The 43,231-nt window shown below is 63.5% G+C and carries 42 protein-coding genes, 2 tRNA genes and 1 pseudogene; 20 read left to right on the top strand and 25 right to left on the bottom strand.

What is annotated here, in order from left to right:
• From RMN73_RS11600 to hflK, 3 genes and pseudogenes are all read right to left on the bottom strand, one after another.
• A pseudogene (locus RMN73_RS11600) lies at positions 1–267 on the bottom strand (protease); the annotation flags it as partial.
• Positions 268–369: 102 nt separating this feature from the next.
• Entirely contained in the window at positions 370–1,227 is an 858-nt protein-coding gene (locus RMN73_RS11605; protein ID WP_309603491.1) for a protease modulator HflC, read from the bottom strand.
• Positions 1,224–2,303 carry an FtsH protease activity modulator HflK gene (gene hflK, locus RMN73_RS11610; protein WP_309603492.1) on the bottom strand — a complete coding sequence of 360 codons (1,080 nt, stop codon included), beginning with the start codon at positions 2,301–2,303 and terminating at the stop codon, positions 1,224–1,226. Before hflK ends, RMN73_RS11605 begins: the two co-directional genes overlap by 4 nt.
• A gap of 80 nt (positions 2,304–2,383) precedes the next feature.
• Between hflK and RMN73_RS11615 the strand changes: the two genes are divergently transcribed.
• A complete protein-coding gene (locus tag RMN73_RS11615) occupies positions 2,384–3,346 on the top strand; it encodes an Mrp/NBP35 family ATP-binding protein (RefSeq protein WP_309603493.1) in 963 nt (320 codons plus the stop codon).
• A 26-nt stretch (positions 3,347–3,372) separates the two neighbouring features.
• The gene (locus RMN73_RS11620) at positions 3,373–3,810 is read left to right on the top strand and encodes a CoA-binding protein (protein ID WP_309603494.1); all 438 of its coding nucleotides are present in this window, start codon (positions 3,373–3,375) and stop codon (positions 3,808–3,810) included.
• Here RMN73_RS11620 and RMN73_RS11625 read toward each other — a convergent pair.
• From RMN73_RS11625 to RMN73_RS11635, 3 genes are read right to left on the bottom strand one after another with little or no spacing between them, the layout of a single operon-like run.
• Positions 3,807–5,153, bottom strand: coding sequence for a metallopeptidase TldD-related protein (locus RMN73_RS11625; protein ID WP_309603495.1), 1,347 nt, complete (start codon positions 5,151–5,153; stop codon positions 3,807–3,809). The genes RMN73_RS11620 and RMN73_RS11625 overlap by 4 nt on opposite strands.
• Before the next feature lie 17 nt (positions 5,154–5,170).
• Positions 5,171–6,097 carry a 4-hydroxybenzoate octaprenyltransferase gene (gene ubiA, locus RMN73_RS11630; RefSeq protein ID WP_309603496.1) on the bottom strand — a complete coding sequence of 309 codons (927 nt, stop codon included), beginning with the start codon at positions 6,095–6,097 and terminating at the stop codon, positions 5,171–5,173.
• A complete protein-coding gene (locus tag RMN73_RS11635) occupies positions 6,094–7,596 on the bottom strand; it encodes a phospholipase D-like domain-containing protein (protein WP_309603497.1) in 1,503 nt (500 codons plus the stop codon). Before RMN73_RS11635 ends, ubiA begins: the two co-directional genes overlap by 4 nt.
• A 222-nt stretch (positions 7,597–7,818) precedes the next feature.
• Between RMN73_RS11635 and RMN73_RS11640 the strand changes: the two genes are divergently transcribed.
• From RMN73_RS11640 to RMN73_RS11665, 6 genes are all read left to right on the top strand, one after another.
• Positions 7,819–8,460 (top strand): hypothetical protein, encoded by a 642-nt coding sequence (locus tag RMN73_RS11640; RefSeq protein WP_309603498.1) that lies wholly within the window; start codon positions 7,819–7,821, stop codon positions 8,458–8,460.
• An 81-nt stretch (positions 8,461–8,541) separates the two neighbouring features.
• Complete coding sequence (locus tag RMN73_RS11645; protein WP_309603499.1) at positions 8,542–9,285, top strand: 16S rRNA (uracil(1498)-N(3))-methyltransferase; 744 nt, start codon at positions 8,542–8,544, stop codon at positions 9,283–9,285.
• Positions 9,286–9,407: 122 nt separating this feature from the next.
• Positions 9,408–10,778 (top strand): glutamate--cysteine ligase, encoded by a 1,371-nt coding sequence (locus tag RMN73_RS11650; RefSeq protein ID WP_309603500.1) that lies wholly within the window; start codon positions 9,408–9,410, stop codon positions 10,776–10,778.
• A 154-nt stretch (positions 10,779–10,932) separates the two neighbouring features.
• The gene (locus RMN73_RS11655; RefSeq protein ID WP_309603501.1) at positions 10,933–13,236 is read left to right on the top strand and encodes a TonB-dependent receptor domain-containing protein; all 2,304 of its coding nucleotides are present in this window, start codon (positions 10,933–10,935) and stop codon (positions 13,234–13,236) included.
• 61 nt (positions 13,237–13,297) lie between these two features.
• On the top strand, positions 13,298–14,248 hold the full coding sequence (pip, locus tag RMN73_RS11660; RefSeq protein ID WP_309603502.1) for a prolyl aminopeptidase: 951 nt from the start codon (positions 13,298–13,300) through the stop codon (positions 14,246–14,248).
• Positions 14,249–14,303: 55 nt separating this feature from the next.
• A complete protein-coding gene (locus tag RMN73_RS11665) occupies positions 14,304–15,275 on the top strand; it encodes an HWE histidine kinase domain-containing protein (protein ID WP_309603503.1) in 972 nt (323 codons plus the stop codon).
• On the opposite strand, the gene ligD is transcribed toward RMN73_RS11665, so the two are convergent.
• From ligD to RMN73_RS11695, 6 genes are all read right to left on the bottom strand, one after another.
• On the bottom strand, positions 15,272–17,737 hold the full coding sequence (gene ligD / locus RMN73_RS11670; RefSeq protein WP_309603504.1) for a DNA ligase D: 2,466 nt from the start codon (positions 17,735–17,737) through the stop codon (positions 15,272–15,274). The two genes, RMN73_RS11665 and ligD, sit on opposite strands and share 4 nt — an antisense overlap.
• A 3-nt stretch (positions 17,738–17,740) precedes the next feature.
• Complete coding sequence (locus RMN73_RS11675; protein WP_309603505.1) at positions 17,741–18,589, bottom strand: Ku protein; 849 nt, start codon at positions 18,587–18,589, stop codon at positions 17,741–17,743.
• A gap of 75 nt (positions 18,590–18,664) precedes the next feature.
• Positions 18,665–20,077, bottom strand: coding sequence for a TolC family protein (locus RMN73_RS11680; protein WP_309603506.1), 1,413 nt, complete (start codon positions 20,075–20,077; stop codon positions 18,665–18,667).
• Entirely contained in the window at positions 20,074–21,042 is a 969-nt protein-coding gene (locus RMN73_RS11685) for an efflux RND transporter periplasmic adaptor subunit (RefSeq protein WP_309603507.1), read from the bottom strand. Before RMN73_RS11685 ends, RMN73_RS11680 begins: the two co-directional genes overlap by 4 nt.
• Positions 21,039–21,755 (bottom strand): ABC transporter ATP-binding protein, encoded by a 717-nt coding sequence (locus RMN73_RS11690; protein ID WP_309603508.1) that lies wholly within the window; start codon positions 21,753–21,755, stop codon positions 21,039–21,041. Before RMN73_RS11690 ends, RMN73_RS11685 begins: the two co-directional genes overlap by 4 nt.
• Entirely contained in the window at positions 21,752–22,888 is a 1,137-nt protein-coding gene (locus RMN73_RS11695) for an ABC transporter permease (RefSeq protein ID WP_309603509.1), read from the bottom strand. Before RMN73_RS11695 ends, RMN73_RS11690 begins: the two co-directional genes overlap by 4 nt.
• Before the next feature lie 63 nt (positions 22,889–22,951).
• Here RMN73_RS11695 and RMN73_RS11700 point away from each other — a divergent pair, with 63 nt between their 5' ends.
• The 3 genes from RMN73_RS11700 (at position 22,952) to RMN73_RS11710 (ending at position 25,412) form a co-directional block, all read left to right on the top strand.
• Positions 22,952–23,623 (top strand): TetR/AcrR family transcriptional regulator, encoded by a 672-nt coding sequence (locus tag RMN73_RS11700; protein WP_309603510.1) that lies wholly within the window; start codon positions 22,952–22,954, stop codon positions 23,621–23,623.
• 211 nt (positions 23,624–23,834) lie between these two features.
• A complete protein-coding gene (locus RMN73_RS11705) occupies positions 23,835–24,710 on the top strand; it encodes a Crp/Fnr family transcriptional regulator (RefSeq protein ID WP_309603511.1) in 876 nt (291 codons plus the stop codon).
• A gap of 18 nt (positions 24,711–24,728) precedes the next feature.
• On the top strand, positions 24,729–25,412 hold the full coding sequence (locus RMN73_RS11710; protein ID WP_309603512.1) for a hypothetical protein: 684 nt from the start codon (positions 24,729–24,731) through the stop codon (positions 25,410–25,412).
• A gap of 19 nt (positions 25,413–25,431) precedes the next feature.
• On the opposite strand, the gene virB11 is transcribed toward RMN73_RS11710, so the two are convergent.
• The 11 genes from virB11 to RMN73_RS11765 are packed head-to-tail and all read right to left on the bottom strand — an operon-like array spanning position 25,432 to position 34,665.
• Positions 25,432–26,415 carry a P-type DNA transfer ATPase VirB11 gene (gene virB11, locus RMN73_RS11715; protein WP_309603513.1) on the bottom strand — a complete coding sequence of 328 codons (984 nt, stop codon included), beginning with the start codon at positions 26,413–26,415 and terminating at the stop codon, positions 25,432–25,434.
• Positions 26,412–27,554 (bottom strand): TrbI/VirB10 family protein, encoded by a 1,143-nt coding sequence (locus tag RMN73_RS11720; RefSeq protein WP_309603514.1) that lies wholly within the window; start codon positions 27,552–27,554, stop codon positions 26,412–26,414. The genes virB11 and RMN73_RS11720 overlap by 4 nt, the downstream gene beginning before the upstream one ends.
• The gene (locus RMN73_RS11725; RefSeq protein WP_309603515.1) at positions 27,547–28,242 is read right to left on the bottom strand and encodes a TrbG/VirB9 family P-type conjugative transfer protein; all 696 of its coding nucleotides are present in this window, start codon (positions 28,240–28,242) and stop codon (positions 27,547–27,549) included. The genes RMN73_RS11720 and RMN73_RS11725 overlap by 8 nt, the downstream gene beginning before the upstream one ends.
• Positions 28,239–28,922 (bottom strand): type IV secretion system protein, encoded by a 684-nt coding sequence (locus RMN73_RS11730; RefSeq protein ID WP_309603516.1) that lies wholly within the window; start codon positions 28,920–28,922, stop codon positions 28,239–28,241. The genes RMN73_RS11725 and RMN73_RS11730 overlap by 4 nt, the downstream gene beginning before the upstream one ends.
• Positions 28,919–30,094, bottom strand: coding sequence for a type IV secretion system protein (locus RMN73_RS11735; protein WP_309603517.1), 1,176 nt, complete (start codon positions 30,092–30,094; stop codon positions 28,919–28,921). The genes RMN73_RS11730 and RMN73_RS11735 overlap by 4 nt, the downstream gene beginning before the upstream one ends.
• Positions 30,094–32,475: a VirB4 family type IV secretion/conjugal transfer ATPase gene (locus RMN73_RS11740; RefSeq protein WP_309603518.1), complete on the bottom strand. Its 2,382-nt coding sequence runs from the start codon at positions 32,473–32,475 to the stop codon at positions 30,094–30,096. The genes RMN73_RS11735 and RMN73_RS11740 overlap by 1 nt, the downstream gene beginning before the upstream one ends.
• Entirely contained in the window at positions 32,459–32,734 is a 276-nt protein-coding gene (locus RMN73_RS11745; protein ID WP_309603519.1) for a VirB3 family type IV secretion system protein, read from the bottom strand. The genes RMN73_RS11740 and RMN73_RS11745 overlap by 17 nt, the downstream gene beginning before the upstream one ends.
• 2 nt (positions 32,735–32,736) lie before the next feature.
• Positions 32,737–33,039 carry a TrbC/VirB2 family protein gene (locus RMN73_RS11750; RefSeq protein WP_309603520.1) on the bottom strand — a complete coding sequence of 101 codons (303 nt, stop codon included), beginning with the start codon at positions 33,037–33,039 and terminating at the stop codon, positions 32,737–32,739.
• Entirely contained in the window at positions 33,036–33,623 is a 588-nt protein-coding gene (locus RMN73_RS11755) for a lytic transglycosylase domain-containing protein (RefSeq protein ID WP_309603521.1), read from the bottom strand. Before RMN73_RS11755 ends, RMN73_RS11750 begins: the two co-directional genes overlap by 4 nt.
• 5 nt (positions 33,624–33,628) lie before the next feature.
• On the bottom strand, positions 33,629–34,111 hold the full coding sequence (locus tag RMN73_RS11760) for a hypothetical protein (RefSeq protein WP_309603522.1): 483 nt from the start codon (positions 34,109–34,111) through the stop codon (positions 33,629–33,631).
• The gene (locus RMN73_RS11765; RefSeq protein ID WP_309603523.1) at positions 34,108–34,665 is read right to left on the bottom strand and encodes a HupE/UreJ family protein; all 558 of its coding nucleotides are present in this window, start codon (positions 34,663–34,665) and stop codon (positions 34,108–34,110) included. The genes RMN73_RS11760 and RMN73_RS11765 overlap by 4 nt, the downstream gene beginning before the upstream one ends.
• Positions 34,666–34,780: 115 nt before the next feature.
• Between RMN73_RS11765 and RMN73_RS11770 the strand changes: the two genes are divergently transcribed.
• Entirely contained in the window at positions 34,781–35,605 is an 825-nt protein-coding gene (locus RMN73_RS11770) for a DUF4198 domain-containing protein (protein WP_309603524.1), read from the top strand.
• An 84-nt stretch (positions 35,606–35,689) separates the two neighbouring features.
• On the opposite strand, the gene RMN73_RS11775 is transcribed toward RMN73_RS11770, so the two are convergent.
• On the bottom strand, positions 35,690–35,929 hold the full coding sequence (locus tag RMN73_RS11775; protein ID WP_309603525.1) for a hypothetical protein: 240 nt from the start codon (positions 35,927–35,929) through the stop codon (positions 35,690–35,692).
• Positions 35,930–35,952: 23 nt separating this feature from the next.
• Entirely contained in the window at positions 35,953–37,449 is a 1,497-nt protein-coding gene (locus RMN73_RS11780; protein ID WP_309603526.1) for a DUF4331 domain-containing protein, read from the bottom strand.
• 248 nt (positions 37,450–37,697) lie between these two features.
• Between RMN73_RS11780 and RMN73_RS11785 the strand changes: the two genes are divergently transcribed.
• The 8 genes from RMN73_RS11785 to RMN73_RS11820 form a co-directional block, all read left to right on the top strand.
• Positions 37,698–39,008, top strand: a complete 1,311-nt coding sequence (locus tag RMN73_RS11785; RefSeq protein ID WP_309603527.1) for a YadA-like family protein — start codon at positions 37,698–37,700, stop codon at positions 39,006–39,008.
• Between the two features lie 251 nt (positions 39,009–39,259).
• A tRNA-Gly gene (locus RMN73_RS11790) sits at positions 39,260–39,333 on the top strand.
• 208 nt (positions 39,334–39,541) lie between these two features.
• A tRNA-Tyr gene (locus RMN73_RS11795) sits at positions 39,542–39,627 on the top strand.
• A 179-nt stretch (positions 39,628–39,806) separates the two neighbouring features.
• Positions 39,807–40,370, top strand: a complete 564-nt coding sequence (locus tag RMN73_RS11800) for a helix-turn-helix transcriptional regulator (RefSeq protein ID WP_309603528.1) — start codon at positions 39,807–39,809, stop codon at positions 40,368–40,370.
• Between the two features lie 67 nt (positions 40,371–40,437).
• Positions 40,438–40,782 (top strand): hypothetical protein, encoded by a 345-nt coding sequence (locus RMN73_RS11805; protein WP_309603529.1) that lies wholly within the window; start codon positions 40,438–40,440, stop codon positions 40,780–40,782.
• A gap of 48 nt (positions 40,783–40,830) precedes the next feature.
• On the top strand, positions 40,831–41,265 hold the full coding sequence (locus tag RMN73_RS11810) for a hypothetical protein (protein ID WP_309603530.1): 435 nt from the start codon (positions 40,831–40,833) through the stop codon (positions 41,263–41,265).
• 28 nt (positions 41,266–41,293) lie between these two features.
• Positions 41,294–42,298, top strand: a complete 1,005-nt coding sequence (locus tag RMN73_RS11815; protein ID WP_309603531.1) for an ATP-binding protein — start codon at positions 41,294–41,296, stop codon at positions 42,296–42,298.
• Between the two features lie 113 nt (positions 42,299–42,411).
• Positions 42,412–43,231, top strand: an 820-nt coding sequence (locus RMN73_RS11820; protein ID WP_309603532.1) for a substrate-binding domain-containing protein, incomplete at its 3' end; no start/stop codon positions are given.

The raw sequence follows: 43,231 nt of genomic DNA on the forward strand, positions 1-43,231 counted from the left end.
CTGGCCGCCGGGCGCACCGAAGCGGCGAAAGAATTCCTCGAACGGATCGGCCTGCTGCCGAACTGCAATGCGTTGCTTGGTCGAAATGTTGACCACCGCAGGCTGGAGCCGCGCGGCAAGATCCGCAAACGACATTGGCGCGCCGGGACGCGGGGCCATGGATGTCGGCGAATTCTGGGCGACCTGGGCACCGGCCTGGCCGGTGGCGAGCGAGAAAGCGGTCCCCCCAAGCAGCAAGGCGGTGGCTACTCCATAGGCGTAACGCAAAGGTCCGTACTCCTTCGAAACCATAAATATTCTCGCTCGCTGCTGACGTTGATGGACGACGCTAGGTCGAGCGCATGAACGCAATTTGAACAATGTGGTGCCTTAGCGTCCAGTGAATTCCTTCAGATACTCACTGTTGGGCGACATGATGATGCTGGTCGGCGGAAGCTTGGTCTGGCCGTCGCCAACAAATGTCACCCGATAGGATTGCATCGCCCGGTAGAAATTATAGAAATCGGCATCCTTGCCGAAGCTGGCGGCATAGATTTGCGCGGCGGCGGCATCGGCTTCGGCGCGGATGATCTGCGCGGTCTTGCCACCTTCGGCGCGGATCGACTGGGCTTCCTGCTGGCGGGCACTGCGCATCCGTGCAAACGCCGATTGCAACGGGGTGCCGTCGGGAAGGTCGGCCTTCTTGATCCGCACATCGACCACTTCGACGCCATATTGGCTGGCGATGCGGTTCATACCGGTGCGGATATTCTCCATCGCGCCCTCACGCTCGGGACTGAGCATCGACGCGAACGGGCGCTTGCCAAGCTCATTGCGAAGCTGCGAGCCAAGGATTGGCTTCAACGCTTCCTCGACCCGATCTTCCGAGCGGGCGGCCTTGAACATCCGCAAGGGATTGACCACGCGATAGCGGGCAAAGGCGTCGACCTCGAGCCGGCGTTGGTCGATCGACAACACTTGCTGACGGTCCATGTCGAGATCGCGCACGCGCTTGTCGATCCACACGATCGATTCGGCGAACGGGATTTTGGCATTGAGGCCCGCGCCGACCGAGCCGAGCCGCTGCTGCGGGTCATATTGATTGACGATCCGCACCGGCTTGCCAAAGCGGATGACGATGCCCTGGCTGGTTTCCGGGACGATCGTCACGCTGCCGAGCAGCGCAACGAGCAGGATCGCGCCAGCACTCACGGCGATCATCGGGTGACGGCGAAGAGCTTCGATCATTGTCCGGCCTTGGGTTGTTGGCGCTGAATCTGGGGCAGCGGCAGATAGGAGGTCACTCCCGGGGTCTCGACAATGGTCTTGTCGACGCCCTTGAGGACGCGCTCCATCGTCTCATAATATAGTCGGCGGCGGGTTACTTCGGGGGCCGCCTTATATTGGGTGTAGACCTTGTCAAACGCGGTCGCTTCGCCTTCCGCAATCTGCTTTAGCTGGAGCGAGTAAGCATTGGCGTTGTTGATCGCGCTCTGTGCATCCTGCTGCGCGGCGGTGACATCCTTGAAGGCGTCATTGACCTCGGCCGGCGGATCGGCCTGCTTGATCGCGATGCCGCGAACCACCACGCCCGAGCGATAGCGATCGAGCGTATTCTGCATTTCTTCCTGCACCCGCGCTTCGATTTCGCCGCGCTTGTTGCCGATCGCGTCCTGCAGACTGACCTGCGCGACGACCTGGCGCATCGAGCTTTCGGCGACCTGGCGAATGGTATCGACCGGGGTCCGCAGCTCGAACAGATATTCCTCGGGATCCTTGATGCTCCACCGCACCTGATAGGCGATGTCGATGATGTTCTGATCGCCGGTCAGCATCAGCGTTTCTTCCGCCGCCGAGCCAAGCTCGATATTGCGGATTTGCTCGACATTGACCTTCTGCACCCGCTGGATCGGCGTTGGCAGGGTGAAGCTTACGCCCGGCGGGAGGGTCGCACTGTAGCGGCCGAACATCGTCACCACGCCGCGTTCCTCGGGCTTGATCTGGTGCAGGGTGGTGGACAGCAGGAACAGGCCGATCAGGCCAAGCACGATCCACGCAATCTTGGAGCCGCTGGGGCGACGCGGTGCGCCATCGTCGCCGAATCCGCCGCCGAAGCGCCGCCGGTTGCGCTCGATGAAAGCATCGATCCCCGCCGTGCCGAAATTACCGTCGGGCCGCGGAGCCGGGCGCTCGCCGCCCCACGGGCCGCGCGATGGCTCGCGCGGCGGATCGCCAGCGCCATTATCCGCTTTGGGCCCCCACGGTCCCTTGCTGTCATTGAACAGGCGCGACCCAAGCGTGCCCAACCCCGATAAAATTCTCATGATCCCTCTATAGGAAGCCGCGATCACGAAAAACAGGGGTCGCTTGCCGATTACTGCCACCACGGCCTAAGCGGCGCGGCATGGACGAACAATTGAACCGCCTCGACAGCCACCCGGATGCGCTCCGGATCCGATCGAAGAAACTCGAGGGCGGGGTCGCGACTTTGATCGTCGACGGCAGCGGAATGCGCAATGACGAGCGCAAGGCGATGGAGACAAGGCTGCGCGAGGCCGCAGGCACCATCCCTGGCGTCAGCGAAGTGCGGATCGCGATGACCGCCGCGCGCAAGGGCGCCGCGCCGATGATCGCAATCGGATCGGGCAAGGGCGGGGTCGGCAAATCGACCATCACCGCCAACCTCGCGGTCGCACTGGCGCGAATGGGGAAGAAAGTCGGGCTGATCGACGCCGATATTTACGGCCCGTCGCAGCCGACCCTGCTTGGTGCGCCGCAGCGGCCCGAAGCGAAGGACAAGCAACTCATACCGGTCGACACGGCATTCGGTGTCAAATTACTGTCGGTCGGGCAATTGGTCCCGGCAGGCCAGGCGCTGGCGTGGCGCGGGCCGATGGCGGCGGGCGCGCTGGCGCAATTGACTGACGGCGACTGGGGCGATGTCGATCTGATCCTGGTCGATTTGCCGCCCGGCACCGGCGACGTGCAATTGTCGCTGGTGCAAAAGGCCAAGCCGGTCGGCGCGGTGATTGTCTCGACCCCGCAGGACCTCGCCCTGATCGACGCCACCCGCGCGATCGACTTGTTCGCCCGCACCGACGTGCCGGTGATCGGGATCATCGAGAATATGGCGGGCTACATCTGCCCGCATTGCGGCGAGGAAAGCGACCCGTTCGGGAGCGGCGGAGCGGAAGCGTCGGCGGCGCGGCTCGGGGTGCCGTTCCTCGGGCGCTTGCCATTGTCGGCGAGCCTGCGGAAGGCAAGCGATGCCGGGCGGCCACCGGCGGCGGAGGATGGGCCGGCGGGCGAGACGTTTGTGGCTTTGGCAAAGGCGCTGCTTGACGCGCTGGAAAGAAACCCAAGCTGAAGCATTGAGCGGGCAAGGAGACCATCATGCCGCTAAGCCGTGACGAAGACATTGCAGAGGTTTTGCAGGGTGCCAGAACCATCGCCCTGGTCGGCGCATCCGACCGGCCCGACCGCGCCAGCTATGGCGTAATGAAATTCCTTCAGAACCAGGGCTATCGCGTGTTCCCGGTCAATCCGCGGATCACCGGCGAGCATGTCCATGGCGAGTATGTCTGGCGCGAATTGGCGCAGATCGGCGAGCAAATCGATATCGTCGACATCTTCATGAAGAGCGAAACTGTCGGGCCGATCGTCGACGACGCCATTGCGGTCGGGGCGAAGGCGGTGTGGATGCAGCTCGGCGTGGTCGACGAGGCGGCAGCGGCTAAGGCGGAAGCTGCGGGGCTGAAAGTGGTGATGGATCACTGCCCGAAAATCGAGATTGCGCGGTTGGGGTTGAAGCCGGTTGGCGAGCAAGCCTAGGCCGACGCCACCGTCATTTCGGGCACCAGCAAGGTCGGGCTGTCGACTCCGCGGCGGAAGACGAGGTCGTTGGCGGGCTCAAGCGTAGCGAAAATCTCGATCAAATTCGACGCGATGGTGATTTCCGCCAGCGGACCAACCATTTCGCCATGCTCGATCAGGAAGCCCGCCGCGCCGCGGCTGTAATCGCCGGTGACGCCATTGACCCCCTGCCCGATCAATTCGGTGACCAGGATGCAACGCGGGAAGCGCGCGCGAAGCGCGTCGGGGCTGGCGGTTCCGGCAGCGAGATAGAGGTTCGACGGCCCTGCCCCCGGTGCGCCGCCGACACCGCGAATGGCGTGACCGGTCGGCGATATGCCGAGCTGGCGCGCCGAGGCGCTTTCGGCGAGCCAGGTCTTGAGAATGCCGTCGTCGACCAGCGCCATCGGCCGCACCGGCAAGCCCTCGCCATCGAACGCCCGGCTGCGCAGCCCACGTGCGCGCAAGGGATCATCGTGGATCGAGACGCCGGGCGCGAAAATCTGGCCGCCGAGCTTGTCCATCAGGAAGCTCGACTTGCGCGCCACCGACGATCCGGTGATCGCACCGATAAAATGCCCAAGCAGGGTGGTGGCGACGCGCGGGTCGAACAGGATCGGCAGCCGACCGGCGTCGATCTTAACGGGGTTCAATCGCGCCACGGCCCGCTCGCCAGCGCGGCGGCCAATGGCGGATGAATCTTCAAGATCGGCGGCGTGGCGCGCACTGTGCCAGGCATAATCGCGCTCCATCCCGGCGCCTTCGCCAGCAATCACGGTTGCCGAGCAACTGTGGCCAGTGGCGCGATAAGCGCCGCTGAAGCCGCTCGAAATCGCCAGCGCGACGGTCGATCCCGAAGCGGAGGCGCCAGCACCGCTGGAATTGGTGACGCCCTTGATCGCCAGTGCTGCGCCTTCCGCTTCGAGCGCGCGTTGCTTGAGCGCGGCCGGGTCGGGCTCGAGCGGGTCCCAACTGTCGAACTCGGCGAATGGCGGGGCGGCGAGCAGGTCAGCAGGCGCGAGTCCGGCATAAGGGTCGTCAGGCGCTTCACCGGCCATCGCCAGCGACCGCTCGACCAAGGCGGATAGCGCATCATCGGACAGGTCCGAGGACGAGACGCTGGCCGATTTCGAGCCACGAAAAACGCGGAGCCCGATGCCTTCGCCTTCGGAGCGGCTGACATCTTCCAGCTCGGCCTTGCGCACTTGCACCCCGCTGGACCGCTCGCCGAGGTAGAGTGCATCGGCTCCGTCGGCACCGGCGCGGCGGGCCTGTTCAACGAGTTGTTCGACTTTGTCGCGGGCTTGGTCAGGGTTGAGCATCGGTGCCGGTTAAGCGGTCACGCGGTTGCGCTCAACCCCACCACGAGCATCGCCCCGAACACCAATGCCCCACACCAGCGGTTCGAGCGGAACAGTGCCAGTGCGCCTGCGCCGTCGGCCGGGTCGGCGCGCCATGCCTGCACGGCGAGGTGAATCATGGCGGGGAGCAAGGCGAGCAGCGCGAGCGCGTCGGGGCGGACCAGCCAGATCGCCGCGCCCCATCCGGTGATCGCGAGCGCGTAACAGATGGCGACCCCAAAGCGGACATTGGCCCCCATTCGCCGGGCAGAGGAGCCCACCCCGACCAAGGCGTCATCCTCGATATCCTGGATCGCGTAGAGCGTGTCATAGCCGATCACCCAGAAGATCGAACCGAGCCACAGCAACAATGGCGGCCAGTCGAAACTGCCCGTCGCGGCAGGCCAGCCGACCAATGCGCCCCAGCTGAACACCAGCCCGAGCCACACCTGCGGCCACCAGGTAATGCGCTTCATGAACGGATAGGCCGCGACCAGTACGAGGCTCGCGACCGCGACCAATTGGGCTTCAAATGGCATCGTCAGAAGGACCAGGAGGCCGATCAGGCCCAGGCCGATGGTCAGCGCCCACGCCTTTCCGAGCGCTACGCGCCCGCTGGCCAGTGGCCGGAGCCGGGTCCGCTCGACTTGGCGGTCGAGCTTGCGATCGACGATGTCGTTATAGACGCAGCCGGCGGAACGCATGACGAAGGCGCCGACGGCGAAAGTGGCATAAGCCGCACCATCACGCGCACCCGCCAGCGCCAGCCCCCATGCGCACGGCCAGAACAATAGCCACGTGCCGATCGGCCGGTCGATCCGCATCAGGCTTGCGTATGGCCGAAGCACGACCGGAAGCACCCCGATCAGCCCACGCCGCTCACTGTCGGGAACGACGTCATTCGCGGTCACGCCGGCCTGTGTCATTGACGCCCCGACCGCCGTCCGCCGAATCGTTGGCCGATCGCGGCGCGGCCCTTGGCCCAGCTTTTCGCCAGCCCGCGCTTGCCGATCGGGTCGAGCATCGCCTCGGGACTTTCGGGGTCGAGCAATTCGTTCGAGGCGATGAACTCCTCAGCGTCGCTCAATCCCTCCATCGGCAACAGCTCGAGCGACTTGCCGGGGCCGATCAGCGCTTCGATCGCCTTGACCATCGAGCCATGCTCCTTCTCCGCCGCGGCGAATTCGTCCGGCGTGCAGTCGAGATGTTCGGCGAGCAGCCGATGGCGCAGCGCGGTGATCGCGGGCGGTGTATCGGCATTGACGGCGAGCCCGGCGTCGATGATCACGTCACATTCGCTGTCGAGCCCCTGGCTGCGATTGTTGAGATTGGACGACCCAACCCGCAGCAGTCGGTCATCAACCACCGAAACCTTGGCATGGACGTAAATGTCGGCGCGCTTGCTGGTCACCGGAATGTAGACCCGGAAGCGATTGCCGACGTCTTTCTCGCCGATTGCCGCGACCAGTTTCAGCCGCGCCCCGTCCATCGCTTTCTGTTCGAGCCAGCCATCGGCTTGACGCGGCATCACCATCACAATCTCGGGCGGATCGGGCTCGGCCATGCGGACCGCAATCGCGGCGCCGATCTTGGCGCTAGTGAAATATTGATTCTCGAAATAGATCAACCGCTCCGCTGCGGCGATCATGTCGAGATACAGCGTCTCGATCTCACGCACTTCGGCCAGACCGTCATAAGCGGCGCGGGTGCGGGCGATGGCGATGTCGACGTCGCGGAACATCACGTCGAGATCCTTGGGCCAGTCATCGTCACCCGGGTCGATCGGGTCGAGCTTGGCCTTGGTCGCGGCCGACCAGCGCTCGCGGCCAAGCTCGGAGAGTTGCCCTGCCACGGCACCGCGCATCATCATCGTCGCGTCGTGCCACGGCATGTAGGGCTTGCCGTCAGGGCCGGTGCGGCGCGGGTCGTCATCGCGATGGTCGTTCGTGTCCCACCGCGACGATGAGATATCGATCCCGCCGCAGGCTGCGAGATTATCGTCGATTACCACGATCTTCTGATGATGGCTGCAACCTGGCGGATGCGACGAATCGAAGCGGAAATCGATCGCTTTTGTCTTCCACCAGCGCGCCAACCAGACCACCGCCGAGGGATGGGTGAACTGCTTCAGCGCACCGAAATTCCACTTGAGGATGTCGATCTCGCGGTGGGGCTTGGCCTTGGCCAGGTTGAGGAAGAAGCGGCCGAGCGTCTCGCCCTGGCCATGCTCGTCGGGATCGAGCGCGATGCGCGTGTCGAAGTCCCAGCCGACGATGAAGATGCGTTTCTTTGCGGCGATCATCGCCGCGCGGATGTGGCGATAATAATCGGCCGCATCGACGATCACGCTGGCTTCGGTGGCGCGGGCGATGCGCCAGCAATTGCGGCCTTGGGCGACGATTGGTTGAAGGGGATTGGCGGCCATGGTCCTCGGTTTCCCCGTGCGTCCTGAGCTTGTCGAAGGCCCGTCCTTCAACCCTGCGGCCCCCGTAGGAAGAAAAGCAGCCCTTCGACAAGCTCAGGGCGAACGGTTAGGTGATGCGGGAGGCAATTGCGTTGGGGGACGCCGATGTTCCGATTGATGAGGCCCAAACCGCCGCACGGGTGGAATGCGGTGGTGTGGGAGCTGGGGATCGTGACGGCAGGCGTGCTGATCGCGCTTGGGGCCCAGCAGGTCGCGCAAGGGTTTAATGATCGCGCCGACGCCGCCCGGGCGCGCGCGGCGATTCGCACCGAACTTCAGACAAATATGTCGCGACTTGATTCGCGTTCGGCAATCCGATCGTGCGTCGAGCGCCGGATAGAAGAGGTCCAGGTCCTGCTCGAGGGAGCCGCGAAGAGCGGGGTGATCGACACGCCACGGTGGATTGGCCGACCGCAATATTGGACCATGCAAATCGCTCGCTGGGAAGCATTGGCCCAGGCCGGCCGGGCGGCGCTCCTGAGTGATGACGAACTCGGCCACTACAGCCAACTGCATCACTGGATGCGAAACATCACCTCGGAGATGGTTGTCGAGCAAGCCGATTGGGCGAAGCTGCGCACGCTTGAGCATCTAAGCGATGCCAGCCCCGACGTGCTGATCGAGTTCAACCTGGCACTTCAGGATGCGCGCTACCGCCATTGGCGCATTACGCAGCATACAGCGCTGCTTGCCGGGCTTGCTCGCGAGGCTCGGCTAAAGGTCGTTCCAAACTCTATTCCCGCTCCCCGCTCGGCCTGTGTTGCGATGGACACACCGCGACCTCAAGCGATCCGCGAAAGTGGCTCTCCCTATGGCGAACCTTAGGCGCGGGTCGGACGCAAGGACGCGCCGACATCCGCTTTTCTATCCATGGCGAACGCCCGATTCTCCCGCTAAGTCGCAACCATGCCCGCCACCCCCACCTGGCCGCCGCGATCCTTGCCGCGCCTGTTCGTTCCGCCGCCGCTGAGCGCGGGGGTACTGGTGGCACTCGACGGGGCGCAAGCCAATTATCTCGGCAATGTGCTACGGCTCAAGGAGGGCGGCGAGGTGTTGCTGTTCGACGGGGTGTCGGGCGAGTGGCTGGCGCGGGTGGTCGAGGCGGGGAAGCGGCGGATGATCCTGGCCGTGGTCGAGCCGACGAAGGCGCAGGAGGCGGTCCCCGACCTCGCTTTGGCCTTCGCTCCAGTCAAAAAGGGGCGGGTCGACTGGCTGGTCGAGAAGGCGGTCGAGCTGGGCGTGGCGCGGCTCGATCCGGTGATCACCCGGCGGACGATCGTCGACAAATTGAACCTGGAGCGGATGCGCAGCCACATCGTCGAGGCGGCCGAGCAATGCGGGCGGACCGCGCTCGCGACCATATCCGAGCCGGTCAAGCTGGCGGCGTTTCTGAAAGCACTCGACCCGGCGAGGACCTTGTATTTTGCGGATGAAACTGGCGGCGAGGCAGCGGCATCGGCGTTCGCCCCCGGCCCCGCGACGATCCTCACTGGCCCCGAAGGCGGGTTCACGCCCGAGGAAGCCGCTTTGATCTGCGCCTTGCCCAATGCGAGGGCGATCAGCCTCGGCCCCCGGATCCTCCGAGCCGATACCGCCGCGCTGGCGGCGATTGCTGCCTGGATGGCGGCGGTCGGAGATTGGCGAGGCTAGAAAGAGTTTCTCACGCGAAGGCGCAAAGGCGCGAAGGGAATAATCGGCTTTGCGCCTTTGCGACTTTGCGTGAAACGAAATCTTCTTGGCTTCGCCGCCAACATCGCTAACGCCCGTTTCGAATGACAACCCGAACCGACCTCTCCGCAAGCCCGCTCGTCGAGAGCCGTGACGATTTGATCTCGGTCTTTTCCGGCGGCGAAAAGCCGCGCGCGGATTGGCGGATCGGGACCGAGCATGAGAAATTCGTCTATCGCCTGGCCGATCATCGCGCGCCGAGCTGGGATGAGCCGGGCGGGATCCGCGACTTGCTCGAGGGGCTGACCGAGTTCGGGTGGAAGCCGGTGCTTGAGGGCGGCAAGATCATTGCGCTCGCCGGCGACGACGGGACTGTCAGCCTGGAGCCTGCGGGCCAGTTCGAGCTGTCGGGCGCGCCATTGTCCAACCTCCACGAAAGCTGCGCCGAAAGCGGACGACACCTGCAGCAGGTCAAGGCGGTCGGCGACAAGCTCAGGCTCGGCTTTCTTGGGCTCGGCATGTGGCCCGACAAGACCCGCGCCGAGCTGCCGATCATGCCCAAGGGCCGCTACAAAATCATGCTCGACCATATGCCGCGGGTCGGCAGTCTCGGGCTCGATATGATGCTCCGCACCTGCACCATTCAGGTCAATCTCGATTATTCGTCCGAGGCCGACATGGTGAAGAAATTCCGTGTCGGGCTGGCGCTGCAGCCGGTGGCGACTGCATTATTCGCCAATTCGCCGTTCACCGAGGGCAAGCCCAACGGCTTCAAGAGTTTCCGCAGCCATATTTGGGAAGATACCGACCCGCATCGCACCGGCATGCTGCCGTTCGTGTTCGAGGACGGCTTCGGCTACGAACGTTATTGCGATTATGCGCTCGACGTGCCGATGTATTTCGTGTTCCGCGATGGCAAATATATCGATGCCGCGGGCTTAAGCTTCCGCGATTTCCTCGACGGCGAATTGTCGGTGCTTCCGGGTGAGAAGCCGACCGTCGCCGACTGGAACGACCATCTGTCGACCGCCTTTCCCGAGGTTCGGCTCAAGAGCTTCCTCGAAATGCGCGGAGCCGATGGCGGGCGCTGGGGGCGGATCTGCGCGCTTCCGGCCTTGTGGGTCGGTTTGCTTTATGACGACAATGCGCTCGATGCGGCGTGGGACCGGGTCAAACATTGGACGATCGAGGAACGCGAGGCATTGCGCCATGCGGTGCCGGCTGAGGCGCTCGACGCCAGGGTGCCCGGCGGCGGGACGATGCGCGATCTGGCCGGTGAGGTGCTCGAAATCGCCACTGCGGGCCTCAGCGCACGCGCTCAGCTCAACGCCAGCGGCGACAATGAAAGCGGTTTCCTCGATCCGTTGCGCGAAGTCGTGTCGAGCGGCATGACCTTTGCCGATCGCTTGCTCGAACGCTACCACGGCGAATGGCAGGGCGATGTGTCCCGCGTGTACGAAGAGTATAGCTTCTGACCACTGTTACCCGCAGGTCACGCGGACGAAACTAAATAGTCACATCGACCGCCCGCGAATTGACTCGACGGCCGCGCTCACTAGCAAGTCTAGGTCATCGGAGCGGCCAGGGGGGCGCTCTTTGTCTCCATTCCTGACATGAGAGATTGAGCCGATGCGCCTGATTCATTCGACCTGTTCGCTGGCTGCAATTGCCGCCTGTTTTATCGCCGCACCCGCGCTTGCGCAGGACGCCCCAGCCGCAACGCCCGAAGCGCCTGCGCAAACAACGGCAGAATCGACTGTTGGGGTCGACGAGATCATCGTCACCGCCCAACGGCGGAGCGAAAATTTGCAGGACATTCCGCTGTCCGTGGCAACCGTCAGCGACCAGACGCTCGATGCCATCAATGCGGGCGGCAGCGACGTGCGCGCCTTGTCCGGCCGGGTACCGAGCCTCAATATCGAAAGCTCGTTCGGGCGGACGTTCCCGCGGTTCTACATCCGCGGCCTCGGCAACACCGATTTCGACCTCAATGCGTCGCAGCCGGTGAGCTTCATTTATGACGACGTCGTGCTCGAGAACCCGATCCTTAAGGGTTTTCCGGCGTTCGATATCGACCGGGTCGAAGTGTTGCGCGGTCCGCAGGGCACGCTGTTCGGCCGCAACACCCCGGCTGGCATCGTCAAGTTGGATCCGGTCAAGCCGGGACGCGGCGACAATTATGCGAAGCTCAGCTTCGGCAGCTATTCGACGATCAATGCGGAGGCAGCGATCGGCCATCGGATCAACGACAAGGTGGCGTTCCGCGTGTCGGGCATGTGGCAGCACCGCAACGACTGGGTCGACAATATTGACCGGACGGGCAGCAACAATAATGAAGGCTATGACGATTTCGCGTTTCGAGGCCAGTTGCTGTTCGAACCGAGCGACGCCCTGACTATCCGCCTGACTGGTCAGTTGCGCGATTACAAGGGCGATGCGCGGATCTTCCGCGCCAACGCAATCAAACCTGGCACCAACGATCTGATCGGGGTCGACGGCGGCGATTTCGAGCGCGATGAAATTCGCGCCGACGGGATCAATTTCCAGCGGCTGACGACCGAGAACGCGGCGGCTGCATTATCCTATGATTTCGGTCCCCTGACGCTCTATTCGATCACCAGTTACTGGCACGGCAAGCTCAAGAGCCGCGGCGACATCGACGGCGGTTTCGGCTGCTCGTTCTGCGGCCCCGGCTTCTCCGACAATAGCGAGCCGGGCTTCATCCCGTTCGCAGCGCAGAGCCAGGACAATATCCCGAGCCTCGACCAGTTCACCCAGGAAGTACGGATCGCGTCGAACAACAAGGGCGGGCTCGGTTACCAGGCGGGGATCTTCTACTTCAACGAGAAGCTCGACATCGAAAGCTTCGATTTCGGAGCGCCGACCGCGACCACCCCGTCGGCAATCGTCAATCAGCGCCAGGACAGCAAGGCGCTGGGGCTGTTCGGGTCGCTCAATTATGCGTTTGATTTCGGGCTCAGGCTGCAGGCCGGGGCGCGGTGGAACCATGACAAGAAGAAACTGGTCGCCGACCGCATGGTCGATCTGCGCCCCGGCTTCATCGGCGGCGGCCCGGTTCCCGAATCGACCACCAAGGTCAAAGACAGCGTGCTGACATGGGACTTCAGCGCGCTGCAGAAGATCAGCCCGGATGTGAATGTCTACGCACGGATCGCCAAAGGCTATCGCGCTCCGGCAATCCAGGGCCGCATCCTGTTCGACCGCAATGTGACCACTGCAGACAGCGAAAACACCATGTCGTACGAGGCGGGGATCAAAACCGTGCTGTTCGACCGCAAACTGCGGTTCAATCTGACCGGCTATTATTTCCGCACCAAAGATCTGCAATTGTCAGCGGTCGGCGGCGGCGCAAATGCCAATCTGTTGCTCAACGCCGATGCGGTCACCGGCCACGGGTTCGAGGCCGAATTGCAGGCGCGGCCGCTGACCGGCCTCAACCTCACCGCCGGCCTGAGCTACAACCGGACCCGCATTCGCGACAAAGGTTTGACCGTCGAAACCTGCGGTGCGCCGTGCACCGTGCTCGACCCGATCTTTGCCCCCGCCGCGCCGTTCCAGCCGGCAATCGTATTCATCGACGGCAACCAGTTGCCACAATCGCCGAAGTGGATTTTCAATTTCACCGCCGGTTACGAACATCCGGTCGGGCCGGGGTCGCTGTACGTCTTCACCGACTGGTACCACCGCTCGAAGGTCCAGTTCTTCCTCTACCGCTCGGTCGAATTCAGCGACGATCGATTGCTCGAAGGCGGGCTTCGCGTCGGTTACAAGACCGACCGCTTCGACATTGCCGCCTTTGGCCGCAACATCACCAATGACGAGAGCGCAGTGAGCGGGATCGATTTCAACAATCTGACTGCGATGGTCAACGAACCGCGTATCTGGGGAGTCGAGTTCGGCGTGAAGTTCTAAGTCGCCATCGGGCGGCGGCTGCGTTAGGCAGTCGCCGCCATTTGCCTTGCCAGGACCAGCCATGACCGATCGACTCACCCTCTATCCGCCGATCGAACCCTATGAGACGGGCATGCTCGACGTCGGCGAGGGGCACATTCTTTACTGGGAACGGTGCGGGACGCCGGGTGGCAAGCCCGCAGTGTTCCTCCACGGCGGCCCCGGATCGGGCTGCAGCCCCAAGCAGCGCCAGCAATTCGACCCCGCCAAATATGACGTCCTGCTGTTCGACCAGCGCGGGTGCGGGCGATCGACCCCGTTCGCCAGCTTGGAGAATAACACCACTTGGGACCTGGTGCAGGACATGGAGCGGCTGCGCGAGATGGCCGGGATCGACAAATGGATGGTGTTCGGCGGCAGCTGGGGATCAACACTCAGCCTGGCCTATGCCCAGACCCACCCGACACGCGTGACCGAACTGGTGCTGCGCGGCATCTTCCTGTTCCGCCAGAAGGAAGTCGACTGGCTGTACGAATATGGCGCGTCGGAGCTGTATCCCGAAGGGTGGGAGGCGTTTACCGGGCTGGTGCAGGAAGGCGAGCGCAGCGGGCTGGTCGAGGCCTATCACCGTCGGCTGACTAGTGGTGACCCCGCGACCCGCCTCGCCGCGGCCAAGGCGTGGAGTATGTGGGAAGGGCTGACCGTCACCTTGCTCCCCGACCCGGTCATGCTCGAGGAATTCACCGAGGATCAGCACGCCATTGCAGTCGCGCGGATCGAGAATCATTACATGCGCAACCTCGGCTGGCTCGACGACAATCAGCTGATCGAGAATGCGCATAAGTTGAAGGGTATCCCGGGCGTCATCGTTCAAGGCCGCCACGATTGCTGCACCCCGCCGAGCGCGGCGTGGGACCTGAAAAAAGCATGGCCCGAGGTCGAGCTCCAAATCGTCGCCGACGGCGGCCATTTGTTCACCGAGCCGGGCATTACCGACGGCCTAGTGCGCGCGACGGACCGTTTCGCCACCTAAATAAAATTTCTGTGAAGCCACTGGAATAGTTCGATAAATCGCGTAAATAGAGCGCATGAACCTGCCGTGGGGGCTCCTTCATGCCGGTCTCCAGACCGTGCTCGACACCGCACTCGACCCGGTCGTAGTGATGGATACCGACGGTATGGTGATCGGCTGGAATGGCCATGCCGAACGCCTGTTCGGCTGGAGCTGGGAAGAAGCGCGCGACCAGCGCCTGTCCGACATGATCATTCCGCATCAGCACCGCGCGGCGCATGAAAAGGGCCTGCAACATTATCTCGCCACCGGCGACGGACCGGTGCTCGATAAAAGGATTGAGGTTCCCGCGCTCCACCGCGAAGGCAGCGAGATACCGGTTGAACTGTCGATCACCGCGAGCGAGCAGTTCGGCGACAAATTATTCATCGGCTTCATCCGCGACATTTCCGAGCGCAAGGCCGAGTCCGAGCGCCAGCAACGAATCCTCCAGGAATCCGAGCATCGGGTGAAGAACATGCTGACCGTGGTGCAGGCTATCGCGCTCCAGACGGCGGCTAATTCGGCTGATATGGACAGCTTCACCACCAGTTTCGCGGGGCGACTCGATAGCCTCGCCCGGGCACACCAATTGCTGGTCGGGCGTGTGTGGCAGGATGTCGCCATTTCGGCGCTTGCCGACCGGGTTCTCGGGGCGGAAGTCACTGCCGGTCGAGCGCGGTTTGGTGGGCCCGAACTATTGCTCAAGGCTGGCCAGGTGCTCGGCCTGTCGATGATCCTCCACGAGCTTTACACCAACGCCATCAAATATGGCGCCTTGTGCCGCGATGAAGGACAGATCGAACTCGACTGGGACAGCGACGGCCGGACGATCACCCTCGTGTGGCGCGAGTTGGGGACACCGTGCGAAGCCCCCGACGCACCGAGCAGCGGCTTCGGCCAGCGAATGATCGCGATGAGTGTTCGGTCCGACTTGAGCGGTACGATCGAGCGCGACTGGCGGCCCGATGGCCTGACCGCGACGTTGAACTTCCCCGTCGAGCCTTAAAAGTCGGGCAGTTTCTGATTGGCGACGCCCCAGCCGGCGAGCAATTTCGAGCTCGCGCGGTCGAGCAAGCGATCGGCGTCGCGGATGGTGAAGGCATTGGCCGCAACAATCTCATCCAGTTCGGACCAATCTACTGGCGCAGCAACCGGCGCGCCGTCGCGGGCGCGTGCTGAATAAGGCATGACCACCGTCGCGCCGCGCTGGTTTCTGAGCCAGTCGAGGAAGATCCGCCCCTTGCGCTGGGCCTTGCGGATGTTGGCGGTGAACAACTCCGGCTCGGCCTCGGCGATGGCGCGGCTGAACCGCTCGGCGAAGCTTCTGACCTTGGGCCAGTCGGCAGTCTGGTCGAGCGGGCCGATGACGTGGATCCCCTTTCCGCCCGACAATAACGGGAACGTCTCCAGCCCCAGATCGGCGAGCAAGGCGCGCAGCCGCTCGGCGGCGAGCTTGACCTTGTCGAACCCCAAGCCCTCGTCGGGGTCGAGGTCGAACACCATCCGGTCGGGCTTTTCGAGCGATTTCACCCGGCTTCCCCAGCCATGGAACTCGATCGTCCCCATCTGTACGCAGGCCAATATCCCGCGCGGATCGTCGAACCACAGATAATCTTCGCTCGACCCGTCCTTCTCGATGATCGGGACATGCTTGACGAACTCACCGAGAGCGCCGCTGTCATGCTTCTGGAAAAAGCACGCCTTGCCGCGCCCTTGCGGACAGCGGACCAGGGTCATCGGCCGCTTCGCACCATCGACCAGGAAGATCGCTTCGACCGCGGCATAATAATCGGCGAGGTCGCCCTTGCTGAGGTTGGATTCGGGGAAGATCAGTCGGTCGGGATTGGTGATGCGTGCGTTGAAGGTTGCGGCAGTCGATAGCGCGGACTTTGACTTTGCTGTGGCGGGCAGTTTCTCGGGCACCTCGCGCACCACTTCGCTCGCGTTCTTGTCGTTTCGCAGCGCGATAAAGCTGGGGTGGCGAAGCGTCCCCTCGCGGGTGAATTCGGTGAACGCGACTTCAGCGACCAGCTCGGGCTTGATCCAATGCGATCCACGCAGCGCGACCTTGGGCACGTCGAGCGGCGGCGCTTCTACCTCGAGTGGCTTCATTGTCGCGGCCATGTCCTCGAGCATCCTGGTGTCGAACCCCGTCCCGACCTTGCCGGCGTAGGTCAATTTCGTGCCGTCGCGAACGCCGAGGTGGAGCGAGCGGAAACCGCGCCTTTTGTCGCTCGATTGCCAGCCGACGATGACGAACTCCTGCCGCTGGATGCATTTGACCTTGAGCCAATTCTTCGCCCGTGCGCCGCGATAGGTGGCATTGGCTTTCTTGGCGATGATCCCCTCGCCGCCTTGCTTGCAGATCGCGTCGAACAACGCCTCGCCCTTGGCCAAGATGTGGTCGCCATAAATCAATGGCGGCGGCGCGCCCTTGAGCAAGGCGGCTAGCCGTTCCTTGCGCTCCAAATTGGTCAGCCCGGTGATGTCTTCTTCGCGGTCGACGAGCAGGTCGAAGGCGTAGAAAGCGAGATCGGCATTGCCGTCCTTCAAGCTCACCTGGAGCAGGCCGAAGTCGGGTTTGCCATCCTTGCCCAGCGCGACCGCCTCGCCGTCGATCAGGCATCCTGCTGGGAGCGCGGCGGCGGCCTTGGCGATGCCCTTGAATTTGTTGCTCCAGTCATTGCCGTTGCGCGTAAATGCGGTCGCGGTCCCCTCGCCGGTCGCGAGCAGCAACCGGTATCCGTCATATTTATACTCGAACAGCCAGTCCGAGCCGCTCGGCACGGCGTCGACCAGGGTCGCGAGTTGCGGTGCCTGGAACGCGGGCGGTTTGATCCCGGCTCGCTTCTTCCTGGCGCCGCCTTTCTTGGTCAGCCGCTGATCGGTCCCGGCGGCGATCTCGGCCATTGTCCGGTTGGTGGTGACGCTGGTCAGCCCCTCTTCCACCAACGTCTCGCCCGGCCCGGCATGTACATCTGTGACCTTCTTAAGCATCCAATTCTCGCCCTTCTCGCCGGGCTTGCCCTTCAACCGAAACATCACCCACTCGCCGCGCATGCGCTCACCCTCGAGGGTGAAGTGAAGATGCCCTTCCTCGATCGTCAGCCTCGGATCTTTGTCGGGATGCGGGATCCATCGGCCGCGGTCCCACAGCATCACCGTTCCGCCGCCATATTCGCCCTTGGGGATGGTCCCTTCAAAGCTTCCGTAATCGAGCGGATGATCCTCGGTGCGGACCGCGAGGCGATTGTCCTTGGGGTCGATCGACGGCCCGCGCGGCACCGCCCAGCTTTTGAGCACGCCGTCCATTTCAAGTCGGAAATCCCAGTGCAACCGGCTCGCATCATGCTTCTGCACAACGAAGCTGTCGCCCGTCTTGCGCCCGGTCTTACCCTTGGGCTCGGCGGTTTTTTTGAAGTCGCGCTTGGCATTGTAGCTGTGGATATCGAGCTTCGATCCGGCCATCGATCAGGCGCTCTTCTTGGCCAGTGACTTTTTCGCGGCCGTTTTTTTCGCAGGCGCTTGGCCCCCACTATCGATGCTCTTCTTCAATGCAGCCATCAAATCGATCACGTTCGACCCCTTGGGCGGCGTATCGGGGCTGTCGTCCTGGATGACGCGCTTGCCCTTTTTCTTCAGCTTTTCGGCGATCAGCCCCTTTAGCGCCTCGATGTAGCGGTTCTCGAACTCCGACGCGTCGAACCCGCTCGCCTTCTTCTCGATCAAGGTACTGGCCAGATCAAGCAAGTCGGCGTCGGGCTTGGCGTCGCTGATGTCGCGAAAGTATGACGACGCCTTGTTGACCTCATCGGCATACCGCAACGTTTCGAGCACCATCCCGCGCCCGCACGCTTTCAGGCTGACAACATATTCCTGCCCGCGCATCGCGAGCTGGCCGATCCCGACTTTCTTTGCCTTGCGCAGCGCCTCGCGCACCACGACGAAGGCTTCCTCAGCCAGATCGTCGGCCGGGACAACATAATAAGGCTTGTCGTAATAGATCGGGTCGATGTCCGAATAATCGACAAATTGCGTGAGCTCGAGCGTCTTGCGACTCTCCAATTTGACCTTCTCGATCTCCTCGGGGTCGAGCAGGACATATTCGCCTTTCTCGATTTCATAGCCCTTGAGGATCTCGTCGCGATCGACCGGGCCGATCCCGGGCACGACCTTCTCATATTTGACCCGCTGACCCGACGGCTCGTGGATCTGGTGGAACGCGATCGAGCGGCCCGCCTTGGTCGCCGGGTAGATCTCGACCGGGATCGAGACCAGTGCCAGCCTGATCTGCCCTCGCCAACTCGGCCGTGCCGCCATTCGCCTGCTCCGAAAAATTGATTCGCAGCCGATTCAATCGTCGGGGCGCTGACTCGTTCCGCTAACGGTCGCCCTTTACAGGCCGGGGCGCGCGTCGCCGCCGATCGCGCGATACAATTCGATCCTGGTGCGATAGCTTTCGGCCTGCGCGGCGACCAACGCGAAGCGCGATCGATTGGCGCTGCGCCGGGCATCGACCACCGTCAGGAAGGGATCAAGCCCAAGGCGATGGCGCTCGGCCGCAAGGCCGACCGCGTCCCGGTCCGCGTCGACCTGCCGCTGTAGCAGCACAACCCGCTGATCGGCCGCAGCGATGGCGCCGAGCGCGGCCTCGGTCTCGCCCAGCGCGGTGAACAGCAAGCGATAATAATCGGCGAAGCTTGCGCGCGCGTCCGCCTGGCGCTGACCGATCCGCGCCGCGACCCGACCGAAGTCGAGCAGCGGGCCGGCCAGCCCGGCACTCAGCGAGCCGGTGACACTGTCCAACGAGGCAAGATTGCCCAGACCAAGCGACAGCAAGCCGAGTGCCGAGCCGAGGGTCAGGCGCGGATAGCGCTCGGCAGCGGCGGCGGCGATGTCCTGATCGGCGGCGGCGAGGCGGCGCTCGGCAGCGGCAACATCGGGGCGCGCGCGCAGCAATAACGATGGCACGCCGAGGACCGGGGTTGCGCCGCGCGGAAGCGGCGAGGGATTTGTCGCCAGCGCAGCAATCACGTCCTGCGCCGGGATGGCGACCAGGGTCACCAGTCGGCCAATGATGGCGGCCCGCTCAGCCGCAATCGGGGCAAGCTGCGCGCGTGCCTCGGCGTCGAGCGAGGTTGCGCGAACGAGGTCGAACCCGGCGACGATCCCGGCACGCGATCGCACTCCGGTAAGCGACACTAGCGCCGCCGCACTGTCGATGTCAGCGCGGGCGACCGCCTCGCGCTCGACGAGGCTGCGGGCATCGATCACCGCCCGCGCAATATCGGACTGGAGCGCAACGCGAACCGCCGCTGCATCGGCCCCGGCGGCGTCGAGCCGGGCGACCGCCGCGCGCTGATTGGCGCGTAGCCGACCGAACAGATCGGCATCCCAGCTCGCGCTTAACCCGCCGCTTAACACCAGCCGTTCCTGGTCGATTGATACTCCCGGCGGGGTCGCGCCCGCCTGTCCGGTCGAGATGCGCTGGCCGTCGACGGTCCCCGATGCGTTGATTTCGGGCAGCCGCGCTGCCCCCGCACCGCGCACCGCGCCGCGCGCCGCATCGATCCGCGCCATCGCAGCAGCAAGGGTCGGCGCAGTGGCGAGGGCCCGCGCTTCGAGGGTCAGGAAAGCCGGGTCGGATCGGGGCAGCAGGCCCGCGACGCTTCCCGCCGCCGCCGTTTCGCGATCGAGCGCGGCGAAGGCTGGCGGCAGCATCGCCTCGGCCAGCGTGGCTGGCGGCGCGCGCTCCACGCTGGCGCAACCCGCGAGCAGCAGTGCGAGCAGGGGCAATGCGCGGGTCATCGGCGGGCCTTGGCGGGGACGAACCCGTCAACCTGTTGCCCGACGTAATAGCTCCCGGTTCCGGCTGGCAGGGCGTAGATCAACTGCAGTACGCGCACATCGACGCGCTCGCTCGCCGAATTGGTGAGCGAGCGTTTGGGGACCACCAATGGTTCGGCGCGGACAAACGTTACCCGGGTGCGCTGACCGGCCGCCCCGCGCGGGCTGATCGTGGCCCCTTGGCCGACCGCCACGCGCTCAATCTCATTCTCGTCAATGTCGAGGCGGACATGGAGCGGATCGGTCGATCCGATGACCATCAGCGGCGTAATATTGTTGCCACCTTGCCCCCCGGCTGGCGCAAATTCCCCGGCGCGAACATTGACCTGAAGCACCGTCGCCGCCCGCGATGCCCGGACGGTGCGCCGCGCCAAATCGACCTCGGCGCTATTCAGCTGGGCCTGGGCCTCGCGCACCGATGCCAAAGCGACCCCGAGCTGCGCCACCGCATCGTCGACCGAACCCTGGCGGGTCAGCACTTCCTGGCGGCTGACCGCGCGCGGATCGCTGACCGACGCATAAAGCGCGGCCTGGCGGCGGGCGACGGTGATCGACGTCTGGGCAGCAGTTACGTTGGTGCGCAGTCGAGCAATGCGGGCGCGCGCTTCCGCGATTGCAGCGCGCGCAATGCGGCTGTCGACCGAGAATAAGGGCTGGCCGGGACCGACCCGATCGCCGGTCGCGACGAACAGCCGATCGACGACTCCGCCGACGTCGGTCCCGACTTCGATCAACTCGCTCGACGGTTCGACCACCCCGGCACCGGCGATCACCGCGCGGGCGCCGGCGGGCGGCGTGGCGGGGGTCTCGACGGCGGCGTCCAGGGTCCGGTCGGGCTGGGTGGTCGCGATAAAGATGGCCGCCAGAATGATTCCGACAAGCGCGATGATCGGCAGGATCTGGCGGGAGAAATTGAGGCGGCTCATGCGAAACTTTCCTGTTCTTGACGCGTCGGTTGGCTGTCCTCGGTGATCCTGCCGTCCTCCATGTGGAGGATGCGGTCGGCGAGATCGAAAATGCGATTATCGTGGGTCACGATGACAACCGCGCGGTCGCTTTCGAGCGCGACCTCGCGCAGCAGGTCCATCACCCGCCGGCCCGATTTCGCATCGAGCGCTGCGGTCGGCTCGTCGCACACCACGAGCTTGGGCTGGTGGACCAGCGCACGCGCGATCGCCACGCGTTGCTGCTGCCCGCCCGACAATTGACGCGGTAGCTTGTCGGCCTGGTCGACGATATTGAGCCGGTCGAGCATCGCCCGCCCGCGCTCGACCGCTTCGAGCCGCGGCACGCCGGCGGCAATCAGCGGCACGGCGGCGTTTTCGGCCGATGTCAGCGTCGGCAGCAGATTATATTGCTGGAAAATAAAGCCGATATTCTTGAGCCGGAACAGCACCAGCTGGGTATCGGTCAGGCTGTAAAGATCGGTCTCGAACACGCGCACCCTGCCCGCCGTCGGAAACAGGATTCCGGCGATGATCGAAATCATCGTGGTCTTGCCCGATCCCGATTCCCCGACGAGATAGGTCAGTTCCCCCGACCGGATTTGCGCGCTGATGCCGTGGAGCACGCGCACCATCCCGTCGCCGACCGGAAAGTCCTTCACGATATCGTCGATCTCGATCGCCGGCGCGCTCATCGAAAGACCTCCGCAGGCTCGGTATTGAGCACCGCGCGGAGGGCGAGCACGCCGGTCAGGAGCAGCATCACGATCACCGACGCGGCGGCGATCAGCGGGATTTGCCACGGGATGTAAAAGCCCTTGAACGTATCCGAATTGCTGGTCCCGCCGAGAATGAACCCGACCGTCAGCATCAATCCGAAGCCGTAGCCGATCAGCCCAACCAGTCCTGACTGAGCGACCACCATCAGGCGGATCTTGTTATTGGTGACCCCGATCGCCTTGAGCGCGCCAAACTGCTTGATGTTATCGCGGATGAATAACGTAAAGGTCAGTCCGACAATCGCCACGCCGACGATGAAGCCGAGCGCAACCGTAATCCCGAAGTTGATCGGGATGCCGGTGTTTTCGATGATGTAATTGAGCCCGTCATCGGCGAACTCATCACTGGTGCGGGCGCGAAATCCGGTCTCGCGTCCAATCCGCGCAGCGAGCGCCTGCGGGGTGATTCCGGGTGCTGCGCGGACCAGCACGAAGCTCAGTCGATTGCGCGTCCCGGGCAGATAATTGAGGGCGTTGGAATAGCGCGTGTAGAGGATCACCGTGCCGGTGAAGGTCGGGGTCGCATCGACGATACCGCGAATGACCGCACGCTGGTCGTTGAGCTCGAGCCGGGTCCCGACGGCACCGCCATTGGCGAACAATTTGCGCGATCCGACATCGTCGATGAACACGGCGTCGGGATCGGCCAGCGCATCGCGATGTCCCTCGAGCATGGTCCGTGGCAGGCCGATCAGGCTGGCGTCGTCGACCCCGATCACGGTCACCGGTTCAAGATCGCCTTCGGGGGTGCGGACTGCAGCGCCCGAGCGAATGAGCGGCGCCGCCCACGCCACGCCGGGCACGCTGCGCACCCGATCGAGCGCAGTGGCGGGGAGCGGCAGGGTGACGTCGGACGTCCGCCCCGCCTGATCCATCACCCACACGTCGGCAGTGGAAATTTCATGCACTGCGGCGGCACCGCGCAACAGGAGGTTGACGAAGATGGTCAGTTGCTGCGTGATGAGGAGGGTCGAAAAGGCCACGCCAAACAGGATGCCAATAAATTTGACCCGGTCCCCCGTCAGCATTCGGATCGCTATCCATCCCATCGCTCACGCCCCTTTGCGACATCCGACTCGCCGGATGCTTTATGTTTGTGTACGATACCGTTCGTGAACACAAGCGTTCAGAAACTTCAGGCCGAAATAGTTGGTCGTGCGTCGGGCGGGCGACCGCGCGATCCGGGCAAGGACAAGGCGATCCTCGAAGCGGCCCGCGACACCTTCTTCGAGCGCGGCTTCAATCGTACCGCAATGGAGGAAGTCGCCGCGCGTGCCGGCGTGTCAAAAGTGACGCTCTACAAACGCTTCGCCGACAAGGAGGCGCTGTTCGAAGCGGTGGTTCGCCGCGAGGTCGAGAAGATGGTCGAGGAGTTTGAGAATTGGCCGTATGACGACGGCTCGCTGCCGGAACGGTTGAATGCGTTCGGCTCGATCCTGCTGCGCTTCCTGTTCAGCACGCGCCATCATTTGCTCGACCGGATGTTGAGCCAGGAATTCGCCACCAAGCCGGATATGGCGCGGCGGTTCTACGAGGCGGGGCCGGGATCCTGCCGGTCACGCCTGGGAACGATGCTCGCCGACTCTGCCGATCACGGCGAGATTACCGTGGACGATCCATTGATGGCCGCCGCCGACCTTGTGTCGTTGTGGATGGGCTCGCTGCAAAAGGAACTTGATTTCAGGATCATCGAAACACCCATTCCCGACCCGATGATCGATGAGCGCGTGCGGCGCGGCACCCGCTTGTTCCTCAAAACGGTCGATTGGCAGTCGCCGTCATAGGATCTGATTTGGCTGGTGAAGGGTGGACCTCACTGGCTTCAGCCAATGCTTGCAGCGAACGTTGACGACCGCTGGATCGGCCGCCCCGGAAGAGGGTTGAACGAATTTGCCTCCAAATCAGCCGGTTAGCGGACCCTTTGCATCCGTTGGTCCGTGGCGCTCGTTACTCTGTTTGAAGCGATAATGGCGTTGCAGGCAAACAGGGTGTTCAATGCTGAGATATACCGGCTCCACCGCAATCGATTATTCAAGTTCGCCGAATTGCGAAAACGTCGGCACTGATGCCGCAGACGTTATCATTCGCCCCGAGTTCAATCGCAACCAATTGTCGCCATTCTCCGTTCACGCGCGGCCTTGTTCGACCCGCCAGAACCCGCTTGTCAGGAAACTCGAGCAATTCTCGCGTCTCGAGCAAGGGGATATCCAATCACTCGACAAGCTCGTGGCTTCTCCCAAGGCAATGCGCGCCGGACAACTTTTGGTCCATGAAAGCAGCGTTCTCGATGAAGTCTATCTGATCGTTCAGGGAATGGGTTGCCGATATAAACTGCTGCCCGGCGGCGAGCGCCAGATTCTCGGTTATCTTATTCCCGGCGACCTGTGCGATATTCACTTTATCACCCTTACCAAGCCCGACCATAGCGTGGCCTTGGTGAGCGATTCGCAAGTCGTCAAAATCCCCACCCAGAAGCTCAACGCGCTACTTGCCAACAATCCGCGGATCGAGCGGGCGCTGTCGCTCGCTGCATTGCACGATATCGCAATCTTGCGAGAGTGGCTGCTCAATGTCGGTCAGCGCAACGCATTGCAGAAGCTCAGCCATTTCTTTTGCGAAATGATGCTTCGGCTGTCGCGCGTTGGACAGGTCGCCGACGACGGGTCGTTCGAACTGCCAATCAATCAGATGGCGCTGGCCGATACGACAGGACTGACCCCGGTGCACATTAACCGCACGCTGCAGCGGTTGCGGAGTGACGGGTTGATCCGGCTTGGCCAGCGCCGCTTGTACATCATCGATACCACTCGGCTGGCAGCGATCGCCGGGTTCGACGATAGCTATTTGCAGATCAATCAATGCCGGAGGTGAGCGCTTGACGCTTGACGGATGGCGCATCGATCGACCCCACCCCAGTCTGAGCGCGCTGCAGTCCTGACGGCCGCAGTGGTGGCACACTTGCTGATTTTCGCACTGCTGATCTCACTCGGTTCGGCCGGGCCGATGCCAGTACCCCGTCAGGGCAATATGTCGTTGATTTCACTTGCCCCCGATGCCGCGCAAGGCAAGCCTCCACCGCCTGTGCTGCCAAGCAAGGTCGTCGACCAGAAGCAGATTACGCCGCAAGACTCCTTTTCCGCCGAGCTTGATAATAAGCCGCGCGGCACTGCTGGCGGATGCGCCATCTTCGATCTCGTTTCGAAATCGCTGATTGCCGATCCCATCGTTGCCGCCGCGGTCCTGAGCACGCCACGCGAAAGCCGATCGATCGCCGACGCTATCGTCATCTGGAACACTGGCTGGAGCGCCACTGCAGACTCGCCTGGCGAGCCGCTCGGGCCAGCGCGTGCGGCGATTGAGCAAAGCCTTCGCTCGGTCCCCGATAGCTGCCTTGACGAACCTGTCGCCGGGCCGCGCTTGGTGCCGATTCCAGAAGGCGAACGGACGATATTTCTGGCAATCGGATCGGGCAATTGGACTTGGCGCCAATTGCTGGTCGAGGCTGACCCCGCGCTTCAGGCTGGCGCCATTCAAGAACAGCCGGCTGCAAGGTCGCTGTGGGATTGGTTGTGACGAACCGGCCGCCCGGCCGTTAATCCAGCCTTCTGAACTGAACCTGGGTTACCAGCCGCGCACCGTCTTCCTGACCCAGCTGAACGAATACGTCCACCGTCGCGCGGATATAATCGACGATTTCCGACCTTCCAAGTTCGGTCCCGGCCGACATCGACATCATCGCCAATTGTTCAATCGCGCCGTCCGGCGAATTGGCGTGGACGGTGGTGATCGATCCGGGATGACCAGTGCCGACCGCACGCAGCCAGCTGATGGCCTCGGCACCGCGCACCTCGCCCATGACGATCCGGTCCGGTCGCAGCCTGAGCGCGGCTTCGACCAGATCAGCCGGGGTCGCCGACGCTTCACCTAATTTGCCCCGTACGGCGACCAGCCCGACCGCATTCTGATGGTGCAATTGAATCTCGGGCGTGTCCTCGATCAACACGAACCGTTCGCGGTCCGACGCTTCCTTGAGCAACGCATTGAGGAAGGTCGTCTTGCCGGTGCCGGTGCCGCCCGAAATGACGATCGTCTGGCGGGTTTGGACTGCTGCCTTGAGAAAGTCGAACGTCCGCCCTTCCCTGAGTAAGGCCGCCAGCATGTCATCGGTCGCTCGCCGCTTGAGCGCCGCCTCCCCGACCCGCGCGAACGCGCCCGCTTCCTCATAATCGGTAAGGCGCAGGTCGGGCATGTTATGCTTGCGAATGGCAACGATCAGATTGCCACGGGTGGCAGGCGGCGCGCAGATCTGGACTCGCGCGCCATCGGGCAAGGTGGCGGCAAGCAACGGATGTTCGCGATTGATGCCCTGGTCGGTCGAGGCCGCAATCTGCCGCGCAAGCCGCCACAGCGACGCATCGTCGAGCGCCGGAACGTCATGCCGTTCGGTCCCGTCACGCGTGTCGAGCCATAATTCGCCCGGCCGGTTGATGTACAAATCGGTGACGTCGCCGCGCCCAAGATAGGCCGCAAGCGGCGCCAGAAAGGCGTCGAGATAGACTCGCTGCGGCGCGTTCACCGGGCTGGTCCGACGGTCGAGAAGTCGAGATCCCGCGCAACGAAGATGCGCACCGCTGCACCCTGCCGGGTCGTGATCGTCGGCGGAATGTCGGTGCTGCCGGCTGCTTGGCTGGCGAGGTTCGTCGCCTCGTTCGCGCTACCGACGAAGACCGTCGACCCGCCCGATCGGGACGCGGTCAAGACGTTGACTCCGGCACTCAATACGGTGGTCAGGATCGCCCCGCCGAAGCGTTGCAGGAAATGGCGATTGACCTTGCCGCCAATCCCGCCGCGCCCAAGATCATCGGTCGCCGGTGAGGCAAGTTCGATCGATACGCCGTCGGGCCGGATCAGCCGGGTCCACAAGACGAAGACCCGCGACGCGCCTTGCGCCACGCCTGATTTATATTGGCCGATGACCCGGCTGCCGGCCGGGATCAGGACTGCGGAACCATCGAAACTGCGCACGTCGCGCTGGATCATCGCCCGGGCGAAACCGGGCTGGTCGGAATTGAGCGCGGTTTCCATCACCGCCCCCAGCACCGCGCCTTGCGGCACCAGCCGGTCGAGCCCGCTCATCCGCTCGGCCCGCGCAACTTTGACTTCCTCACCCCCCACGCGCGAGGCGAAGCGCTCGGTGTCGGACAAGTTGCGGTCGGCGGCTGGCCCGGCGACCGGCGCGACCACCGTGGTCGATGTCGAAACGCCGCCCGAATCGCTGCGGATCTCGACCGATCCGGGCATCCGCTGCGGATCGGCCTGGGCCATATCGACCACCAGGGTCGGCGCGCGCAGTCGTTCGCGCATCGGGTCGCTGGCGACCGGCCGGGTTAGCGCCGGTTCAAACCCGGTCAACCGGGTCGGCTGTGTCGCCACCAGAGTCACCGGGCCGGTGTTGGGAATGGAAAAACCGGCTGGAATGGGGGCCTGCGCCACTGGCTGGCCAGTTTCCTTGAGCGCGATCGGCGGCGCCGCAGTGCCCACTGCAGCAAGCGGTGGAAGCAATGATTCCTGATCCTGCTGCGCTGCACGGGCACTCGATAACCACAGGAACACGCCGAGCCCAAGCGCAACGAAAGTGGTCGCCACGATCGTGACTGGCGTCTTGCCGGCGACTTGCGCCACGGCCGGGCGCTTGACGATTAACACGTCACTCATCGCGCTTCCCCGCGGCGGCGGTGACCGTCGCCAATCTCTTGCCGGTCCTGAGGGTGAAGCGCGTCCCGGTTTGCTGAACCACGATGACCCGACCGCGCGCCGATGAATTGACGATCGATTCGTCCTTGCCCGGGCCACCCGCAAAGATCGCCGGGATCGCTTTTTCTTCCGAAAATTCGAAATAGGTCATCAACCCGTCGTCCCACACTCGCGACGGGCGAAGCGATTGATCGCCGGTAATCCCGTAAGCGAAATTCAGCGGCAGCGCGGGCGGTGGCGGCGGTTCCTCAATCGCCTCGACCGTTTCGCGCGGATAATCGAACCGCACCACCCACGGAATGGTGAGCGCGCGCGGCCGGGTTTCCAGCGAGAAAGCATAACGCCTCTTGTCGGTGACGACCGTCATGTTGGTTGCAGCATTCTTGACCAGCGGCTTGAGGAACAGGTTGCGCGCTTTCTTGTTGGGCGTCACTTGCCACGCCATCGCATCGCCGATCGAGACATTCTCGATCCGCTCATCAGCCCCGAATTCGAGCATGATCTGCCACCCGAGCGCACCTTGCAGGCGGACCACTTCATCGGGCTGGAACAGCACCGACTGAATATGCGGATCGGACCCGATCGATTCAGGCAATCGCGCCGCCGTGAGCAGCAACAGCGCAGCCGGCAGTAGTAATACGCGTCTCATTGGACGAAACCTTCAGCGTCGCGGCGATAGCGGGTGACCTGGAAGCCGAGTGGATTATCGAACCGGTCGGACGGCTGGAGCGGTCGACCATTGAAGCCGAAACTGACAGCGGCGACATAATTGAGGTCTTGGCCGCTCGCTGCACCAATCGCGCGCCGGCTGGCGGTATAGCGAACCAGTCCAGCGCCATCGCCGATCAGCGAGACGCTTCGAATGCGGATCGATACAGTGTCGCCCCGCCCAAGCAGGTTGAGCGGACTTTGCGGATTGCTGGCCGCCATTTCGGCGACATAGGCGCTCGCCACCGGCCGCGCCGACATGATTTGTACGCGGCGATATTGCGGGGCGAGGTCGGTTGCGTCGAAGGTCTCGCGCGCAACGACATAACCGGCCAGTTGGGCCTGAATCACCGCTTCATTCTGGGTTAGATTGCCGTCGGCGACGCCCATCGCCGGTTCAACCGCGCCGGTCTGCCGGTCGACCGTCAGCACATACGGCTGAACCGTCTTGAGCGGCACCAGCAGCAATAATGTCAGCGCCAACAGCAGCGCAATCACGGCCGCCCCGGCCGCAACCCGCCACGCGATCCTGGTTTCACGTGCGGTCGATTGCGCCTGACCGTCGGACCAGCTGCGCGCGGCGGCATAATAATCTTCGCGCGAATTGTGATTGTCGCTCATGAATCTCTCCGTGCCGCAGCGCGTGATCGGCGCGGCGCGCTTCGTATCCGCGTGGGTCTGGCCAGGATCGGCAGGGTCGTGACGATGGTGGCAGGCTGGCCGGAAGAACCCGCACCATCACGCATTCTGGCAATGGCGCTCGATCGCGCCCCGGAAACAGCGGCGATCCCCGGTTGGGCGCTTCGTCCGTCACGCCGCGCGGCTTGTTCGAGCGCCTGGACGATGCGCAGCGCCGGTTGCGCCGCTTCCGCGCGTTGCTGGTCGATCTTCGATTGCTGATCGATCATGGTGGTCATCGGATCAGCACGCCGATGCTGCGCCAGGCGAATGCCGTTGCCGATTCGCCCCGCCGCCCGAAGCGCAAACACAATCGCGAAGACGAATACCACCGCGACCAGCCCGATCGGCATGACCGATGCATTTTCAAACGCGCCGGCCGCCTGTTCCGCAAGCAGTCGCTGGATCATCGGCGTCAGAATGGCGAACTCCACTGCCGCCACCAGCAAAACGAACAACGGTGCCAGCGCCGCGCCGATGATCGCGCCGATCCAGCCCTGCGCCATGCCGCGCGTCACATCGAACAGCAGCATGCCCGCCATCGCCGGGGCGATCGCCAGCAGGATCGCCTGCACCACGCGGGCCGCAACCAGCAGCCCGACAGTCGACAGGGTTAGAATCAGCGCCGACAGGTTGAGCACCGCCGCCGCTGCCGCCGGACCACCAACCAACGGCGAGGCAATGCCGGCGCGCGTGCGATAGCCGACCGACGCATTGGCCAGCGCGTCGAGTGTTTGTTGCAAACTGACGAGCGGCGGTTGCGACCCGATCCCGCTCAGCATTTCGCCCGCGATCTGGGTCGGCGCCTGCGCAATTCCTTGATAGGCAAAGGCCGACCATGCCGCCCACGATGTCGCGATCAGCAGCACGACGCCCAGCTTGACAGTTAGATCGAGCGCATCGCGAAGTGCAATCCCGCGGCCGAGCAGCAAGCGATAGCCGAAGAAGGCGACCGCGATCACCATCAAGCCGGTCAGTGCGGTCGAAACTGTCCCGCCCGGTTGGGACAGCGCCGCATAGCCGCGCTCGACCATCCCGAATGCCTGGCAATCGGTGTCGGCGAGCAGGCGCTCGGCGAATTTGTCGCTGGCGGCGGGGGCGCAGAAACTCTGCATCATGCCACCTCGAGCAATTTGGGAAGCCACGCAGCAGGCGCATCGCCGACCGTCTCGCGAATGCCATCGAGCAAGCGCACCGTGCGCTCGCGCCCCGACAGGACGGTCAGCAACTCGGGCTCGGACGCCAGGTTGAGCCGCACGACGACGCTGTCGGCGCCATGCTTGACCAGAAACGCCCGCGCCGTTTCGGGGATCGACCGGATCAGTTCAAATTCGTGCGGCGTGAGCCCGAAGCCATCGATGTAATCACTTGCCTGGGCCGACGCATTGGCCATGAAAATCTGCGTTCCGGCTTGCTCGACGATCGCTGAGGCGATCTTGCTTTCGAGTGCATCGGAGGCCGATTGGGTCGCGAAACCAACGATCCCGCCGCGCTTGCGAATGGTCTTTTCCCAATCGCGAATGCGCGCCACGAACACCTCGTCGTCGAGCGCCTTCCAACCTTCGTCGACGACGATGATCGTGGGTTGGCCATCAAGCCGCTCCTCGACCCGGTGAAACAAATAAAGCATCGTCGGCGATCGCAAGGCCGGCTGATCGAGGATCGCGGTCATGTCGAACCCGATCGTTTCCGCGTCGAGTTCCAGCCCGTCGAGTTCATTGTCGAACAGCCAGGCATGCTCCCCGCCCGAGTGCCACGGCGCCAGCCGCGCGGCGATGTCATTGCCCGATGCGCGGTCGCGGCCGCGAAACAGTTCGGCGAGATAGCGCAAGCGGCGGTGCTCGGGCGGCCCCGCATAGGAGGCGTCAATCGCATCGGCGATCCAGCCTTCCTCCTCGATCGTCGGTGGTTCGCGGTCGCCGGTTGCAAGCTTGGCGACCCATTGGCTGAGGAACCGCCGGTTGCCCGGTGTATCGGGCAGCGCCAGCGGATTGAGGCGGGTCGGATTGCCCGGCCGCAGCGTGTCGTAGACCCCGCCAATTGCGCGCAGGAAAATCTCCGCCCCGCGATCCTTGTCAAAAAAGATGATCCGCGGCGAATAACGCCGGGCCTGGGCGAGCAGAAAGCCGAGCACCACGGTCTTGCCCGACCCCGACGGCCCGATGATGGTGAAATTGCCAAGGTCGCCGCGGTGGAAATTGAAGAAGTAAGGGCCTGCCGAAGTCGTCTCGAATAAAGTGACCGCGTCGCCCCAATGATTGCCGCTGGCCTTGCCGACCGGGAAGTTGTGCGCGCTGGCAAAGCCCGCGAAATTGGCCGACGAGACCAAAGCGCGCCGGGCGATATAGCCGAAATTGCCCGGAAATTGTGCCCAATAGGCCGCTTCCAGTCCGAGTTCTTCGCGCACCGCGACAAACCCCGCGTCTGACAGGCTGGCCTGGACTTCGCCGATGCTGGCGTCGAGTTCGGCGAGGCTTGCGGCGCGGATCATCACGGTCAGATGATGCTCGCCGAACAATGCCCGACCAGCAGCGACTTCGTCCTTGGCATCGGCCAGTTCGCTGCGCAGCGACACTGCCGCATCCTCGGCCGACTTCATCCGCCTGAGCGCCAGGTCCATCCGCTCCAACGCCGGTCCGCGATCAACCACCGCGAAGCTTTGCGTGACGACCATTTCGAACGGCAGACGGAATAAATCGTCGAGCATTCCGGCATCTGTTTCAGCGGGATAATCCTTGACCGACAGGATTGCCGCGAAGTCCGCGTCGCCGCCGTCAACCGGGCCGAATTCGATCGCATCGGCGCCAAAGCTCAGCCGCCGACGCGCGATGACTTCCGCAATCTCACCTTGCGGAAGGAGGATCGGCGAGGTCGTACCATTGACCAGTGACGCAAGGAATTCGACCGGCTCCGACGCGAGGCCGCTCGGCAGATCGTAGCTCGACAGCAGCGTCGGCCCATAGGGTTCGAGCGCCGCCATCAAGGCTTCGCGTGCCCGGTTCAACTCGCGTAGGTCAGCCGTATGATCAGTCTTGACCGCACGGTCGCCAGTGAACAGCCCGAGCAATTTGTCGGCGGCCTTGGCGCGGCCTGCCAGCGGGCGAACGATGATCGTCAGGTACAGATCGTTGACGTACAGTCGGCGTACCGCCAGCCGATCGCGCCAGGCCTTGTCGAGCGACTCGCTGAACGGGTCGCCGAACCGGCCGTCGAGGTCGGGCGAAACCGCGCGCCGGACGACATGGTGGACCACCGCGAACCGGGCCGATGCAATCGCTTGCAGCATGGTGTCGCGCGCCGCCTTGCGCGCGTCGAGCTGGGCCGCGTCGATCGTCTCGAACGGCAAGCCGTCGAGCCTAATGACCTGCATCGCCAGCCCGTCCTTGGTCAGGATCGTATGGTCGTCGACTTGCGTCCGATACGGCAGATGATCGCCGACCGATTTCTCGCGCGCTGCGGCCTTGGCCCGCGACAATGATCTAGGGGCGATAGACATTGGCACCCCATAATTTGCGATTGGGGACCCGCGGCACGCGGCGAAGTTTGGTCAGCCACAGCGCCATGATGTGCGGATCGCGCAGATGCGCGGCATAACCGAGCGCGTGGATCAGCAGCGCCGGAAGCAATGCGTACAGGCTCTTGAAAATCAGGAACAACTCGGCCGCGACGATGCCGTTGAGAACGAAAAACGGATAGGTCACCCCGGCCACCATCTGCGGCCGGGCCAATGCCCGAAACAGGCGGTCGCCCGCCACGTTCAGGCGCCCGCGACCGAGCGGATACCGCCGACGATCGAGGCCGCGCCGAACAGGATGAACAGGCCGAGCACCACGGTCGCGCCATATTTCCAGTTGATCCGCCCGGTCAGCATCAAGAAGCCGACCGCAGCGACAGCGATTACCGCGACGGCGGTTGCGACATTGCCGAGCAAGGTTCCCTGCAACCAGTTGACCGCACCGACGATCGGTCCCGACCCGGCTGGGTCGGCGGCGGCATATTGCGCACTGGCGGGGGCCGCGAATACCAACAGGGCGAGCGCCCACGAACGAGCATTGATCATTTCACTACCTCGACGATGAAGGACTGGATGGGATTGGACGCGACCGTCGGGCGCCAGCGGCCCATGATCTTCGCGACATAGTCGCGCGTCTCGCGATAGGGCGGAATGCCGCGGTAGCGGATCACTGCACCGGGGCCGGCATTATAGGCTGCCAGCGCCAGCGGCACCGATCCGAACCGGTCGAGCTGCTGGCGAAGATACATTGCGCCACCGCGAATATTGCCCGACATACTGCGCGCATCGACACCAAGTTCCAACGCTGTTCCCGGCATCAATTGCATCACGCCCCGGGCCCCTTTGTTGCTGACCGCGCTCATCCTGCCGCGCGATTCCTGCCATGCCACTGCCTTGAGTAACGTCGGATCGAGCCGATGGACGCGCGCGGCCTGCTCGATCAGCGAAATTGGATCCTCGCTCAGGGTCTGAGTCACCTCGATCACTATCGGGAAAGCGTCGGCAACCGTGAACAGAGTCGGCCCGTCATAAGTCTGCGCGGTGCCGCTGGAATCAATCTCGATCACTTGCGCTTGGGCTGCAATCGGGGTGGCGGCAGCGATGACCGCCGCGAACAAGAATGTTCTCATTGAGCTCATTCCATATGGTCCGGGACATAGCCGGGGTGCGGCGTCAGCGACACGAACAGTGCAAGGGATGAAATTGCGATCATCCAGCTGGCGGCGACCTTGACCGCGATGCCCATCCCGCGATGCTCGATCCAGCGGCCTGGCAAGCACAGCAGGCACAAGGGCAACGCTAGCCACAAGCCGCCCTGCATGCCTGACAGCGACGCCAGCGCGCCAGCCCATGCCCCCGCGTTGGACGCGACCGGAATGGCCCACCGCCGCGGCCATGAGCGCGGCAAATAGATCAGGACAGCGGTGAATATCGTACTCAGGAACAGTCCGGCCAAGACGATGTTCGACGCGCCCGGAGCGACGTTGAGCATGGATACTGCCAGCGCGCTCAGCACAATCGCCGTGACCCCTAGCCACGCATCACGTCGGCCGACCAGCGACAAGGCCAGCCCCGATGTCGCGCAAATCAGCAAGATGGGGAGGATGCCGCCGTTCATGGCGTGACCACGCCCATCCAGAACAAGGCGCCGAACACCGCAATCACGCCGCCCGCACCGCGCAAGGCGAGCGCCCCCGCTTTGCTGACCTTGAGCAGACCAAGCGCGATTCCAGTCAGATGAAGCAGGCCCGTGCTCAGCACGAAACCGGTGCTGTATCCGATCGGGTCGGCGGCGGAGGGCAGTTCGAGCCCATGCGCATAGCCATGGAACAGCCCGAACATCGCGACGATCGCGCATGCCACCCACAGGGGCGCTCGAACCGCGAACAAGATCAGCAGGCCGAGCGTCAGGACCGACAATGCGATCCCGATCTCGACCGGCGGAAGCGGCACGCCGACCATCCCCATGCCCGCGCCGATCACCATTACTGTTGGGAAAATCATCGGCAAGGCATAGACCAGCGGCCGCCCAAGGAACGCGCCCCACAAGCCGACCGAAATCATGGCGAGCATGTGATCGGGCCCCGACAGCGGATGCAAAAACCCTGCGACAAACCCGCCGGCCAGCCCGGTGCCGTCATGTGCCATCGCCGGCGATGCATAAGCCAGCATCAGCCCCGCCGTTACCAAGGCGCGTATCGCTTGAAGAGCGGAGCGTTTAATCCGCATGACGCTTGGAACCGTATCTGTTCAGCGGGGATTGATCCGCAGTCACCAGGGGAAAATCATGAATATCAAGATCACCGCGCTGTCGCTGCTGCTGGCGTCCACGCCGCTCGTGGCGCATGATTTCTGGATCCAGCCGCAGCGCTTCCAGGCGGAGCCGGGCGCTCCGGTCGCACTGACCTTCCAAGTTGGCCATGCTGCGGCCCGCGAACGCTGGGGGCGGCTCGACCGTATCATCCTGCTCCAGGATTTTGCGCAAGGACGCCGGCGCGACATGCGCCCCGACCTCCGCACCAACGGCGGCCCGGCCGATGTTTTGACCCGCTTCGCGGCGCCGGGGGTGCATGTCATTGCCATGCAATCCAACCACGCGACGTCCAGCCTGCCGGCAATCCGGTTCAACGATTATGCGAAGCTTGAGGGGCTGACCCCGATCCTCGTCGCCAGGCAACGCGCCGGGACATCTGATCAGGTCGGCCGCGAGCGTTACAGCCGACGCGCCAAGGCCTTGTTCCAGGTTGGCACCCAGACAGCCGCCAATTCGGCCCAAGCCACCCGCGCGCTCGGTTTCAAGCTGGAGATCGTCCCCGAACGCAATCCCTACGCGCTCGGCGAATCGCGATTGCTCCCGGTGCGAGTGATGTACAATGGTCGACGCTTGCCCGGTGCGACGGTCAAACTGACCAATTTGGAATTCGATGCCAAGCCGCTGGCGATCGCGATCACCGACCGCAATGGCCGCGCCACCTTCCGCGTTCCTGCAGCTGGAGATTGGCTGGTCAATGTGTTGTGGAGTGAGGCGGTGAAAGGCGACCCCAACGTCGAATTCGACACGACCTTTTCCAGCCTGACGTTTGGATATGAACCTGCGGGACGTCGCCGCTGATCGAGCGGTTACCCCGGCGTTGACACCCGGCTGTTCGCAAGGGCGGCGGTTGATTGCCGGTGAATTTCCCAGTTCAGTCATGCCCTAATCGACCGGTTCAGGGTCGGTCGCATTCGACACGGGAGGCAAGTCCCCATCGCTGACGTTGGCAGGCTCCGAATTGGCCGGCGCCCGGAATGCATTGCCAAAAGTCTTGCCGAACTTGTCCTCGGTGCGGGTCGGCCCGGCACCAGACGCGTCGAAGCCGGCGGCATCGCTTTCAGCTTTTTTCTGACAAGCTGTAAGCGATGCACCGGCTGCCAGGATCAGGCCGGTGATCACCACCGGCCTGAGGAGTCCTGTTATCTTCACGGTTGCGTCTGCGGCCTCGGCGCACCGCGAAGCGGCGGGTTGAGGTAAGGAAACGCGTTCAAGGTTGCGTTGGCACTGCTCGGCGCGCCATCGGTGTAGGCGGTCAGCCCGCTCGGCGCGTCGGACGCCTGGCACAGGCCCAATTGGGTTGCCATGCCCGCGATCGGGATCGGGTGGCACAGCCGCCCCATTGCAACCCGAAGCACGATATCGACGACGTCATCGCCCGGGCGACGCCCGTTCGGGAAGCCCGCGAGATCGTCTCCGACAACGCCCAACGGACTCTGTGACGCCTGCGGAGTGGGCGTGACGCCCGTATTGAGCCGCTGCATTTCCGACGCGGTGACCGTCGACATCTGGTTGAGCGTCGCGATCCCGGTCAGGAAGGTTGCGACCAGATCATTGCGCGGGAAGTTGGTCGGCGCGATCGCCGCGCTTCCGAACAATGCCTGGAGAATGGCCGGGAAGGTCGGGTTGGTGACATAGTCGGCCAATGCCCCGTCGGCGGTTGGCTTGACCGCGTTGAACAGATCCTTTTGCGGAAGACCAATCACCAGTTCGTTGACCAACGGCATGCCGAGACGTGACACTTGGACGAATGATCCGCCCTGGGTGTCCGGTGCCGCAAAGGTCGGGTTGGGCTTGAGCAAGCGGGACTGCGGCAGGCTTGCCGAGCTCCACACGCCGATCACCCCGTTGCCGGTCCCGGTCACACACGCGATCGGCACTTCGAGCGCCAGGCTGGTGACATTATAATTGCCGATCAGCTCCTGGTTCGCTTGGCTCTGAGCGATATTGCCCTCGATCGGGACGAGGTTCACCAGATCGAACGCCGGGCCGAGGTTGACCGCGAAATTTTCCTCGCGCTGGCCGACGAATACACGGCCTTGGGTCGCGCAGCCGGGGATCGTGACGTCATAGATGAACTGGCCGGCGTAGGCGGGGTAATCAGGTGTCGTCTTATTGCCGACATTGTCGAACGGCTTGGCGAACGACGTGCCGCCTCCGCTGGAGTTGGTGACGGCCGCGGCGGTCCCGCTGCGGCGATCGCCCGTTACCCTGGTAAGCGTGTAGGTTTCGCGCTCGCCAAGCTCGGGATCATTGTCGGTGGTGACCTGACCGATATGGCGCAGCGCGATCGGCAGCGGCTTGCCGCCGATGGTCAAAACCTTTCCTGTCCCGTTCTGAAGCGTATTCTGGAACCGGAACTGAAAGGTCACGTCTTCGACCGCGTCGCCATTATTGTCGATCATGATCTCGTACAGCGCATTGGGATCCATGGTGAAGTAATTGGGTCCGCCACCCGGCTCCTGGAACGGCTGGAAATTCGAAATCAGGGTCACAAAGCCCGCGCGGCCCGGTGCATAACTGCGGAACGCATAAACGTCTGTGTTGTCGAGTTTGGGCGACTCGGTAATGTTGGGTGCTTCGCGATGGCTGGAGCCAAACGCAGGTGAAACTGCCGTCATCAGCAAAGCGATTGCCGTACTCATTCTAAATGTTGCCGAACGTACCATGCCAGATCTCCTCAATCGCCCGCGCAATGCCCGCGCCAGTCAACTGACAGGCAAGGCAAACGTTTTGCTTCACGACGAGAATCGACGCCGGGCGGATACCCAGCTGTTTAGGTGCGGTTTCTCGGAGAAAACTCACATAAGTTATTTTTAGGTTCCGAAAGGCAAATTAACTCCTTTCGAAGTCGCTGCAGCACCCTGTGGCGTGCTTCATTAGGGAATATGGCATGAAATTCAGCATCCTTCTCAGCGGCTCGGCGATCACGCTCGCCGCCGCGCTTTCGGTCGCGACTCCGGCCCAGGCCCAGTCGACCTGCGATCTCAACGGTACCGATGGCGGCGCGAACGCGACCCCGGCAAACGGCGGCGCAACGGCGACCGGCATCTTTGCATTGGCTTGCGGCGACGCATCGACGGCAGGCGCAGATAATTCGACCGCCTTTGGTACCTTGGCGATGGCGCTCGGAGTCGGCTCGACTGCAACCGGTGTCGGCGCAACCGCCATGGGCGAGGACAGCGTCGCGACCGGCATCAATGCCGGTGCGATCGGGATCAGTTCGATCGCCACCGGCGCCAATTCTAGTGCGCTCGGAATCGGCTCGATCGCCATCGGCGCCAACTCGGCCGCTTCGCTCGACGACAATATTGCGATTGGCGCCGGAGCAATCGCAAGCGGCATTCGCTCGACCTCCATCGGCACTGACTCGATTGCCTCCGACGAAGAAGCAACCGCAGTCGGCTATGATGCCACTGCCAGTGGCTTCCATTCGTCCTCATTCGGCGCGTTGGCCGACGCTATCGGCCGCGGCTCGACGGCGATCGGCTGGGACGCGGATGCCACCATGACGCTCACCACCGCAGTCGGAAACTCGAGCCGGGCAATTGCCGCAAGTGCGACTGCGATTGGCCGCTCGGCCATCGCCAGCGGAACCGAGTCGACAGTTCTGGGCCAGGGTGCGTTAGCTAATCAGCTTAACGCGACCGCGCTTGGCCAAGGCGCTCAGGCAATTCACGTCAATTCGGTCGCGCTCGGCGCCGATACGGTGACGACCGCGGCTAACCAGGTCAACGTCGGCGGCCGGACGATTGGTGGCGTTGCCAATGGCGTTGCCGCTTCCGACGCGGTAAACTTCAGTCAGTTGAGCGCCACCAACACCGCAGTTGCCGGAAACACCACGGCAATCGCAGCCACCAATAGCGCGCTTGCGTCCGAAACCAGCAACCGCACTGCGGCGGACAATGCCCTTAATTCGCGAATCGACAATCTGTCGTTCAACCTGGACGACCGATTGAACGCTGATCGGCGCGACGCGCGGGCCGGCACAGCATCCGCATTGGCTGCCGCCGGATTGCCGCAGGCCTCGGGCGAGGGCCGGACCATGATCGCCGGCGGCGTCGGCACGTATCGCGGAAGGTCGGCATTCGCGGTGGGCGCGTCGCATCGGCTTCAGGGCGGCAACGCCACCTTCAAGGTCGGCGTGACTTATGACAGCGAGCAGCATGTCGGCGCCAACGGCGGCGTCGGCTTCGAATTCTAGGACTGGTAAAATTCGGCTCCGGGGGCGCACTCAAAAAAGCGCACCTGGAGCCGACCATCCTGACCTCGCGAGCCATTGGTTCCTGACCTTCCGCCGCGTCGCCGCCACCGATCGCCGAGATGGCCGCCCGCTTGCAGAGCCCGCCGACGAGCGCTAGATCGAGTGTCCGGCAGTCGATGGTGCAACCGTTCAGCATCTCACGTCGGAACGCCGGTTTGCGAAATCCCGAAATCGGGACTTCCCAGCCAGTTGCGGGTGTAGCTCAATGGTAGAGCAGAAGCCTTCCAAGCTTACGACGAGGGTTCGATTCCCTTCACCCGCTCCACAAAAGATCATGCCGGGGGCATGATTTTTGTGGAGTGCTCAGCGCAGCTGAGGCGACCTTCCGACATCCGGGGGACAGTTTTAGTGGAGCGCGCGAGGCAAGCGCGGTGCGACGTCGGTAGCGGACGGCCCCCACAAGACCGTCGTCTCGGCCCCCCTTCCGGTTGACAGCACACCCCAGCCCAGCCATTGGCCCCGCTGCCCACCATGGAGAGGTGGCCGAGTGGTTAAAGGCAGCAGACTGTAAATCTGCCCGCGCAAGCGTACGCTGGTTCGAATCCAGCCCTCTCCACCAATTTTCGCGGCATTTCCGGTGGGACAGGTCCAATATGGACTTGTTAAACTCCCGCTATCTCGCTTTCCGTTACGTTAACTAACGATTATTGAGACTTGCCCCGTTTCGGTTAGACTTCAACGATTCGCGGGGGGAGTCCTTACATGCTAGCGATCACAACGACAGGACAGGTACGGTACGTGGCGTCGAACGATAAAGGCATGGGCAAAGGAGTCGCGCCGGTCGCTAGCCCGGTGTCGCGTCTTAGCCCGGGTCAGCTCGATTGCCTCCGTCTGGTCGACCAGCATTTGTCCTCCAAGGAAATCGCGGTCGAGCTTGGAATCTCCTCGCACACGGTCGACCAGCGCATCCGCGGCGCGCTCCAGATCCTCGGTGTCGAGCGCCGCTCGCAGGCTGCGCGGCGCGTGTCGCAGGAGCTTGGGCCATATCAGCGATTGATACATCAATCGCCGCACATTGAGGGTTCCACCGATCCCGCCCAGTTCGATGGGGCGGTCGGTTTTCAGATTCGGCACGCTGACCGTGCAGGGAAGGCTGGTGGCTCCGGTTTCAATACCGAGCAGAAGCTTGGGTCGAACTGGTCTTCCCTGCCTCTACCGTTCGCTACGAGGAGTCACCCCAGGAATGAGTTGAGCGTCGGCCAACGGCTGCTCTGGATCGTCCTGATCGCGATTGGATCAATGTTTGCGGCGGGCATGTATCTCGCCGGACTTGAAAGCCTGTCCAGGATGATCGGCCGCTAAGGCAGACAATCACCTCTCCTGCCCAGTCAGGACCGGAGGCGCACGCGCTTCCGGCAAAGGAGAAGTCATGCGCAAACAGATCATCGAATCCGCCGCCCTCGAAGTCGCCACCCAGATCCGCACCGTCGAAGATTGCATCGAGGACGCGCTGATCGAAATCGCCGAGTTGCAGTCCAAGATGCTGCGGGCCCGTTCCGCCGCCGGTGTCGGCACCGCGACTGGGCATGTCGCGCTTGAGCAGCTTGCCAACGCCGTCCAGGCATTGGTTACCGCCCGCGGCGGAATGGCGAATTGTCACAGCGAGTTGCGCGATGCCAAGCAGTTCGTCCCCGGCTTGCGCACGGTCAGCTTCGGCGATGGCGACGAATGCCCGCCAAAGGTCGCGCAGGCTGATTTGCGCATTGTTGCTTAACCGGCTTGAACGGCCGAATTGTCACTCGATGATTCGGCCAATCAACTCATGCTGAGCCCGTCCATCTATCACGTGCTGCTGATCGCGGTGTGCGCTTACGCCTATTGGCGGGGGCGCAGCGACGAACGCCTCGCCGCGACCCTGTGCGTCATTGCGACGATCGCGACCCGGATCATGGTGTCGCCGGTGACCAGCCGATATTCCAGCGTCGAAGCCGGGGTGTTTGCGGTCGATCTGGCGGTGCTCGTCGGCTTCATGTTCATCGCCTTGCGATCGGATCGCTTCTGGCCCCTGTGGGTGGCCGGACTACAACTGACCACGATTCTGGCCCATGCCCTCAAGGCAGTGGATTTTGCGCTGATGCCGCAAATCTATGCCGCTGCGGCACGATTCTGGGTCTATCCCATCTTCCTGATCATCGTCATCGGGACCTGGCGGACCAATCATCGCCGCCAATATCACGAACCACCGCTGCTTGGATAATCGGCACTCGACCGACTAGGGTGGGGCCATGACCTCTGCCTCCCTTTCGGCCAATGCCCTGATCGAAGCGCTCGACGAGCCGGCCCTGATCTTCGGCGGCGGCCGGACCATCGCCGCCAACAAGGCCGCCCGCGCGCTGCTCGGCGAATCGATCCTCGATCGCGATATCCGCATTGCGATCCGCCATCCGCAGGCGCTCCGGGCAGTATTGGCCGGTCGATCGGTTGATCTGGCGGTGGTCGGCCTCGGCGGTGCCCAGCGGCCGTGGAACCTGTCGGTCCGGCCGATCGCCAACGGCCATTGCATGCTCCGCCTGACCGACCGATCGAGCGCCATTGCTGCCGAACGGATGCGGGTCGATTTTGTCGCCAATGCCAGTCACGAATTGCGCACTCCGCTGGCGACCATCTCAGGTTTTGCCGAAACGCTGGCCGAGGACGGGCCGCTCGAGGATGGGGCCCGCACCCGGTTCGGCGCGACGATCCACAATGAAGCCGCGCGGATGCTGCGGATCATCGAAGATTTGATGGGCCTGTCGCGGATCGAGGCCGACCGCTTCGTTGCCCCGCGCGATCGGATCGACCTGGCGGCCATTGCCCAAACCGCCGCCCAGCATGCGGCCGCATTGGCCGAGCGGCGGGGCTGCTCGATCGACCTCGTCGCCGATGGTTCGTTTCCGGTGATCGGCGACCATGCCCAATTGCTGCAGGTGGCCGACAATCTCATTGCCAATGCCGTCCGCTACGGGTGCAGTCCCAAGGCACCACAAGTCCGCGTCGAGGTCACCAGCGACGGGCCGCGCGCCGTCCTGCGGGTGACCGACTATGGCGATGGCATTGCCGCTGCCCATTTGCCCCGGCTGACCGAGCGATTCTACCGGGTCGATCGGGCGCGCAGCCGCGACTCGGGCGGAACCGGGCTCGGACTCGCGATCGTCAAACATATCGTCGAGCGCCATCGCGGCACGCTCGACATCCGCAGCACGGTTGGAACCGGCACAATTGTCGAGGTCCGCCTGCCGCTGACCAAGTGAGCGCGGCGCATGTCACGAAACTGTAACACGGATGTCACACAGCCGCCGGGACATTGCCCTAGGCGCGGTCATGAATCGGGCTGCGGCCCATCAAAGTGAAAAGGTGACGTTTGATGAACAAGTCGATTGCGCTCCTCCCGCTCGTTGCGCTGGTTGCGGCCTGTGGCGGCAACGGGTCCGGCGGCAACGCTGCCGGGGGCCAGATCAAGGTGGTCGGTTCGTCGACTGTTTATCCGTTCACCACTGCAATCGCCGAGGAATTCCAGCGCGCCAATCCGGGCATGAGCGTGATCGTCGAATCGACCGGCACCGGCGCCGGCGTGAAGTTGTTCTGCGCTGGCGTCGGCGACAAGTTCGCCGACATGCTCAATGCATCGCGCGCAATGAAGGCGAGCGAGTATGAAACGTGCGCCAAGAACGGGGTCAAGCAGGTTATCGAAGTGCCGATCGGGATCGACGGCCTGACCTTCATCGAAGGCAATGACGGCCCCGGCATGAACCTGACCACCGCGGACATTTACAAGGCGCTGGCCGCCAATCCGTTCGGCAAGGGCCCCAACACGGCCAAGACCTGGAAGGACGTCAATCCGTCGCTCCCGGCGATCAAGATCCGCGTCCTCGGCCCGCCGCCTACGTCGGGCACCCGCGACAGCCTCGCAGACCTCATCCTGGCCAAGGGTTGCGAAAGCGATCCGGCGATGAAGGACCTTAAGAAAGCGGACGAAAAGAAGCACAAGGATCTGTGCACCAAGATCCGCGAAGACGGCGCCTATGTCGAAGCTGGCGAGAATGACAATCTGCTGGTCCAGAAGGTCGCGGCCGATCCCGGCACACTGGGTGTGCTTGGCTACAGCTTCCTCGAGGAGAATGCCGACAAGGTCGCCGCGGTGTCGATCGCCGGCGTGGCCCCGTCTGAAGCCACGATCAGTGACT

Source organism: Sphingomonas sp., assembly GCF_031372575.1.
In the GTDB taxonomy this organism is placed as follows: Bacteria; Pseudomonadota; Alphaproteobacteria; order Sphingomonadales; family Sphingomonadaceae; genus Sphingomicrobium.

Coding starts and splice junctions, on each gene's coding strand:
- RMN73_RS11605 (WP_309603491.1), bottom strand. CDS start 1,227: ATGATCGAAGCTCTTCGCCGTCACCCGATGATCGCCGTGAGTGCTGGC.
- hflK (WP_309603492.1), bottom strand. CDS start 2,303: ATGAGAATTTTATCGGGGTTGGGCACGCTTGGGTCGCGCCTGTTCAAT.
- RMN73_RS11615 (WP_309603493.1), top strand. CDS start 2,384: ATGGACGAACAATTGAACCGCCTCGACAGCCACCCGGATGCGCTCCGG.
- RMN73_RS11620 (WP_309603494.1), top strand. CDS start 3,373: ATGCCGCTAAGCCGTGACGAAGACATTGCAGAGGTTTTGCAGGGTGCC.
- RMN73_RS11625 (WP_309603495.1), bottom strand. CDS start 5,153: ATGCTCAACCCTGACCAAGCCCGCGACAAAGTCGAACAACTCGTTGAA.
- ubiA (WP_309603496.1), bottom strand. CDS start 6,097: ATGACACAGGCCGGCGTGACCGCGAATGACGTCGTTCCCGACAGTGAG.
- RMN73_RS11635 (WP_309603497.1), bottom strand. CDS start 7,596: ATGGCCGCCAATCCCCTTCAACCAATCGTCGCCCAAGGCCGCAATTGC.
- RMN73_RS11645 (WP_309603499.1), top strand. CDS start 8,542: ATGCCCGCCACCCCCACCTGGCCGCCGCGATCCTTGCCGCGCCTGTTC.
- RMN73_RS11650 (WP_309603500.1), top strand. CDS start 9,408: ATGACAACCCGAACCGACCTCTCCGCAAGCCCGCTCGTCGAGAGCCGT.
- RMN73_RS11655 (WP_309603501.1), top strand. CDS start 10,933: ATGCGCCTGATTCATTCGACCTGTTCGCTGGCTGCAATTGCCGCCTGT.
- pip (WP_309603502.1), top strand. CDS start 13,298: ATGACCGATCGACTCACCCTCTATCCGCCGATCGAACCCTATGAGACG.
- RMN73_RS11665 (WP_309603503.1), top strand. CDS start 14,304: ATGAACCTGCCGTGGGGGCTCCTTCATGCCGGTCTCCAGACCGTGCTC.
- ligD (WP_309603504.1), bottom strand. CDS start 17,737: ATGGCCGGATCGAAGCTCGATATCCACAGCTACAATGCCAAGCGCGAC.
- RMN73_RS11675 (WP_309603505.1), bottom strand. CDS start 18,589: ATGGCGGCACGGCCGAGTTGGCGAGGGCAGATCAGGCTGGCACTGGTC.
- RMN73_RS11680 (WP_309603506.1), bottom strand. CDS start 20,077: ATGACCCGCGCATTGCCCCTGCTCGCACTGCTGCTCGCGGGTTGCGCC.
- RMN73_RS11685 (WP_309603507.1), bottom strand. CDS start 21,042: ATGAGCCGCCTCAATTTCTCCCGCCAGATCCTGCCGATCATCGCGCTT.
- RMN73_RS11690 (WP_309603508.1), bottom strand. CDS start 21,755: ATGAGCGCGCCGGCGATCGAGATCGACGATATCGTGAAGGACTTTCCG.
- RMN73_RS11695 (WP_309603509.1), bottom strand. CDS start 22,888: ATGGGATGGATAGCGATCCGAATGCTGACGGGGGACCGGGTCAAATTT.
- RMN73_RS11705 (WP_309603511.1), top strand. CDS start 23,835: ATGCTGAGATATACCGGCTCCACCGCAATCGATTATTCAAGTTCGCCG.
- RMN73_RS11710 (WP_309603512.1), top strand. CDS start 24,729: ATGGCGCATCGATCGACCCCACCCCAGTCTGAGCGCGCTGCAGTCCTG.
- RMN73_RS11720 (WP_309603514.1), bottom strand. CDS start 27,554: ATGAGTGACGTGTTAATCGTCAAGCGCCCGGCCGTGGCGCAAGTCGCC.
- RMN73_RS11725 (WP_309603515.1), bottom strand. CDS start 28,242: ATGAGACGCGTATTACTACTGCCGGCTGCGCTGTTGCTGCTCACGGCG.
- RMN73_RS11730 (WP_309603516.1), bottom strand. CDS start 28,922: ATGAGCGACAATCACAATTCGCGCGAAGATTATTATGCCGCCGCGCGC.
- RMN73_RS11735 (WP_309603517.1), bottom strand. CDS start 30,094: ATGCAGAGTTTCTGCGCCCCCGCCGCCAGCGACAAATTCGCCGAGCGC.
- RMN73_RS11740 (WP_309603518.1), bottom strand. CDS start 32,475: ATGTCTATCGCCCCTAGATCATTGTCGCGGGCCAAGGCCGCAGCGCGC.
- RMN73_RS11750 (WP_309603520.1), bottom strand. CDS start 33,039: ATGATCAATGCTCGTTCGTGGGCGCTCGCCCTGTTGGTATTCGCGGCC.
- RMN73_RS11755 (WP_309603521.1), bottom strand. CDS start 33,623: ATGAGAACATTCTTGTTCGCGGCGGTCATCGCTGCCGCCACCCCGATT.
- RMN73_RS11760 (WP_309603522.1), bottom strand. CDS start 34,111: ATGAACGGCGGCATCCTCCCCATCTTGCTGATTTGCGCGACATCGGGG.
- RMN73_RS11765 (WP_309603523.1), bottom strand. CDS start 34,665: ATGCTGGCTTATGCATCGCCGGCGATGGCACATGACGGCACCGGGCTG.
- RMN73_RS11770 (WP_309603524.1), top strand. CDS start 34,781: ATGAATATCAAGATCACCGCGCTGTCGCTGCTGCTGGCGTCCACGCCG.
- RMN73_RS11780 (WP_309603526.1), bottom strand. CDS start 37,449: ATGAGTACGGCAATCGCTTTGCTGATGACGGCAGTTTCACCTGCGTTT.
- RMN73_RS11785 (WP_309603527.1), top strand. CDS start 37,698: ATGAAATTCAGCATCCTTCTCAGCGGCTCGGCGATCACGCTCGCCGCC.
- RMN73_RS11805 (WP_309603529.1), top strand. CDS start 40,438: ATGCGCAAACAGATCATCGAATCCGCCGCCCTCGAAGTCGCCACCCAG.
- RMN73_RS11810 (WP_309603530.1), top strand. CDS start 40,831: ATGCTGAGCCCGTCCATCTATCACGTGCTGCTGATCGCGGTGTGCGCT.
- RMN73_RS11815 (WP_309603531.1), top strand. CDS start 41,294: ATGACCTCTGCCTCCCTTTCGGCCAATGCCCTGATCGAAGCGCTCGAC.